Here is a 41,693-nt window from a genome sequence, read left to right on the forward strand (position 1 = left end):
CGTCGATCCCGCCGAGGATACCGACGGCAAGCCTTCGGAGATCAAGGCCAACGGTGGCGACGAGCCGGTGATCTTCCCCTACTCCGACTACGGCGTCCATCAGGTGGGCTATTGCATCTCGGTGCACGCCGACACCATCAAGGAGAACCCGGATCTGGTGAAACGCTTCGTGCAGGCGACCGTCAAGGCCTACACCGAGGCCGAGAAGAACCCCGACGCGGCAGTCGATTCCATGGCCGACATCGTCGGCGGCACCATGGCCGAGGATCAGGGCAAGGCCCAGGCGCGGGCGGTGCTCGACGTCACCCTCAGCCTGCTTTACTCCGGTGCCAACAGTGCCAAGCAGCTCGGGCTCAACGTGGCCTCCGACTGGGAGGGCATGGTGAACCTGATGAAGACCTACAACGACCTGGACCCCAAGGCGGACCCGGCGTCATTCTATACCAACGACTTCGTCAAGTAGGCGTCCCGCCCGCGCAAGCCGGAGGCGGGCCGCCGCCTCCGGCAAGCGGACAGTCAGAACGGATATGAATCCACTTATCGAGTTGTCCGGCGTCAAGAAGGTCTTCGGATCCGGCGCCGCGGCCGTCCATGCCTTCGGGCCTGTCGATCAGGCCATCGCGGAGGGGGAGTTCGTCTCCCTCCTCGGGCCCTCGGGCTGCGGCAAGTCCACCCTGATGCTGATGATCGCCGGCCTGCTGGAGCCCAGCGAGGGCCGGATCACCCTGGCGGGGCGGGAGGTCACCGGCCCGCAGACCGACATCGGCATCATGTTCCAGGACAACACCCTGGTGCCCTGGCGCACGGTGCGCGGCAATGTGGAGCTGCAGCTTGAGATGCGCGGCATCCAACCGGCAAGCCGCAAGGAGGCCGTCGACGCGATCCTGCGCTCGGTGCACCTGGAAGACTTCGCCGAGCGCTTTCCCTACGAGCTTTCCGGCGGCATGCAGCAGCGCGCCGCCTTCTGCCAGGCGATGATCCACGGGCCGCAGACCATGCTGCTGGACGAGCCCCTCGGCAAGCTCGATGCCATGACCCGCGAGCGCATCCGCAGCGACCTGCAGAGCCTCTGGATGCAGGAACGTCCGACGGTGATCTTCGTCACCCACTCCATAGAGGAAGCGATCCAGCTTTCCACCCGGGTCGCGGTGATCACGCCGCGGCCGGGCACCATCGACACCGTCATTCCCATCGACCTGCCCTTTCCCCGCGACTTCGATGTGAAGAACTCACCGGAGTTCGTCGGCTACGTGCGCGACACCCAGGAGATTTTCCGAGGCTATGGCGTCATCTGAGACCATGGGCGTGCTGGCGCGCCTGCAGGCGAGGCTGATCCAGTCCTGGATGTTCATCGCCTTTTTCATCGGCTTCTTTCTGTTTTGGGAATGGTCCATTGTCCTTTTCGACATCCCGCGGTTTATCCTGACCCCACCGTCGGTGATCGTCGAAAAGGGCTGGGCCGACCTCGACCGGCTGATCTACTACACCTACGTCACCGGCCTCGAAACCGTACTCGGCTACGTCATCGCCGTGATCCTGGCCCTGCCGCTGGGTCTCGCCATCGCTTTTTCCACGATCCTGCGGCGCACCCTCTACCCCTTCATTGTCTGCATCGAGATGGTGCCGAAGATCGCCTTCGCGCCGCTGTTCATCTCCTGGCTCGGCTTCGGCCTGCTGCCGAAGGTGATCATCGTTTTCCTGGTCTGCTTCTTTCCCATCGTGCTGAACGCCATCCTCGCCTTCAATTCGCTGAGCGAGGAGCTGAGCCGCTTCAGCCGCTCCACCGGTGCGGGGGCCATTCGCACCTTTTTCAAGATCCGCCTGCCGGCGGCCATGCCCCAGTGCTTCGTCGGCTTCAAGTACGCCGCCATCAACGCCACCGTGGGCGCGGCCATCGCCGAGTTCATCGGCTCCGACGAAGGCCTCGGCTTCTACATCCAGATCGTCACCGGCAACATGCGCCCGGACCTGGCCTTCGCCGGGATCTTCTTCCTGACCCTTCTGGGCCTGGCGCTCTTCGGCTGTGTCACCCTGGCCGAACGGCTGCTGATCCCTTGGCACATCTCGGTGCGCCGGACGCGGTCCTGAGCGGGCGATGGAGATCTTCGTATCCGGCGCCTTGACCGAAGCGCAGGCCGCCCGGCTGCAGGCGATTGCCGGCGATGACAGCCTGCACCTGCACGGTTGCTTCGATCCGGACGCGGAAATCGAACCCGCCTTGGCAGGTTGCGAAGTGGCCTTCGGCAACCTGCCCCCCGCCTGGCTGGCAGAGGCCCCGGCCCTGCGCTGGATGCAACTGGAGTCCGTCGGCTTCGGGGAGTACGCCGATCAGAACTGGGGCGAACTGGGACAGCGGCTGACCCTCACCAACCTCGCCGGCTTCTTCGCCGAGCCGGTGGCGGAGTCCGCCCTGGCCGGCATTCTCGCGCTCTACCGCGGCCTCGACCGCATGGTGGTGCTGCAGGGCGCGGGGGACTGGCAGGGCGATGCCCTGCGCCCGGGACTGCGCACCCTCAAGGGCGCGGCAGTGGTGCTGTTCGGCTACGGCGCCATCAACCGCCGGCTGGAGGAGCTGCTCGCCCCCTTCGGCTGCGTCGTCGTCTCCTTCGGCAGTGCCTGGCGCAACGAAACCCTCGATCTGGCCTTGAAGAGCGCCGACATCGTGGTGAGCACGGTTCCCGACACGCCGGCAACCCGGGGCGTGTTCAGCCGCGAACGCCTTGCGCTGCTGGCCGCCGATGCCCTGTTCCTGAACTTCGGCCGCGGCTCGGCGCTGGACGAAGCGGCCCTGGCCGATGCGCTTGCCGCCGGCCGCCTGGGCGGCGCGGTGATCGACGTGACCCTGGAGGAGCCCTTGCCGCCGGACCACCGCTTCTGGACCTCTCCGAACCTGATCCTCACCCAGCACAGCGGCGGCGGTTCGCGCGACGAGGTGGACCGCAAGATAGAGGTCTTCGCGGACAATCTCGCCCGTTACCGCCGCGGCGAGGCGCTGGCCGGAACCGTCAACTGGGCAAGGGGCTACTGATGCCGACGATCACCAAGGTGCGCTGCCTGCTGCTGAGTTCGCCCTATGCCGATGCCGACGATCCGGAGATCAAGGAGTGCTTTCCCAACGGCCCCAAGCGCACCATCGGCATGGTGGAGGTGACCCTGGACAACGGCGTCACCGGTCTCGGTGAAGGCTACCTCGCCGTCTTCGCGCCGCTGGTCTTCAAGGCCATCGTCGACCTCTGCCGGCCCTACGTCGAGGGGCGGGAAGCCTTCGAGATCGACAGGCGGGTGCGCGACCTGCGCAGCCTCTGCGACTACTGGTCCCTGCAGGGCGCGGCGCGTCACGTCATCAGCGCGTTCGAGATCGCCCTGCAGGACGCCAAGGCCAAGTCCCTGGGCGTGCCGCTCTGGGAGCTGCTGGGCGGCGCCGAGGCGGACTCGATCAAGATCTACGGCAGCGGCGGTTGCTGCGATGCCAGGGATCAGTTCGAGCGCGAATTCGACCTGCTGCAATCCCTGGGGATCGAGCTCTACAAGATCCGCTCCGTGAAGGGCGACATCCACCGCACCGCCTGGGTGTTGGAGGAGGCGGCAAAGCGCGGCATCGAGGTGGGTGTCGACATGTGCCAGAACCTCGCCGACCCGCCGCAATCCGTCGACGACGTGGTCGCTTTCGTCGAGGCGGTCCACCGCGAAACCGGTCAGCGCATGGCCTTCCTCGAAGAAGCCATCGGCCCCGACTGCCCGGAGGGCTTCCGCGAACTGCGGTCGCGCATCGAAGTGCCGGTCTGCGGCGGCGAGATCATCACCACGCCGAAGGAGATGATCGGCCGCCTCGAGGCCGAGGTCTACGACTTCGTCCAGCCCGACGCCTCGGTGATCGGCGGCATCGGCGCGGTGATGGACATCTTTGCCGCAGCCGCCCCGGCGGGCGTCGGCGTCGTCGTCCATGCCTGGGGCGGGGCGGCGGCCATTATGGCGAGCTACCACGCCGCCTTTGCCGGCGGCGGCAACCTGGTGGAGTACCCCATGCTCGCTTTCCCGCTTGGCGCCGAGATGATGGGCGAGCGTGCACGCATCGAAGGTGGGCGGCTCTTACGGCCGACGGCGCCGGGCCTCGGCATCGAGCTGACGCCGGAGATGGAGGCGCGCTATCCCTTCGAGGAGACCGCTGTCTACTCCTGCATGCTCCACGACTGGGGCCCGCCTCCGGACGAAACCTGGAAGCGGTAGCGGGCTGTCGAAGAGCGGCCTCGCGAACGCGCACCACCCTTCGAGACGCCACCTCGCGGCTCCTCAGGGTGAGTTAAAACCTTGAGAAGCAAATTCTGCGTTACAATCAATCATAGTGTTAATCTAAGTTGATTTCTTACCCGCTCCAAGATGTCGTCAAATGTAAGGATTTCCAGATGAGATACTTCTTCTTGGAGGGCTTGTCTCTCATAGGGGTCTAAGAAATCTGATTTCCGACCGATCACCACCTGAATGCGTGGCTTGTATGCCGTTAATCCATATGTGTTATGGAACGCCTTTCGGTGCGCTGGATCATCAAAATAGTTGCGGTATTCACGAAGCTGGCCCAACGCAGAAATCACACCAGAGCTAAACGTGCGACGGTTTGGCTTACCTACAACCAACTTTGAACGAGGCAGTTTCAATTCTACGATGTCACAGAAATCTCCATCCAGTTTCTCAAGAAAAAAGTCCGGTCGCAAATCCTCGCGATCCCCGCGGACCAGCGTTAGTTGACTGTGCAACTGTTTATATTCAATTCCTAAGAGAAAATGCGGATGATCTTCAAGAAATCTCTGAATATCGTACTCAGATACATCATGTTTGTTTATCAGCCATTCAAATTCGGCGACTTCCTTCTCTAACTGGTACTGCCTTGGATTTACGAAACTAACTCGAGAGGGAATGACGAGATCACCTGTGTTAGTTCTTTCATACAGTTTTACACCTGATGCAATGTCGAATAATTCAAATGTGAAGCGATTACCCTCAATCCCCAATACAAACTTCTGTGCTTCTATATCCGGTTCAATAATGCCCAAATGTTTGATGTGACGGCGGACTTTGTTGACGGAGATTCCATTATCGCGAATTGCGCGCCAAACTGCTGGTCTCTGTATGCTTGCCAACAACAAATCGTCGCTCTTGACCTTGCCAGTCAAACCATCCAGGACATGCGGTCTATCAGGTGTTTCGCGAATTGGTCTTCGGTGCCGACGCATTTTCTTGGTGCGCTCGCGAGTACGAGCATAGTTCCTTCGATATTCTGACTGCTCAGTTAGGGGAGCGTGGGCATCCTCAATAATCACAAGAGGGTCGACATCTAAGGACTCAAACAAACCCGTAGCCGCACCATGGGACCGAAGGACTCCTGTGAAGAGACTATCGTCATACAAATCTCGGTATTCAAAATCCTTTACGTCATAGGCCGCTAAGTTTAGAGACTGAAGGGCTTTGTCGCTTAACTTCGCGTCTTGCCTAGAAAGCAGCTCAAATATTGGCTCAATAAGCCTACTGCGGCTAGTTTCCGACATTTCAACTTACCAGCAAACGTTGAGAGACGTTCATCCAGTGCATAGCATTATGCAAGCAAATTAAACAAAATGGCTAATACTGCGAGACGAAATAAATCTGAGACTCATAGTGTGGCCCGCCAACAGTGAGTTTTGGGCTGACAGCCCAGGAATAGACGGTGGGGCTACAACTATTGCCCGGATGAGCGTAGCAAGCTCAACTCCGCCGATACGTGCCAGTCTCCATTTTGCGCCTACCCTAAAATCCAGTCTGAGAGTGTTGTCATGAACAGCAACGGAGAAAAAATTTCGACCAACGCAACTATAGTAACCCCATTATCGGAACGCTATAGATAGCGAACGTCATCGGGAGACGGAACAACGCTGATAGATTGGAGCTTAGACTCATGACTTGGTCCGATGGTCTCGATCCAGCCTCACCTGCATATCAGGTCGCATCGTCACAAAACTCACAAATAAGGGTTGTTGCGGGACCGGGAACAGGGAAGTCGTTTGCTATGAAGAGGCGCGTAGGTCGGTTATTGGAGGACGGCATCGACCCGAGACTAATTCTGCCGGTAACTTTTACACGCGTCGCCGCTGAAGACCTTCACCGCGAGCTTGTTGGCATGGGGGTCATCGGATGCGAGGAGATTGAAGGTACTACCCTTCATAGCCTCGCGTTTCGAATGCTCAGTCGTAACCACGTGCTTGCTGCGACCGGACGAAATCCGCGTCCGCTGAATGACTTCGAGATCAAGCCCCTTATTGCTGATCTTAAGGATGCTCATGGTGGGGTTATAGAGGTCAAGAAGTTTATCAAGGCTTTCGAGGCTGCATGGGCTCGACTGCAACATGAACAACCAGGATACGTTCAGTCGGAACAAGATCGTGATTTCGCGAACGATTTGTTGTCGTGGCTGACGTTTCATCGCGCGATGCTAATTGGCGAGGTGATCCCACATCTGTACCGCTACCTTAGAACTAACCCAGCAGCGCAGGAGCGTGCAGAGTATTCTCATATCCTCGTGGACGAGTACCAAGACCTGAACAAAGCGGAACAAGGAGTCATCGAGCTGCTATCGACAGATGCCGAAGTTTGCATTGTAGGAGATGACGACCAGTCAATTTACGGATTCAAGCACGCTCACCCTGATGGCATCCGAGACTGGATTGCCAATAGAGAGCAAGCTGACGACCTTTCCTTAACGGAGTGTCGCCGATGTCCAACCGATGTTACCGAGATGGCCACTCACCTAATCGGCCACAATGTGAATCGCCCTGTCCCGCGCCCGCTTACGCCCCGCGACGAAAATGGGTCCGGCGATGTTCGTATTGTTCAGTTCGCCACCCTCTCCGCTGAAGTTGCTGGCGTGGTAAACACCATCGCTGAAATGGTCGGAACCGGTACTCCACCCGGTGACATCCTTGTGCTTGCGCAACGCAAGGCAATAGGTACACCTTTGTATGAGGCGCTCGTCGCCCGAGGCGTACCAGTAAAATCTTACTACGCGGAATCTGAGTTGGATGTTGAAGACGCCCAGCGTCGTTACGCAATCCTAAAACTGTTCGTAGACCGAGAGGACAGAGTAGCTCTACGTTGGCTGCTAGGTCGAGGGAGCGCAACATGGTTGTCTGGCAGCTACAGGCGATTTCGTGACCACTGCGAAGAAAACGATGTCACTCCTTGGACAGCATTAGAACGCCTAGGTGCCGGTGTACTTGTGATACCGCACACAAATCGCCTAGTCGAGGTATTTCATGAGGTTCAAAGTGAGATTCAGATGCTCGAAGACTTAGAAGGGCTCGCAGCTGTTATCGATCATCTCTTTCCGGAAGATGAAGGGGGAGTGAGAGACCTCCGTGCACTTGCTTTGCAGGTCTTGGATGAGCTCGGCGAGGAAAATCGAGACGAGTTCCTATCTGAACTTTCGGATGCAATCACAAAGCCCGAGATACCGACAGAGATAGAGGATGTTCGAATCATGAGTCTACACAAGAGCAAGGGTTTAAGTTCGCCAGTGACCTTTGTTTGTGGTTGCGTTCAAGGCCTTCTGCCGCGCCAAGCAAACCAGGCCATGACTGACGTAGAGAGGCAGGCTGATATTGAGGAACAACGCCGGCTGTTCTACGTAGGCATAACTCGCGTGAAGGCCGTCCCAGATCAGGGAAAGCCGGGAACATTGGTCCTCACTTATTCGCAGACTATGCCCGTGGCGGATGCGCTCGGCTCAGGCATTCAACCCGCGGCTGTCGACTACGGAACAGCCCACCTGATCGCAAGCCCATTCATAGCGGAACTTGGTCCGAGTGCACCTTTACCGGTTGCTGGCTAGCCAGCGGGACGACGCGATGCTCGACAAGGTCTACCTCAAAGGTCAGCGGGTTTGGAAGCGCATACTGGCAGCCGTGATTGAACTGTAGCCTGCTAGCGCCGGGCCTCAGTCGGACCCTGGCCTGGACTCGGGCTGCGCCGGGTCCGGCGGTTGGCGGCGCGGGCGGCATTGGCGCTGCAGCTCGGCGCGGTCGCGCTGCTTCACGCTGCGGTCGCGCTTGGCCTGCGGGAAGAGCCGGAACGCGTAGCGCTGGCCGGGGCTGATGTCTCGCGTGCGCCCGCGGTAGGCGATGGTGATCGGATGGGCCGTCACCGAGCGGCTGGTGACCGAGAGCGTCTCCTGGGTCACCTCCAGATCCAGGGTCTGGCCGCGGTAGCGCACCGTGGTCTTGAGGCTGGTCAGCTCGTCGGGCAGCCGCGGATTGAAGGTGAGCACGTTGGTGCGCGGTTCGATGCCGATGTAGCAGCGCTGCATGAGGTCGATGGTGCCGGCCATGGCGCCGAGGTGAATACCCTCGGCCGTGGTGCCGCCCTGCAGATCGGCGATGTCGCTGTTGAGCGCCAGATTGAACAGCTCCCAGGAGCGTTTGCGGTCGGCCCGCGCCATAACCCAGGCATGGGTGACCCAGCTCAGGGTCGAGCCGTGGGAGGTGCGCTGCATGTGGTAGTGGATGGTGCTGAAGATCATGTCCGGGGTGAAGTCGTAGCCCAGGCGCGCGAAGATCTCCGTCAGCTCCTCGGTCGAGAAGAGGAAGAACAGCATCAGCACGTCGGCCTGCTTTGAGACCTTGTAGTCGTTGGGGTCCGCGCCTTCCTGGTCGAGGATGCGGTCGAGCCGCTCGATCTGGCCGTACTTCCGGCGGTAGCCCTCCCAATCGAACTCCTTGAGGTCCTCATAGCCCTGGAACTGGCTGATGACGCCGTCGCCGTCGAAGGGAATGAAGAGGTTGCGGCTGATGTCGTCCCAATACTGCAGTTCCTCCTCGCCGAGGCCGAGCTTGTCGCAGAGCTCGCGCCGCCGCGTGTCCGGCAGCAGGTCGAGGGCGTCCAGGGTGCGGGTCAGCAGCCAGGACACCATGACGTTGGTATAGGCGTTGTTGTCCAGGCCGCCCTCGGTCACCGGGTCCTTGCCGGGATAGGCGGTGTGGAACTCATCCGGACCCATCACGCCGCGGATCATGTAGCGGTCTTCCGCCTCGTCGTAGCTGGTGATCGAGGCCCAGAAGCGCGCGATCTCCAGCATCAGTTCGGCGCCGTACTCGTAGAGGAATTCGCGGTCCTCGGTCACCTCGTAGTATTGCCAGACGTTGTAGGCGACGGCGGCGTTGATGTGGCGCTGGCGATGGGTGTTGTCGGGGATCCAGTTTCCCGACAGCGGGTTCAGATGCACCCGCTGGCATTCCTCGCGGCCGTCGCTGCCGCTCTGCCAGGGAAACATGGCGCCGCGAAAACCGGCTTCCTGGGCCGCCCGGCGCGCCTCGCCGAGGCGGCGATGGCGGTAGCGCAGCAGCGCGCGGGTCAGCACCGGCTTGCGCAGGGTGAGGAAGGGAAAGATGAACAGCTCGTCCCACATGATCTTGCCGCGGTAGGCCTCCCCATGCCAACCGCGCGGCGGCACGCCGACATCCAGGTCGGTGGAGTGGATGGAGACCGTTTGCAGCAGGTGAAAGATGTGCAGGCGCAGCTTCATTTCCACCTGGGAATCGGCGTCGGTCTCGATCTCGATGCCGCAGTCTTCCCAAAGGTGCTTCCAGGCGACGCGGTGCGCCTCGCAGAGGGGCTCGAAGGTTCCCGCGTGACCCAGCTCGTTGAGCGCGGCCAGGCCGGGTTCGGAGATCGCCGCGTCGTGGCTGGTGTAGAGCGCGACCACCTTTTCGACCCGGATCTCGCGGCCTTCTTGCGCATCCAGGGTCACGTCCTGGGCAATGAAATCGGCGCGCTGCTCCACCCGCTGTTCGGCGGAGAGCGGCACCGGGCCGTCGAAGATCTGCGTCCGCGCGGCTTCGACGATCTCCCGCCGGCTTTGCACCATGCGGCTGCGCAGGAAGATCATGTCGTCGTCGACCGCCCGGGTCTCCACCGGCTCCAGATGGCGGCTGTTGAGCTGTCGATAGCGCGGCACGCCGGCGTTGATGACACTGCCGTCCAGGGCGGACCGCACCGTGAGGCGGCCGGACCAGTTCTCCGGCGTCAGGCGCATTTCGATGGCCGCCAGGTGCGGGTTGTCCATGGAGACAAAACGCCGCTCCTCCCAGCGGGTGATCCGGCCCTCGGCGTCCTGCAGGCGCAGGAAGCGGCGCAACAGCCCCTCCTTCAACGCCAGCTCCTGGCGATAGTCGAGGTAGGTCACCGCGTCGGGCTTCAGCCAGGGGCCGTCGTCCACGCGGATCGCCAGGGGCAGCCAGTTGGGAATGTTGACAAGGTCTTCGTTCTCGAGCTTGCGCCCGGCAATCTCCGTCGTCAGCCGGTTGTAGCCGCCGGCCAAGTAGCTGCCGGGATAGTGCACGGCGTCGGCCTGGGCATCGGTTGCGGCGCCCCGGGTGGTGAAGTAGCCGTTGCCCAGGGTGCAGAGGGTTTCGCGCAGGCCGATCTGTTGCGGATCGTAACCCTCGTAGCGCAAGCACCAGTCATTCATCGTCCAACCTTTCTGCGCCCGGCCTTTCTTCAAGCAGCCTCGCCAGTTCGTTCAGAAACCTGCCGGCCTCCGCCGGATCGCGGAGGCGATAGTCGGCAGAGCTGGCCTCTGCCTCCTCGGCGACGAGCAGGGAGAGGCCGCGGCCGCGTAGCGCCCGGAAGGCGTCGAAATCCGTCACGTCGTCGCCCAGGTAGATCGGCAGCACCTCGGCCTGGTTCAGATCCAGGGCGTCGAGCAGCCACAGGACCGCCTTTCCCTTGTCCCAGGGAATCTTGGGGCGAAGCTCAAAGACCTTCTTGCCGCCGGTCTTGCGCAGCCGCGGGTGTTCAGCAATCGTCCGGTCCACGGTCTGCTCGACCTCGGCGACGGCCTCGGGGCGGACCAGGCGGAAGTGAACGGCGATGGCGTAGGTCTTGTTCTCGATGATCACGCCCTCGATGGAATCGAGCTGGCGGTGAAGGTCGGCGGCCACCTCCTGGATCAGCGGCAGGTAGTCCTTGCCTTCCTCGTGCTGGATCGCGGTTCCCTCCGGCCCGGCGATGTCGAAACCGTGACAGCCCGCGTAGACGATCTCCTTCAAGCCGACCAGAGCCTCCACGTTGCCCCGCTCGCGGCCGCTGACCACGACCACCGTGGTCTGGCGTGCGAGCTCTGCCAGGGTGTCGCGCATGCTCTCGGAGAGAACTGCCAGATCCGGGCGCTCGACAATCGGCGTCAGCGTGCCGTCGTAGTCCAGGAAGACGGCGATCCGCCGCTGCCCGATGCGGGTACGGATCTCTTCCAGGCTGTCGAATGCGAGGGGCGGGATCGCTTCTTCGTTTTCTTCCATTGCCTTGTCGAGCGTGAGGTCGCCGAGGTCCGAGACGACGATATCGGCGCCGTATCTGCGGAGCAACTGCGGTTCGCCGCCGCGGCTGACGCCGATGACCAGTCCGAAGCGGCCGGCCCTGCCGGCCTGAACGCCGGAGACCGCGTCCTCCACCACGGCGGACATCTGCGGTTTCGTGCCCAGACGCCGCGCCGCTTCCAGGTAGGTATCTGGTGCCGGCTTGCCGTCGAGCCAGCATTCGCGCGCCACCAGACCGTCCACCCGCGCATCGAAGAGATCTTCGATGCCGGCCGCCGCCAGCACCTCCCGGCCGTTGCGGCTGGAGGTGACCACGGCGACCCGCAGACCCTGCTCCCGGACTCGGCGAATGAAGTCGACGGAGGAGGGATAGGTGGTCACTCCGTTGCGGCGGATGGCCTTCAGGAACAACTGGTTCTTGCGGTTGCCCAGGCCGTGGATGGTTTCCTTGTCCGGCGGGTCCCGGTCGTTGCCGAGCGGCAACGAGATGCCGCGCGACTGCAGAAAGCTGGCGACGCCGTCGAACCGCGGCTTGCCGTCGACGTAGCGCCGGTAGTCGCGGCCGATGTCGAAGGGCACAAAGGTGCCGCTCAGGCGCGCCGCCCGCGCCCGCAGGTACTCGTCGAACATCGCCTTCCAGGATTTGGCGTGCACCTCCGCGGTTTCGGTGACCACCCCGTCGAGGTCCATCAGAACCGCCTCAAGGCTGGCGAGGTTGACCGAGGGGGGTGTTTCAGGCGTGGCAGCCGGTCCGGTTGCGGCCGAATCGCTCCGGTCCACCGCATTCCCAGTCATTGAATCCCCCTCGCTGCTCTCTCGTTAGACCCGTAAGTCGATCCTTCTTCTCCGATCAAGACGTCACGCCGGGCCCGTCAGGCGGCCCGTTCGGCACGCGCCTCGCCCCTGTCTTCCCAAGCGGCCTCCAAGGCTTCGAGGAACCCGTTGCGCCAGGATTCCGCGGTGTTCTGTTCGATGCGCTCGAACATCCGCCGCCAGCGCTGCTGCCGCTCCTTCAGGGGCATCGCCAGCGCCGTCTTGATCGCCTCCACCATGGCGGCCTGGTCGAAGGGATTGACCAGCAGGGCATCCGACAGTTCCTCGGCAGCGCCGGCAAAGCGCGAGAGCACAAGAACCCCTGGGTCCTCCGGGTCCTGGGCCGCGATAAATTCCTTTGCGACCAAGTTCATGCCGTCGCGCAGGGGGGTCACCAGGCCGATGCGGCTGGCGCGGTACAGGGCGGCCAGGGGTTTTTGGCTGAAGGTCCTGTTCAGGTAGTGGACCGGTGTCCAGTCGAAGGTCCCGAAGCGGCCGTTGATGCGCCCGGAGAGACTGTCGAGCTGGTCGCGCATCGCACGGTATTCCGTCACCGACTCCCGTGACGGCGCGGCGACCTGAATGAGGGAAAGCCTGCCACGCAGCTCCGGAGCCTGTTGCAGAAGGTTCTCGAAGGCGCGCAGACGCTCGGCGATCCCCTTGATGTAGTCGAGCCGGTCGACACCGCAGATCCAGTTGCCCTCGCCCATGGCGTCGCGCAGCTTTCGCGAGCGGCGAATCACCTCCGGCGACGCGGCCATCTCCGCGAAAGCCCGGGTGTCGAGGCCGACGGGAAAAGCACCGACGTTGACGACCTGGTCGCCGACCGTAAGGCTGCCGTCGCTCTGCAGGCAGCCGCCGAGGGTGCGGGCCACCGCATCGCGAAAGTTCTCAGCGCAGGCCTGGGTCTGGAAGCCGACCAGGTCATAGGCGCAGAGATCCGCAAGCAGCTCCTTGAGCGACGGAAGGGCAGCGAGGCTCTCGGCCTGAGGAAAGGGGATATGCAGGAAGAACCCGAGAGGACCGTCGACCCCGAGGCGTCTCAGCGCCCTGCCCAGAGGGATGAGGTGATAGTCCTGGACCCAGATCCTGTCATCTTTCTGCAACAACTCGGTAAGCGCCCGGGCGAACCGCAGATTGACGTCTTTGTAGGTCTGAAACGACCCGCCGTCCGGGCGGCAGAGGTCGAGACGGCCGTGAAACACCGGCCACAGCGCGCGGTTCGAAAACTCCTCGTAGTAGCCGCGAAACTCCGGTTTCGAAAGCGACAGAGTGGCAAAGGTAAGGGCGCCGCTGCGCTTCACTTGAGCTGACCTGCTTGTGTTCTTTCCGATCTTACCGTCCCATCCAAACCAAATTCCCTCGCGTTCCCCCAATGCGGCCTTCAGGGCGACCGCCAAGCCGCCGGCCGCGGCGTCAGAGGAACCCGAGGGGACCCGGTTTGAGACGATGACAATACGTTCCATGGTGCAAGTTTCCCGTGCTGGGGACTTGTCCGCAGCTTTGCCAACGCCGCCCGATCCGCGCCTCGGGCCTTTGTAAGCAGACGCGCTCCGACGGCCGTGTCGTGGCACGGCAGGGTCGTTCTCTGGGGCGGGTGCGATTGTGCGGCATTGTCCGGTTGGCCTCTTGCCCCCTTTATCGCGCGCTTTGCGAAAGGGGGCCTTGATCTGGCGCAACCTGCGGCAGGAAGGTTGTGCGTCTGCGTGCCTGTTGCCGTTTCGCGAGGCGGTGTTGCCGACTCAGCGTCGGCGTTTCAGCACCGCAAGCGCCGCATCGATGAGCTGGAGCTGTCCGATCCAACCCACGTCGCGCGGCGTGATGTGGGAGAAGCCGTCGATGACGAAGATCTCGCTGTCCGGCACCGCGGTGGCGAGCGCCTGGCTCTCGGTGTAGGGAATCATCGAGTCCAGTCGGCCGTGAATGAGGATCAGTCGCCCTTCAAGGCGGGAGAGGTCGCGGTCTTGAAGAGAGAGTTGGTCCAGTTGTTTGCGGACCGTCGCTGGCAAGGCCGCCAGCAGGGCCGGAACCCGCTCCGGGTCCTCGTTGGTGATCAACGCCAGGAGCGACCGCCCCTCGGGCCCCAGGCCTTCTGCGAGGGCTTCGGCGGTGGCATCGCAGCCGCGGATACAGCGCTCCCCGATTTCCTGCAGCCTGCGGCGCTCCGCCGCGTCGCCGAGCACCGCGGCGTTGCTGGCCAGGAAGACCCACTTCGCCGCGTCCAGGGGCTTGCCGCTTCGCCAGGCGCCGCCGTCGGCCGGGCGATACTTCCCCGTGGTGGCGAAGGTGATGATGGCTTCACTGGCGTAGTAGCCGCCGATGCCGACCAGGAAATCGGGAACGAGATCCGTTTCGACCTCCAGGCCGGCCAGGACCGCCAGCCCGACGGCGTAGGAGATCGCCACCACGCCGACCTCCTGGTTCGCCGCTTTTGGCTCCTGGCGGCCGAGATAGGTCACCGCGTCGGCGATGGTTCGCGCGTCGTCCAGGCGCACCCGAAACTGGCGGGACCCGGCCACGTCGGGCACCAGAACCAGGAAGCGGGCCCGGGCCAGGCTGCGGGCCAGGTTCACCACCCGCGGATCGTTCTTCCCCTCACGGGTGAAGCCGGGCACCAGCACCAGCGCGGCCCCGATGGGCTGGCGCGGATCGTAGAGATCGGCGAGGCCGGGGCGCCCCGCCACCTCGTAGCGCAGGGTCGTACGGACGGGGACCGGCGTTTCGGCCTTGAGGTCCGAGGGGCGCGCGCCCACGTCGATGTCTTCCAGCAGCCGCGTCGCTTCCCAGCTTTGCGCCGACACGCAGCCCCCCAGAAGCAGGGCGAGCAGCAGCCCGAGCAGCGCTGTCGGGCGCAGAGGTCCGTGGTCCTGCGAAACCTTGTGTGTCATCCCGCGCCCCTGCGTAAGCCGGCTCATCACAAGCCATGATCGGCAAGCCGGCGGCTATCCGTCAATTGGCGCCCTTCGGCTGTTTGCGCAAGAGTGGCTTTGTTCCGGCGTGGGGTTTCGTCTTGATGATCTGGATCAAGGCCCGATTGGCCGCCTGCTCCTATTCTTCGCACACAGCCGCGGAAATGAGCCCCAGGGGACCTGAGGAGCGCCATGAGTGCGCGACCATTCGAGGACTCCGCGGCCGCTGCCCCGCGGCCGTCCATCACTGCAAAGGGACTGACCAAGACCTACCGGACGGGTGAGGTCGAGGTGCAGGCCCTTCGCGGTGTCGATCTGACGCTCTACCAGTCCGAACTGGTGGTGCTGCTGGGACCTTCGGGCAGCGGCAAGTCCACCCTGCTGAACATCCTCGGCGGCCTCGACCGGCCGACCGCCGGCCAGGTCTTCTTCGACGGGGCCGAGCTGACCGCCTTCGACGAATCGGCGATGACCCGCTTTCGCCGCGACAACGTCGGCTTCGTCTTTCAGTTCTACAACCTCATCCCCAGCCTGACGGCGCGCGAGAACGTGGCGCTGGTCACGGAAATCGCCCCGCAGCCCATCGCCCCCGACGAGGCCTTGCGCATGGTCGGCCTCGGCGAACGCCTCGATCACTTTCCGGCGCAGCTTTCCGGCGGCGAGCAGCAGCGCGTCGCCATCGCCCGCGCCATCGCCAAGCAGCCGCGGATCCTGCTCTGCGACGAACCCACCGGCGCTCTGGACAGCAAGAGCGGCATCATCGTGCTGGAAGCAATTCAGCGGGTGAACGAGGAGCTGGGCACGACCACCGCGCTGATCACCCACAATGCCGTCATCGCCGAGATGGCCGACCGCATCATCAGCTTCGCCGACGGCCACATTGCCGAGACCCGCGTCAACCCCGACAAGCGCCGGGCCGGTGAGATGGACTGGTAGGCCGGCCATGTCGGCACTCGACCGCAAGCTCCGGCGCGATCTCTGGCGGCTGCGCGGCCAGGTCGTCGCCATCGCCTTCATCGTCGCCTCCGGCGTCGGTGTGCTGATCATGTCCCTGAGCTCGCTGGAAGCGTTGCGCGAAACCGCCGCCGCCTACTACGAGCGCTATCGCTTCGCCGAAGTCTTCGCCGAGGTGAAGCGCGCGCCCCGTGTGCTGGAGGCCAAGGTCGCCCAGTTGCCTGGCGTGCAGGCCGTGGAGACTCGTATCGTCGAGTTCGCCATCATCGACGTCGAGGGTTTCGGCGAGCCGATCATCGGCCAGTTTGTCTCCCTCCCCGAGCGCGGCCAGCCGGTACTCAACCGCCTGGCGCTGCGCAGTGGGCGCTGGATCGCGCCGGACCGGGTCGACGAGGTGATCATCGGCGAACCCTTCGCCGAAGCTTACGGTCTGAAACCGGGCGACAGCTTCGAGGCGGTTCTCAAGGGCAACAAGCGCAGCCTGCAGATCGTCGGCATCGCCCTCTCGCCGGAGTTCGTCTACTCCATCGGCCCCGGCGCGCTGATGCCCGACGACGAACGCTTCGGGCCGTTCTGGATGGGGCGGGAGGCCCTGGCCGCCGCCTACGACCTGGAGGACTCCTTCAACAACCTCGTCCTCTCCCTGCTGCGCGGCAGCGATCCCAACGTGGTCATCGAGCGGCTCGACGGCCTGCTGGAGGACTATGGCGGCGTCGGCGCCTATGCGCGCAAGGATCAGGTCTCCAACTGGTTCATCATGAACGAGCTGGAACAGTTGCGCAGCATGTCGCGCATTCTGCCCACCATATTCCTGGCAGTGGCGGGCTTCCTCACCAACATGGTCCTCGCCCGCCTGATTGCGATGGAGCGCACCGAGATTGGCCTGCTGAAGGCCTTCGGTTACAGCAACCTGGCGGTGGGCTGGCACTACGCCAAGATGGTGATGGTAATGGCGGGGCTGGGGGTCCTGCTGGGCTGGGCGGTCGGCTACGGCCTCGGCCAGTTCAATACCCAGGTCTACGCCGAGCAGTTCCGCTTTCCCTTCCTGCTCTACCGGCCGGGCCCGGGACCCTTCGTTATCGCCGCGGTGGTCAGTCTTCTCGCCGCGCTGATCGGCGCGGCCGGGGCGGTGCGCGGCGCGGTGGCGCTGGCGCCGGCCGAGGCCATGCGCCCGCCGGCACCGCCGAGTTTTCGCAAAGGCGGCCTCTCCGACGGCCGCCTCTCGGGCCTGCTCGACCAGCCGAGCCGCATGATCCTGCGCCAGCTCGTGCGCTGGCCCCTGCGGGCCTTCCTGACCTCTGCGGGGATCGCCATGGCGGTGGCGGTGATGATCTCCTCCCTGCAGTGGCTCGACTCCATCGATCACATGGTGGAGGTGAATTTCTTCCAGGCGCAGCATCAGGACATCATGGTGGGACTGGTGGATGCGGAACAGGAGAGCGTGCTGCGGGAGTTCGAGAACCTGCCCGGGGTGCTCGCCGTCGAACCGCAGCGCATCGTCACCGCGGTCTTCCGCGCCGGCACCCGCCGCCACCGCGGCGCGCTGAACGGCATTCTGCCCGATGCGCGGCTGCAGCCGGCCTACGACAGCGCCGGACGGGTGGTGCCGGTGCCGCCCAGCGGTCTGGTGCTTTCCACCATGCTGGCGGAGAAGCTGGGGGTCGAGCCGGGCGACAAAGTCTGGGTGGAGATCCTGGAGGGCCGGCGCCCGAACCTGGCGGTGCCGGTGACCGCCCTCTTCGACACCTATATCGGCATGCCCGCCTACATGGATCTCGCGGCCCTGAACCGCCTGCTTCTGGAGCCGCGGCGGGTCGCCTACCTCGATCTTCTGGTCGACGAGGCCGAACAGGCCGCGCTCTTCGCCGAGCTGAAGGAGACGCCCAAGGTCGCCGCGGTGATGGTCCGGCGGGCCGCCGTTGACACCTTTCACGAGACCCTGGCACGCACGCTGATGATCTTCGTCTCCTTCTTCGTCGCCTTCGGCTGCAGTCTCGCCTTCGGGGTTGCCTACAACACCGCGCGTATCGCCCTGTCGGAGCGTGGCCGCGAACTGGCGACCCTGCGGGTGCTGGGGTTCTCGCGCTGGGAGATCTCCTACATTCTCTTGGGCGAGGTCGGCCTTACCGTGCTCGTCGGCCTGCCGTTGGGCTGTCTCACCGGCCTCGGCCTCACTTGGCTGATCACCTCGGCCTTCGTGACGGAGCTTTACCGCATACCCCTGGTGATCGAGCCGGCGACCTATGGTTTGGCGGTGGTCATCGTGCTGCTGGCTGCCGGGATCTCGGGGTTGCTGGTGCGCCGGCGGCTCGACCGGTTGGATTTGATTGCTGTCCTGAAGACCCGCGAATGAGCAGAAGGGAACCATCGTCGTGAACGTTGTCGGACGCCGTCTCGTACTCTGGGGCAGCCTCGGGCTCCTGCTGGCTGCGGGCCTGGCCTATGCCTTCTGGCCGCGGCCCGTTTCCGTGGACTTCGTCGTCGCGCAGCCGGGGCCGCTGGTGGTGACCGTGGGCGAAGAGGGCGAGACCCGGGTGCGCGACGTCTTCGTTCTCTCGGCGCCGGTCACCGGATACATGCGGCGCATCGAGCAGGACGTGGGCGATCTGCTGACCGCCGACGAAACCGAGGTGGCGCAGATCGAGCCCATCGACCCCACCTTCCTGGACGTGCGCAGCGAGGCCCAGGCCGAGGCCGCCGTGGAAGCGGCCCTGGCGGCGCGCAGCCTGGCGGCGGCGGAGGTGGAGATGGCGGAGGCGGAGCTGGACTTCGCCGCCGCGGAGCTGGAGCGGGCGCGCCGCCTGATCGTCAGCGCCACCATTTCCGAGCGGGCGCTGGACGATGCCGAACGGGTCTTCCGCACCAAGAATGCGGCGTTGGACACGGCCGAGGCCGCCTTGCGCATGCGCGATTGGGAGCTGACCCAGGCCCGCGCCGAACTGGTTTCCCCCGCCACCACCCAGCGCGACTTCCAGGATTGCGACTGCGTGGTGCTGACCGCCCCGGTCAGCGGGACCATCCTGCGTATCCATCAGGAGAGCGAGGGCGTCGTGCAGTCCGGTCAGCCCCTGATCGACATCGGTGACCCCCGCGACCTGGAGATCGTCGTCGACTTGCTCTCCGAGGACGCGGTGAAGGTGGAAGCCGGCCAGCGGGTGATCATCGAGGATTGGGGCGGGCCGGCCGACCTCAACGGCCGGGTGCGCCGGATCGAGCCGACGGGCTTCACCAAGGTCTCCGCCCTGGGGATCGAGGAACAGCGGGTCAACGTGATCATCGACATCACCGATCCCTTCGAGGACTGGCGGCGCCTCGGCCACGACTACCGCGTCGAGGTGCGGGTGGTGCTCTGGGAGGGGGACTCGGTCCTCAAGGTGCCGCTGACCGCTCTGTTCCGCAACGGCAGGGGCGGCGGCGGAAGCGAATGGGCCGTCTTCCTCGAAGATGAGGGCCGCGCGCGCCTGCAGCCCGTCACCATCGGCCGGCGCACTGACCTGGAGGCCCAGATCCTGGACGGCCTGGAAGAAGGCGCCCGCGTGGTGCTCTACCCCAGCGACCGCGTCGTCGACGGCGTGGGCCTGACGGCGCGGTGATTCAAAAGTTCTAATCCAGCAGGCTGCGGGCAGTGGCTTCGTCGGTGATGAAGACCGTGGGTTCCAGCAGCTTGATGGAGCCGCGCAGCACGGCGATCTTTTCCGGCCCGCCGGAGATCAGAACCCGCCGCGGCGTGCGTTTCAGCCGCTCGATGCCCACCGCGATGGCCCGCTCGTTCACCGGATGGTCCACCAGCCGGCCCTCTTCGTCGATGAAGTTGTAGAGGATGTCGCCCACCGCGCCGGCTTCGATGAGGGAGCGGCGCTCGGCCTCGGAGAGATGGCCTACCCGATAGGAGGTGGTGAGGGTCGAGATGCCGCCGACGCTCAAGAGGGCGATGTCGAGGCTGTCGGCCATCTCGAAGACCTGGGCGATGCCGCAGCGTTCGAGGAGCGCGTGCTTGGTCTCCGGGCTGTCCACCAGGGCGGGGGCCGGCACCAGATAGCCCTCCCCCTGGAACAGCTCGTTGAACTGCCAGGCGAATTCCGCCGGGTTGAAGCGGCGCGCCTGGGAGATGCCGCCGAGCAGGGAGACCACGCGGAAGTTCTCCAGGGTGCGCCCGCTGATGTAGGGCAGGGCCGAATAGAGCGTACGCCCCCAGCCGACGCCGACGGTCATGTCGGAGCGCATGGCCTGGGAGATGAAGGCGCCGGCGGCGGCGGCGATGACCGGGGAGCGGTCCTGCTCATCGTTGGAGATCGGCGCGACGATGGCCTGCTCGATGCCGAAGCGGCTTTCTAGTTCCCGCTCGACCTCGGTGATCTCCACCAGCGGTGCCTTGATGGCGATCTGCACCTCGCGGCGGCGGCGGGCATCGGCCAGCAGGCGCACGATGGTGACCCGGCCGACCCCTAGGATCTCGGCGATCTCGCTCTGGGTCCGCCCTTCGATGAAGTACATCCAGGTCGCGCGCACGCGCAGGCGGTTGCTGGCGTCGGGCAGGTTGACCTGCTGGGCGCCGGAGCGTTTACGTCCCTGGGGCTTGTCTTGACTGGTCACGGACGGTCCTCCGGTTGGGGCGGCGCGAATTTCTACAAAGCCACTCCCTTTGCATCAAGTGTCATGGGCGGGCGGTCCAGCTCCGCCAGACGGATGAGGTTGTTGAGCAGCGGCGCCAGATCCTCCGGCGTCTCGATCTGCGGCAGGTGGCCGACCTCCCGCAGCAGGTGCAGAGCGACGCGGCCCGGCGCCCGCAGCGCCTGCTTCCAGGGCACCACCCGGTCCGCCCGGCCCCAGACGATCTGCGTGGGCACCTGGAGGCGCTCCAGCGCCGCCAGCAGGTCGACGCTCTGGGTCGAGTCCGGGAACAGCGTTTCGGCAAGGTCGCGCTGGTAGGCGCGGAGCGCCGGGTCCTGGCGCGCGCGCATGGCCGCCGCCACATAGTCGCCGCTGATCAGGGTGCCGTTGTGAACGAGCTCCCGGAGCCAGGGGGCGAGGCTATCTTTGCGACCGGCGCGGGCGACGCCTGAGAGGATGCGGCCGTCGATCTCAGGGCCGAGCCCGGCGGGCGCGAGCAGACTGAGAGAGGCAATCCGTTTGGGCCGCACGTCGGCCAGGGCCAGCGCCAGGGCGCCGCCGAGGGAGTGGCCGACAAGGTGCGCGCCGGGCAGGTCTTCCCGGTCGAAGGCCTCGACCACCATCCGCGCCAGGCCGCGGAAGCTCTCGACCGGCCGCTTCGGTGAGCGCCCGTGGCCGGGAAGTTCGAGCTTCAGGCGCGGATGGTCCGGCGCCAGGTAGGGCTCCAGCTTCTGCCAGCCGTCGGCGTCGGCGGCGAAGCCGTGGATCAGCAGGATCGGTGTCCGCTTGCCGGAGCCGGCGCGATGCACCACCAGGGAGCCGGCCTCGGCCTGCCAGCCCTGCGTTGTTTCCGCCGCCGCGCCTTCGTTCCGCAGCAGGTGGGCCTCCACATCGGCCCCGCCGATGCGGCCGCGCGGCCCGCTGCCCTCGATGACGTTGAGGGTCAGACCGCTTTCGCGCGCCAGCCGCCGTGCCTGCGGTGTCGCTCTTGCCTTCTCGACCGAAGAGGACAGAGCGTCGCTCGGCCGTGGGTGCTGCGCTGCCATTGGTTCGGCGGTGTCTTCCGGTGAGCCGATTTGCGCGGGCACCGTTGCTGCTGTGTCTGCCGCGGGCGGATCGCACACCGCCTCGCCCTCGGCGTAGATCCAGGCGATGGCGGTGCCGATGGCGACCTCGGCCCCGGCGGCGGCGCGGATGTGGTGCAGCCGGCCGCTGGCCGGGCTCTCCACCTCCATGGCCGCCTTGTCGGTTTCGATGTCGAACAGCGGATCGCCGGTGGCGACCGCCGCGCCCTCTTCGACGTGCCAGGCCGCGACGCGCCCGCGGGTCATGTCCATGTCCACCTTGGGCATGATGACCTCGACCGGCATGTCAGAGCCTCCCGCGGACGAGGCTCCGCGCCGCTTCCAGAATGTCGGGTTCCTGGGGAACCGCCGCCTTCTCGAGATCCGGGTTGTAGGGGATCGGCGCCTCGGCGCCGCCGAGCCGGACGATGGGCGCGTCGAGGTAGTCGAAGGCCTCGCTCTCGGCAATCATGGCGCTGACCTCGGCGCCGATGCCGAGGGTCTTGACCCCCTCATAGACGACCATCAGGCGGGAGGTCTTGGCGACGCTCTCGACCACGGTCTTGCGGTCGAGGGGGCGGATGGTCCGCAGGTCGATAACCTCCGCCTCGATCCCCTCCTCGGCCAACTTGTCGGCGGCGGCCAGCGCGCGGTGGACCATCACGGCGGTGGCCACGATGGTCACGTCGCCGCCGCGCCGGCAAAGATGGGCCTGCCCGATGGGCACGGTGTAATGCCCCTCGGGCACCGGCCCCTTCGTCTTGTAGAGCAGCTTGTGCTCGAACAGCATGACAGGGTCCGGATCTTCGAGGGCCGCCAGCAGCAGCCCCTTGGCGTCGTAGGGTGTGGCCGCCTGGCACACCTTCAGGCCGGGCACGTGGCCGAACCAGGCCTCCAGGCTCTGGCTGTGCTGGGCCGCGGCGCCGGTGCCGGAGCCCGCGGGAAAGCGCATCACCAGCGGCACCGAGACCGCCCCGCCCAGCATGAAGCGCAGCTTGGCCGCCTGGTTGACGATCTGCTCCATGGCCAGCGTCGCGAAGTCGGAGAACTGGAACTCGTAGACCGGCCGCAGGCCGGTGAGGGCCGCGCCCACGGCGATGCCCGCCCCGCCAAGCTCGGAGATCGGGGTGTCCACCACGCGGTCCTCACCGAAGCGCTGCACCAGGTCGCCGGAGACCTGAAAGGCGCCGCCGTAGACGCCGATGTCCTCGCCCATCAGGATCACCCGCTCGTCGCGCTCCATGGCGACGGCGAGGCCGTCGCGGATCGCCTCGGCATAGCTCAGCTCGCGGACCTCGGTAGGTGTCTCGCGCAGCGGCATGCTCATGCGGGCCGCTCGGTGTAGACGTCGCGGGTCAGGGCCAGGGGGTCCGGCGCCGGGCTGGTCTTGGCGAAGTCGATCGCCGCGGCAATCTCCCGCTCCACCGCGTCTTCCAGGGCCTTGAAGCCCTCCGCGTCGAGGATTGCCTGTTCGCGCAACAGCTCGGCGAAGCGGCCAATGGGATCGCGGGCCACCCAGCTTTCGATCTCTTCCTTGCTGCGGTAGCGGTTGCGGTCGGACTTCGAATGGCCGCGCCAGCGGTAGGTGACGGATTCGATGAGGCTCGGCCCCTGGCCGGCGCGGGCCCGTTCCACGGCGACATGGCTGGCCTCGGCGACGGCGGAGAAGTCGTTGCCGTCCACGGTGATCCCCGGCATGGCATAGGCCGCCGCGCGTTCGGCAATGTTGTGCACGGCGGTCGAGCGCTCGGTGGCGGTCGACATGGCGTACTTGTTGTTCTCGCAGAAGAAGACCACCGGCAGGTCCCAGATCGCGGCCATGTTCAGGGACTCGTGGAAGGCGCCCTCGTTGCCGGCGCCGTCGCCGAAGAAGCAGAGCACCACCGATCCGGTCTTCAGCCGCTTGGCCGAGAGCGCCGCGCCCACGGCGATGGGAATGCCGCCGGCGACGATGCCGTTGGCGCCCAGGTTGCCCTTGGTCACGTCGGCGATGTGCATGGAGCCGCCGCGGCCGCGGCAATAGCCGGTTTCCTTGCCGAAGAACTCCGCGAACATGCGCGCCACCTCGGCCCCCTTGGCGATGCAGTGGCCGTGGCCGCGGTGGGTGGAGGTGATCTTGTCCGCGTCGGTGAGCGGCATGCAGGCCCCCACCGCGCTGGCCTCCTGGCCGATGGAGAGATGCATGGTGCCGTGGATGAGCCCGCGGGTATAGCTGTCTTCGGCGCCTTCCTCGAAGCGGCGGATCAGCAGCATCTTGCGCAGAGCTTCGCGCAACTGTTCCGCCGAATACTGGCGGACGGCGAAGGGGAGGTTTGCCGTGGCGGTCTCGAGCATCGGCGGTCTCCGGTTCTCAGCCCGCGGTGAGCAGGTCGTCCTGGCGCGCGCGCAGCTCGGCAATGCGGGAGCCTTGCGGCGGCGCGGCGTTGTCGTAGGTGATCAGCTCGCCCTTCTTGATGGGCGCGCTGACCGTCCCGTCGGTCAGCAGTCCGCAGGGGATGGCGCGGGCGGCGCGGGCCTCCTCGGCGCGCATGATCCAGGCGCGGTAGCAATACTCGCCGATGGCGTCCAGGCGCTCGCCCGCCTGGAGATCGCGCTTGGCGACGGCACAGACTTCCGCCACCGGGCGGTCCAGCGGCACCATGTCGGCCTTGCCGTAGAGCACGGCGCGGGCGCAGGTCAGCGGCACCTCCAGGGAGGTCAGGTGATAAGGCCGGATGAAGGTGAAATAGGGGCCCTTGCCCAGCTTCAGGTCCTCCATGCGCTCCCAGACCCGGGGATGGGACATCTCGGCGATCACGAAGACGCCGGGGGCGACGCCCGCGCCCACGGAATAGTCCACCCGGCCGATGTCCGAGAGCACGCCGCCGTCCTTCTGCGGCACCAGCACTTCGGAGAGCTGTTCCTTGGTGGCGGCGGGTCCGTGCAGGCCCGGGCGGTCGGGCACCAGCCCGGTGGCGTTGGCGATGGCGGCCATCTCCACCATGGTCTTGGAACCGTCGATGAACTCCACCAGCATGCGCGGGCTCATGTTGCGGCGCTCGGCTTCCTCGGCGTATGCGTCCGGCGTCGCGTCGATGTTCAGCGGGTTGTTCTTGCCCTTGCCAGCACAGACGATGGGATGACCCATGGCCGAGACGAACTCGATCAGCTCCATGCAGGAGGAGGGCTCGTCCCCGGCGCCCAGGGTGTAGACCACGCCCAGGCGCTCGGCCTCGGCCTTCAGATAGGCACCGATGGTGACGTCGGCCTCGACGTTCATCATCACCAGGTGCTTGCCCTGCTCCATGGCGGACAGGCCGATTTCGGCGCCGACGGCGGGGATGCCGGTGGCGTCGATCACCACGTCGATCAGCCCGCTCTCCACCAGCATGGCGGCATCGGAGGTGACGGCGATCTTGTCGGATTCCATGGCGGCGTTCAGGGCATCCGGCTTGGCGACCTCCCGGGCACGGTCTTCGCCGTTGCAGGCGATCTCCACCGCCTTCACCGCCGCCGGCAGGTTCAGCTCGGCGATGGCGCCGATGCGGATGCCCGGCATGTGGGCCACGCGGGTGACGATGTCGGTGCCCATCTCGCCGGCGCCGACCAGCCCGATGCGCACGGGCCGGCCGCTTTCCGCCCGCGATGCGAGATCCCTTGCAAGCCCCGTCAGGGCGACATTGCTAGACAAGCGTGCAACTCCTGCAGCCGAGTTCGGGGCGGAGTGTATTGAACATGTGTTTCATGGTCAATGCGTATGTTCTAACGACTCCAAGGTGATCGGGCGACAAACCCCTTGACATCCGCCGATTCCCCATGAACATTTGCGTAGTTGAAAATAAGATTGTTCAGATTGGCAGGGGCGTCGGGCCCCGGCTGTTTCGACTCCGGCCCCCGGCGCGCACCGCCAATGTCAGGCTGCCTTTGTCTTTGGGCAGCCAGGCGGGCAAAGTCATTCGGCCCCGTGAGGTTCAGCGGCAGGTCGACAAAGAAGAACGACCACAAGGGAGGAACAGGAATGCGCAATACTCTTCATGGCACCACGCGCCGGTCATTCTTGAAGTCGGGCGCTGCGGCCGGACTCGTCTCCGGTCTGGGCTCCTCGCTGGCGGCCCCGGCCTTCGCCCAGTCTTCGCTGCCGGACCCGGCCTCGGTGCTGGCGGACATCTCGGTGCCGAAGTACGTGCGGGAGGACTACCGCAAGCTCTACAACATGTCCGACGAGCCGCTCTGGGACCCGAACAAGGACTGGATCCGGACCGTCGACTGGGAAGCGGTGCGCGCCGAGCAGGCCGGCAAGACCGTGCGCTTTGCCATCGGCGCGGCGGACCAGGAGTCGGCGGCCGAAGGCCTGGTGCCCTTCGAAAAGCTCTCCGGCATCAAGGTCGAGCTGGTGCCCATCCCTGACGATAACTTCTACGACAAGGCGATTGCCGAGTTCATCTCCGGCAACGCCAGCTTCGATGCGCTGCAGTTCTTCTCCCCTTGGCTCGGCGACTTCGCCGCCCCGGGCTTCCTCGCCCGCCTGGACGACTACGCCGAGAAGTGGAAGCTGCCGCTGGACGACTTCTACGACACCTACCTGCTGAACTACGGCCACTTCGGCGACAAGGGCATCTACGGCATCCCCTTCGACTGCGACATCCAGATGGTGCACCTGCGCAAGGGCTTCGTCGAACAGGTGACCGGCGGGCCGATCGACAAGTGGAAGACGGTGGAGACCTACGACGACCTGATCCGCCTGTCGGGCGAGCTCGACAAGATCCAGCCCGGGGTCGCCGGCGTCGGCCTGATGGCCGCCCGCGGCTTCTGGTCCACCTACACCTGGGAGCACATTGCCGCGCAGTGCGGCGTCGATCTCTTCGATTCCGACTGGAACCCGATCTTCAACAACGACGCCGGCATCAAGGCGTTGGAGATCATTCTCGATCTGCAGAAGAACGCCGCCCAGGGCATCGCCGGCTGGGGCTGGCCGGAGAACCGCGCCGCCTGGCTCGGCGGCCAGCTTGCCACCAACATCTCCTGGCAGGACAGCGGCACCCAGGCCATGCGGCCAGACCAGAGCCAGATCGTCGACGACTTCGTCACCATCTACGAGCCGCGGGTGAACATCGAAGGCGCCCGCTTCGCGCCGCCCAACATCGCCGGCTCCACCTCCTGCGTGGCCTCCACCTCGCAGAATCCGGAAGGCGCCTTCCTGATGCTCGCCTTCCTGACGACGGCGTCGATCATGGCGATGAACGAGGCCAACGCCAACGGCGTCGCCCCGGGCTACAAGTCGGTGCTGACCAACCCGCGGCTGGAAGCGGTCTCGCAGCCGGCGAAGGTCTGGGCGGACAGCCTCGACTATGCCTGGTGCGCCCCGCGTATCCCCGGCATGTTCGAGATGGAGCAGGCCCTTGGCAACGAGATCAACAAGGCCGTGGTCGGGCAAAGCTCCGCCAAGGAGGCCCTGGACGCCGGCGCCAAGGCCTGGCGGTCGATCATGAAGAAGAACGGCTTCTTCTCCAACCGTGAGCCCTTCGCCTATGCTGCCGTGGAGGCGGGCACCTGGGTCGGGCGCGGCAAGCCCTCGCCGATCTGATCTCAGCGGCTGGGATGCGGCCTAGGGAGCAATGACGCAGACCGCATTCAAAGCCGGCGGGGCGGCGGTTGTCGCCGCCTCGCCCCCGGCGGGCCGCCGGGTCCGGCGCAGCGCCTTTCAGCGCAAGCTCTTTCCCTATCTGCTGGTGGCGCCTGCGGTCTGCTACCTGCTGATGATCACGCTCTATCCGGGCGTCTACGCGATCTATCAGTCGTTCTTCTTCGTCCGTTTCAACGAGTGGATTCCGGCGGGCTTCGACAACTACGTGGAGCTCTTCCAGCACGACGAGTTCTGGGGCGCGCTGTGGAACACCTTCGTCATCGGCGGCATCGCCCTCACGCTGGAGTGCGTGATCGCCCTGGCGCTTGCCTACTATGCCTACCGCGACCCGCTGATCCGCGGCTGGCGCATCGTCTTTCTGCTGCCGATGCTGTTCATGCCCTCGGCAGTGGCTTTCATCTGGAAGCTGGCCTTCGCCGACGGGCGGGTGATCTCCGACCTGCTCATGCGCGTCGGGCTCATCACCGAGAATATCGACTTCCTGGGCGTTGTCTGGAACGCGCGGCTGACCCTCATCGTCGCCGACGTCTGGCAGTGGACGCCCTTCCTCTTCATCATCTTCGTGGCCGCCCTGCAGGCCCAGGACAAGGAGATCGAGGAGGCGGCGCGCCTCGATGGCGCGAGCTGGTCGGCGATCTTCTGGAACATCTCCCTGCCGCTGATGAAGCCGGTGATCGCCGTGGCGGTGATCCTGCGCGGCATCGACATTACGACCATGTTCGCCAACGTCTTCATCATGACCCAGGGCACCCCCGGCGGCACCACGGAGACCATCAGCTTCTTCATCTACCGCATGGGCTTCCGAACCTTCAACTTCGGCTATGCCTCGGCCGCCTCGGCGGTGATGCTGATCCTCACCCTCATCATCGCGCAGCTTCTGCTGAAGCGCTTCTTCCGCTCGGGGAGGGCGTGATGGCGCTGCGCCGCAGATCCGGCGAGAACCTCGCCCTCCGCTATGTCATCCTCTGCGCCTGGGCGCTGGTCTGCCTGGTGCCGATCCTCTGGTTCCTCTCCATCGGATTCCGCCCGCGCACCGAGATCATCACCCCGCAGCCGATTTACTGGCCGACCTTCTCCCTCGATGCCTGGCACATGATCTGGGACGACTGGCCGATGGCCAACTACCTGCGCAACTCGCTGCTGGCGATCGCGGGTTCGGTGGTGATCGATCTGGTGCTGGCGGTCCCGGCGGCCTATTCCCTGGCGCGCTACAACTACAAGGGCCGCGAGGACATCGGCTTCTACATCCTCTCGACCCGCATGATGGCCCCGGCCATCGTCGCCATCCCGATCTTCTTCCTGTTCAAAGGGCTGGGCCTTCTGGACACGGTCTGGGCGCTGATGCTGGTCTATGCCGCCATCAACCTCAGCGTGGTCACCTGGATCATCCGCTCCTACATGATGGACATTCCCCACGAACTGGAGGATGCGGCGCGCACCGACGGCGCGTCGGACCTGCGCATCCTCTGGGAGATCGTCATCCCCATCTGCCTGCCGGGGATCATCACCGCGGCGGTGATCGCCGCCATCTTCGCGATCAACGAGTTCCTGTTCACCCTGTTGATCGCCTCCACCAAGAACGCCTACACCATGTCGGTGGCGCTGGCCAACTTCACCGGCGGCTCGGACGGGAAGATCTACAACGCCATCGCGCTGGTCTCCTTCCTCGCCTTCGTGCCGGTCTTCCTGCTGGTGGTGTTCATCCAGAAGCATCTGTCCCGCGGCCTCACGCTGGGCGCATTGAAGGGGTGAGCCTTGGCTGAGATCGAACTGCGCAACGTCAGGAAGCAGTGGGGCGCCGTGGTCGGCGTCAACGACGTCAACCTGACCATCACCGACGAGGAGTTCCTGGTACTCCTCGGCCCTTCGGGCTGCGGCAAGACCACCACCATGCGCATGATCGCCGGCCTGGAAGACCCCTCCGCCGGCGACGTGGTGATCGACGGCGAGGTGGTCAACGAGGTCGACGCCCGCGACCGCGACGTGGCCATGGTCTTCCAGAGCTATGCGCTCTATCCCAACATGACGATCTACGAGAACATCCGCTTTCCCCTGCGCATGCGCGACGTCCCCAAGGCCCGGCACGCCGAGCTGGTGCAGCGCGCGGCGGAGATGGTGGAACTCGGCGACTACCTGCACCGCAAGCCGGGGGCGCTTTCCGGCGGCCAGCGCCAGCGCGCCGCCTTGGCCCGCGCCATCGTGCGCCAGCCCCACGTCTTCCTGATGGACGAGCCGTTGTCGAACCTCGATGCCAAGCTGCGCACCGCCATGCGGGTCCAGCTCAAGCACCTGCAGCGGCAGCTCAAGATCACCACGGTCTACGTCACCCACGACCAGGTGGAGGCGATGACCCTAGCCGACCGCATCGTCATTATGGACGGTGGCGAGATCCAACAGATCGGCACGCCTGACGAGATCTACACCGACCCGGCCAACACCTTCGTCGCCGGCTTTATCGGCTCGCCGCCCATGAACCTCATCGGCGGGCGCCTGGAGGGCGGCAGCTTCACCGCGCCGGGCATCCGCGTCGACGGGCTCGGCGAAAACGCTGGAGCCCGCAACGCGATCCTGGGCGTGCGCCCGGAGGACTGCCACGTCGTGGGTGCGCCCGCGCACTTCAACGCCAAGATCTTCGCCATCGAACCCATGGGCGACCAGACCGTCGTCAGCCTCAGCACCGACGGCCATCTCGTCGAGGTGCGCGCCGCCCGCGACTACCGGGCGCCGCTGGACAGCATGGCGCATATCAGTTTTGATCTCGACCGTCTCTACCTCTTCGACGAAACCTCCGGCGAGCGGCTGCGTTGAACCAAGAACCAAAATGACTTTCGACTACACGTCTCTCGGCTTCTACACCTTCGATTGCCTCGGCCGCCCGGTCACGGAGATCCCGCCCGGCGGCGGCACCTATTTCATCGAGGAGTTGACCCTCGCGGTCTCCGGCGCGGCCGGCAGCGCCGCCATCGTTGCCGCCAAGCACGGGCTGAAGGTGCAGGCGGTGGGCGGTGTCGGCGACGACGACATGGGCAAGTGGGTGCTGGAGAAGCTGCAGAGCTTCGAGGTGGATACCGCCAACATGGAGCTCTGCAACGGTGTCGCCACCTCCTCCTCCATCGTCACCACGCGGCCCGACGGCGCGCGGCCGGCCCTGCACAAGAAGGGCGCCACCGGCGCCTTCTTCGTCACCGACGACCGCCTCGACCGGGTGCTGGACACGAAGATCTTCCACATCGGCGGCGTCGGCCTGATGGACCGCATGGATGGCGAACCCAGCGTGGCGCTGATCAGGCGGGCCAAGGAAAAGGGCTGCGTGACGACCCTCGACGTCTTCGCCAGCACCCAGGACGACATGCCGCTGGTCGAGGGCCTGCTGCCCTACACGGATTACTTTCTGCCCTCGGAAGAGGAGGCCATGGCGCTCTCCGGCCTTACCGACTACGACGACGTGGCCCAGTTCCTCCTGGACAAGGGGGCCGGCTGCGTGGTGCTGACCCTGGGCGCGGAAGGGGCGCTCTATCGCCACAGCGACGGCACGCGCTTTCATCTTCCGGCTTTCGACATAGACGTCATATGTACCTGTGGTTGCGGGGACTGTTTCAATGCCGGTTTCGCGACGGGGCTTCATCTCGGCCTCGATCCCGAGGCCTGCGTGCGCCTCGCCCAGGCCTCCTCGGCGCAGAACGCCATGGGGCTTGGCTCCCAGGCCGTGGTCCGCTCCCTGGAGGCGACCATGGACTTCATGGAAAAGACCCCGGTTAAAGTTTAGCGACGCGGTTGGTTCGCCCGGGTAGAATGACTACATACAACCTGGAAGACGGGTTCGGGGCATGGCCAACACTCAGCGGAGCCTGAGTACGACGACAGCAACGCTGCCATTGAAGGACGCCTTGCGCATGTTGCGCTTCACCATGAGGCGCGGGCGCAGCCTGTTGGACAAACCCCTGGAGCCGATCCCCGCGCCCATCAGCAAGGTGGCGCGGGCCATGCTCTCCGACTTCGACGAGATCGCCGACAAGGTCAACGACGTCGCCGCCGGGCTTTCCCACCGCTTTCTCGATCTGCGGGAGGCCGGCCGCTGGTCGACGGCGACCCTGGAGGAGATCGAGAACATCGGCGAGGCGGAGATCGCCTTCGCCCAGGCGGCCTATCACGGCCTGACCCGCGCCCTGCGGCACTTGGGTGCGGAAGAAGGGCTGGTGAGCGAAGTCCGCACGGCAGAAGCCTACAAGGCGGCGATCCAGTCCGGCGCGGCGGAGAGCGACCGCTTCACCCTGGCCGCCGCCCTGCTGCAGGAGATGGCGCAGCGCGGGGTGATCCGCGATGTGCTGCCCGATCCCGAGGCCGAAGAGGCGGGTCTCGACGAGCCCGATCTCGCCAGGATCGCGATCCTGGCGCTCATCCTCTGGTTCCTGGCGGAGCGCCAGGGCGACGAGGGCGATGCCGAAGCGCTGCTCCTCACCTGCTGCGATGTCGCGCGGGCCCTGAAGGCGGATCTGGACGACAGCCTGGAAGACAGCACGCGCCTGCGCGACCTCATCGCCGCCTACGCGGACAAGATCTGAGAGCCTGACCCGAAATGAAACCTTATCCGTCAAAGGATTTTCGTGCGCTAGCCTCCTCAATCGTCATTGCCGGACTTGTTCCGGCAATCCATGGAGGTCCGGGTCTCGGTCGTTCCATGGACCCTCGGGACAAGCCCGAGGGTGACGATTTGGGGAGGGATGATCTTGGCAGGCCATTGAAACCAAGGCATTCATCTCGAGTTAGACTCTGAGGCCGCCATGAGCCTTCCCGTCCCAGAGGTGTTGAGCGAAACCGACCGGCCGATCCGCCGGGCCATGCGCCGCATGCGCTGGTTCAAGCAGTCCTTCGCGCAGCAGGTGGACGCCATTTCCCGGGCCAGCGGTGTCGACTACCGCATCCACGACGACCGCCTGGCCCAGACCTTCATCGCCTGGCTGCGCGCCTTCGAGGCCCAGAAACCGACACAAAGCACGGCCCGCCGCGCCTACACCAACTTCGCCTCCGGCCTCATGCTGAAGCAGATGATCCAGGACGCGCCCCTGGCGGTGGCGAGCGTGCCCGTGGGCTCCGACGCTTCCAACCCGGCCTACTACTGGCCGGAGGGCTATGCCTATGTGGCCTACTGCCTCAACGTGCGCTCTGCCGTGCTGGCGCAGGACTTCGACGAGGCCCTGGCGCTGACGCCCGACCTCTCCAACATCCGCGACTGGTGGTCCTTCAAGGAGAACGTCACCGAAGACCCGTCCCTGGCCATCGCCTTCCTCGATCTCTTCGCCGGAGAGGAGCCCAACTGGGCGAGCCCGGCGCTGTTCTACGAAAAGACCGAGCGCCTGGAAGCCTGGCCCCGCGGCGACCGCTCGGGATAGGGCAACGCCCCAAGAGATCACTCCGGGCGGGGGTATCCGGCGGCGCGCGCTTCACGGTCCCAGAGCTCGGCGATCCCATAGTCGTCAGCGGCCACCGCGGCGAAGCCGCTGAGGCCGAGATCAGCCAGCACTTTTGCGAGCTCCGGTGCTCCGCCACTTGCAAGCAGGGCGCGGCGCAGGGCGGCGCGGCGTTCCGGGTTCAGATCGGGCGCCGCCACCAGCGGCGGTATGGGGGCGGCGGCGGTGGACTCGATGACCGCGATTTCCGCCACCCGTTCGGGCTCGTGACGGGCGATGAGGTCGAGGGCGAAACTGTCCATCGGCGCCACGTCGACCCTGCCGTCCGCCATCCAGGCCAGGCACTGCGCCGGGGTCACCGCCGGGCCGAGACTCTCGCTATAGAGGCGCGGGCGCTCGGCGGAGCGATAGGCCAGCAGGTGGTGGCGCGGGGCGTTGAAGCCGGAGTGGGAGGTCTCCACCGTCCAGGCGATGCGGCCGCCGAAGGTCTCCGCCAGGCTTCGGTAGCCGCGGTCGCGGCGCACGATGAAGTCGGTGAAGTAGACCGGCTGTCCCCGATAGCGGCTGCCCAGAGGAACGGGGGCGGCGAGCGCCAGGGGCTGCGGTCGCGCGCGGCTGAAGGGCCAGCCGCACATGAAGGCGCAGCCCAGGTCCGCACGCTCCCAGAGCGTTTCCAGCGGGGCCGGGGCGGGATGGTCAATCGCAGTGAGCGCAATGCCGGATGTCTCTGCAACCCAGGCGAAGAGGTCGGCCCAGGCCTGCCGCGCCGTCTCCGTCACGTTGTACATGCGCGCGCAGGCGATCAGGGTCATGCGCAGGGGTTCCGCGCCGCCATGGTCGGGGCTATCCGTTGATTGGGCATACCGCGTTGTATAGGGTTGTATATACAACTTGAGTCATGGGTCAACGACGGGAAACGGGAGGGTCTCGATGAAGACGTGGAAGGCAGCAGCATGCGCCGCGATGGTCGCCGCCGCAGTGGCGACGGTCGCATCCCCCAGGCTTGCGGGCGCCGACTATCCGGAAAAGCCGGTGGAGATCATCGTGCCCTTCGGGGCGGGCGACGCTCTGGACAGCACCGCCCGGGTAATCGCCGAGCGCCTGAAGGAGAAGCTCGGCGTGCCGATCATCGTGAAGAACATCCCCGGCGCCGGCGGCGGCAAGGGAACGGCGGAGGCCAACAAGGCCGCGCGCGACGGCTACACCCTGCTGATGGGATCCACCGGGGCGCTGACGGCCCGGCCCCTGATTCAGGACCCCGGCTACAAGACCAGCGATTTTGTGCCCCTCGCCCAGTTGGTCGAGGTGCCCATCGGGCTGGCGGTTGCCGCGGACAGCCCCTACAGCTCGGTGAAGGACATCGTCGAGGCGGCGGCCAAGGCGCCCGGCAAGGTCAAGTACTCGACCCCCGGCCCCGGCGCCACCCAGCACATCAACATGGAGATCTTCGCCAAGGACCAGGGTATTCAGATGCCCCACATCGGCGGGCGCGGCGGCAAGGGCGCGGTGACCAAGGCGCTCTCCGGAGAGGTCGACTTCGTCTTCGTCGGCGCCTCCAACTACACCAGCCTCGCCAAGGCCGGGAAGCTGCGAGTACTGGCCGTGGCGGCGGACGAGCGCGTGCCCTACCTGCCCGAGGTGCCGACCTTCAAGGAGCAGGGCTACGACTTCACGGTGGCGGTCTGGTTCGGCCTGCTGACCCACGACGGCGCGCCGCAGGCTGTGGTCGACAAGCTGCGCGGCGTGGTCTCCGAGGTCGCCAACACCGACGAGACGCGCGCGCTCTACAAGAAGTTCAATCTGAACGAAGCCTTTCTCGACGGCTCGGCCTTCCAGAAGCGCATCGACGCCAACGTCTCCAAGCACTCGGTGGTGCTGAAGGACATCGGCCTGATGAAGTGATCCTGCGGGGCGGAGGGCGCGGCGCGGAAAACCCGCAGCGCGCCTTCCACCTTGCTCTCCGAACAAGCCCGAGGGTGACGAGGATCAGACGACAGTTGTCATGCTTGGGCTTGTCCCGAGCATCCATGGACGGGCCAGACCGAAACTTCGCCGGTGAAGCCCCAGCGGGCGGCGCGATGGACCCTCGGGACAAGCCCGAGGGTGACGATATGAGTGGCGGTGGCACTCGTAGGCTATTGATATTAAGTCACTCATTTCGAGTCGGACTCCAAGAGGTGGGGCGATGAAGGCGGACAGGCTGGCCGGTGTCGTGACGGCGGTGGCCGGCTTGGGGCTGGCCGCGGCCAGCGCCGGGCTCGACATCCTCGCCAGCCAGCCGACCCTCTCGGCGCGCTTTTTCCCCTATCTCCTGGCCGGCGTTCTCGTGCTCTGCGGTCTGGCCTTGGCCGTCAGGCCCGGCGAGCGGCTGCTGAGCGAGGTTGTCGCACAGCTTCTGGTCCGCCGCGGGCTCGCCTTCGCCGGCCTGCTGCTGGTCTACGCGCTGACCTTTCGCTATGTCGATTTCCGCTTCGGCACTTGGGCCTTCGTGCTGGCGGCGATGTGGGTCCTGGGGTCGCGCAGCCGCCTCGAACTGCTGATCCTTCCACTGGCGGTTTCCGCGGCGACCTACGCGCTGTTCCGCTACGGCTTCGTGGTGCTCTTGCCGACATGGACCTGATCCCCCTCGACTCGGTTCTGGCCGGTGCCGCCGCCGTGTTTCAGGCCAAGGTGCTGCTGGCGATCCTCATCGGCGTGCTGCTGGGCTTTCTCTTCGGGGCCTCGCCGGGGCTGACCGCCACCACCGGCGTCGCCATCGCCACGCCGCTCACCTTCGGCGTCAGCTTCGAGGTGGCCATGGCCCTGCTGCTGGGGATCTATGCCGCCGGCTATTTCGCCGGTTCCATCCCGGCCATCCTGATCAACACCCCGGGGGCGCCCGGCAACGCCGCCTCGGCGCTGGGCGGCTACCGTCTCGCCCGGGCGGGCCAGGCGGATCTCGCCATCAGCCTCGCCGTCGTCGCCTCGGCCTTCGGCGGCCTCCTCTCCCTCGCCGTGCTGATGCTGGCGGCGCCGAACCTGGCGAGCTTCGCCCTGGAGTTCACCTCGGTCGAGTACTTCGCCCTCGGCCTCTTCGGCCTGATCTGCGTGGCGGCGGTCTCGAGCGGCTCCCTCATCAAGGGGATCGCCGGGGCGGCGCTTGGCATGGCGCTCGGCACCGTCGGCATCGACGAGGTGGGTGGGACGACGCGCTTCACCTTCGGCCTGCCGGAACTGCAGAGCGGCATCCCGCTGATCCCGGCGCTCATCGCCTTCTTCGCCGTGGCCGAGCTGCTGCTGCAGGCGGCGGCGCAGCAGGATGCGGCCGATCTGCCGCGTCAGCGCCTGCACCCCGTGGTGCGGCTGCCCGGCCTGATGCTGCGCAACGGCTGGCTGCTGCTGCGCAGCGCCCTGACCGGCACCGTCATCGGCATCCTGCCGGGCACCGGGCCGACCATCGCCGCCTGGATCGCCTATGGGCAGTCGGCCCGCCGCAAGGACGCCGCCGAGGGCGAGGAACGGTCGGCCACGCGCGGGCTGATCGCCGCGGAGTCGGCCAACAACGCGGTCACCGGCGGCGCCCTGGTGCCGCTGCTGACGTTGGGCATTCCCGGCGACACGGTGACCGCCGTGCTGATCGGCGCGCTGCTCATCCAGGGCATCGATCCGGGACCGTTTTTCATTTTCGAGCACGGCGACCTCTTCGCCCAGATCCTCATCATTCTGGTGATCTCGGCGCTGCTGATCCTGATCTTGGGCCTGGGCGCGCGGAGGGTGCTGCCGAAGATCCTCACCATCCCCCCGCGCATCCTGCTGCCGATTGTCGCCGTGCTCTGCGCCGCCGGCGGTTTCGCCATTCACCACGCGCCCTTTGAGGTCGGGCTGATCGCCGTCCTGGGGATCGGCGGCTACGTCCTCGCCCGCTTCGGCTTTCCCATGGCGCCCATCGTCATCGGGCTGGTGCTGGGCCCGATCATCGAGGTGAACCTGCGCAACGGCCTCGTCGCCAACGACATGGACGTGACGGTCTTCGTCACCCGCCCAATCAGCGCTGTCCTGCTGGCGGCCATCGCCGTGACCCTGGTCTGGTCGGCCTTGCGGTCCCGCCGCCGCTAGAGGCGGGCCGCGCCCCGGTCCGTGGTATGGCGTCCTGCGGTGGCAACCCACCGGACAGGTCCACAACCGCCGCGACGGCATGGCATATTCCCGCATGCAGGACTATAGTTCCTGACCGCCGCTCCGCCCGCCATGGCATGCGTAACGCCCTGAAACATAAACACGATAAGGGAGTGTCGGTGATCACTTTGTGAGGCTTCGGGCTGCGTGCCACCACAAATCCCCCGGCGTCGGGCGCCGGCAGCAGAGGAGGTCGCGGTGTCACGTCTAAGACAACATCCCTACATTGCCACGCTGGTTCAGCAGTACTCCACCCGGGCGGTGAACCGGCGGGAGTTCCTGCGCACCGCCACCCTGCTTGGTCTCTCCGCCACCACCGCCTATGCCATCGCCGGAAAGATCGACGGCCGCAGCGGCACCGCCCGTGCTCAAAGCAACAAGCCCAAAGGCGGCACCCTGCGGCTGAGCACCACGGTCTATGACGTGAAGTCGCCGGCCACGGCCTCGACGACCGCCCATCCGCTGATCTACGCGCAGGTGGTCGAGCATCTGACCAAGACCGGTGCCGACAATGTGACGCGCCCGCACCTGCTGGAATCCTGGTCGCCCTCGGAGGATCTGCGGACCTGGGAATTGAAGATCCGGCCCGGCGTCACATGGCACTCCGGCCGCGCCTTTACCGCCGACGACATCGTCTGGAACCTCACCCGCCTGCTCAGCGACGAGGCCGGCTCCTCCGTCCTCGGGCTGATGAAAGGCTACATGCTGAACGCGATCGACACCGGGGAGGTGAACGAGCGCGGCAGGAAGATCCTCAGGCACGAGCTCTGGGATGCCAATGCCATCGAGAAGGTCGACGACCGCACCGTCCGGCTCAATCTCAAGGCCCCGCAGCTCGCGGTGCCGGAGCATCTCTTCCACTATCCCGCGGTGATGCTGGACCCGGAGGAGGGCGGCGTCTTCGGGCCCGGCGCCAACGGCACCGGCGCCTTCACGCTGACGGAGTTGGAGGTTTCGCGCCGTGCCGTGCTGGAGGCGGTGGAGGACTACTGGGGCGAGGGCCCCTACCTCGACCGCATCGAGTTCATCGACGTCGGCGGCAACGAGCAGGCCATCGTCAACGCCCTGCTGTCCAAGCAGGTCGACGGCGCCTTCCAGATCCTGCCGGACTTCTTCCCGGTGCTGGAGAACCAGGACCATCTGGCCTACTACGAGGTGACCACCGCCGACACCTCGGTGACCCGCATGAACGTCACCCACAAGCCCTTCGACGATCCGCGGGTGCGGCTCGCCTTTCGTCTGGCCATCGATCCGGCCAAGGCCAGCGCGGTCACCTACGGGCCCTTCTCGACGCCGGCGGAACACCATCACGTCTCGCCGATCCATCCGGAATACGCCCGGCTCGACCCCTGGACCCGCGACGTGGCGCGGGCCAAGGCCCTGCTGGCCGAGGCCGGCTACGGCGATGGTGTCGATGTCGAACTGACCATCCAGCAGAACCCGCCGCACCACCTGCGCAACGCCACCGCGCTGGCCGAGATGTGGGAGGAGGCGGGCATCCGCGCCAAGATCAAGGTGGTGCCCAACGCCCAGTACTGGGACGTCTGGCTGACCGCGCCGCTGGGCGCCACGGTCTGGGCCCACCGCCCGCTGGCTGTCATCAACCTGGCGCTCGCCTACCGCAGCGGCGTGCCCTGGAACGAGAGCGGCTATGCCAACCCCACCTTCGACCGGCTGCTCGACGCGGCGGAGGCGGTGCCGGACCCGGTGGCGCGCCGCGAGAACATGGCGGAGATCCAAAGCCTGCTGCAGGACGACGGGCCCATCGTCCAGACCTACTGGCGCAAGCTCTTCACCTTCTACGACAAGCGCGTCGTCGGCTTCGCCATGCATCCGACCTATCAGGTCTTCTGCAACGAACTGGCGCTGCGCGATGGCTGAGCGGGGCGGGGCCGACGTGCGATGATCTCCTTCATCGCACGACGGCTCGGCCAGTTCCTCTTCACCCTGCTGGCTGCGTCCTTCCTGCTGTTTGCGGTGACGGAGTTCTCGCCCGGCAATGTGGCGAGCAAGATCCTCGGCCCCTACGCGGTGGAGAGCCAGGTCGACCTGCTCTACGACAAGCTCGACCTCGGCGACCCGCTGCTGCAGCGCTACACCAAGTGGCTGGGGACGCTGCTGGGGCTGTCGTCCAACGCGCTCGCCGATCCGGCCATCAGCCTCGGCCTCAGCGATCCGCGCGGCGCGCGCTACTTCGGCAATCTCGGCTTCTCGCTGATGCAGAAGGAGCCGGTGGTCGACGTGCTCGCCAGGCGCATCGGCCACACCGTCGTACTGACGGTCTGGGCCATCGCCTTCATCGTGCCCATCGCCCTCACCCTCGGCGTGATCAGCGGCGTCAATGCCGGGCGGCCCGTCGACCGCGGCATTTCGGGCCTCACCGTCACCCTGACCTCGCTGCCGGAGTTCGTCACCGCCGTCGCCCTGCTGCTGCTGTTCAGCGCCTGGCTGGGCTGGCTGCCGGGCACCAGTACCATGACCGCCGGCGACCAGTGGTCCGCCGCCTCGCAACTGGTGCTGCCGGTCACGGTGCTGGTCATCGCCTCGGCCTCCTACGTCACCCGCATCGTGCGCGCCTCGGTCGCCGATACCCTGCGCCGGCCCTTCGTGCGCACCGCGCGGCTGAAGGGCCTCGCGCCGCGCCGCGTGATCCTACAGCACGTCTTGCGCAATGCCCTGATCGCACCGGTCACCGTCATCCTGCTGCAGGTCAACTGGATCCTCACCGGCGTCGTGGTGGTGGAGGCGATCTTCGCCTATCCGGGCATCGGCTCGCTGTTGCTGCAGGCCGCGCTCTTCGGCGACATCTACGTCGTACAGGCTCTGACCCTGCTGGCGCTGACCGTCGCCGTGGGCACGCAGTTCGTCGGCGACATCGCCTACATGCTGCTCGACCCCAAGATCAGGCTGCGCTGAGCCATGGCCGACCTCAGCCTCGCACGGCCACAGGGCCTGGGCCTCCGCCGCCTGCCGGTGCTCGGCGCCATCCTGCGCTCCCGCGCGGCCAGTCTCGGCTTTGCCATCGTCGCCGCCTGGGGGCTGGTGGCACTGCTGGCGCCCTGGCTCGCGCCCTACGACCCGACGGCGATCGACTTCGCCGCCGCGGCCGATCCTGCCCCCTCGGCCGCCCACCTGCTGGGCACCGACAGCATCGGCCGGGACCTCTTGTCGCGCATCATCTGGGGCGCGCGCACCACCTATGCCGTGGTGCCGCTGTCCATCGGCAGCGCCTTTCTGGTGGGCATCGCGGCGGGCACCCTGGCCGGCTACTACGGCGGCTGGCTCGACCATCTGGTCGGCCGCATCGGCGACACCATGCTCGCCTTTCCGGCCCTGGTGCTCTACGTGATCCTGATCACCGCCGTCGGCCCCTCGATGCTGAACATCGTCATCGCCGTCACTCTGGCCTATGCGCCGGGCGTCAGCCGGCTGGCGCGCAGCCAGGTGCTGGCCCTCAAGAACATGGACTACGTGAAGGCGGCGGAGGCGCGCGGCGAGCCGGCGCTCTACATCATGGCCCTGGAGATTTTGCCCAATGCCCGCGGCCCCCTGATCGTCGATCTTTGCCTGCGCGCCGGCTACACCGTCATCCTGATCGGCACCCTCGGCTTTCTCGGCCTCGGCCTGCCGCCGCCGACCCCGGACTGGGGCGGCATGGTGGTGGAGGGCTCGCATCTGCTCTCCGTCCATTGGCACATGGCGGTGCTGCCCTGCATCGCCATCACCTCGGTGGTCGTCGGCTGCAATCTGATGGCCGACGGCCTGCGGGAGACCCAGCAGTGACGGCGCCGGTGCTCAGTATCGAACAGTTGACGGTCTGCTACCGCAGCGGCCGGCGCGATTTGCCGGCGGTGCAGCACCTCGACTTCGCGGTGCACCCCGGCGAGGCCTACGGGCTGGTGGGCGAGTCCGGCTGTGGCAAGTCGACGGTGGCCTTTGCCGTCATGGGGCACCTGCCGGAGAACGGCAGCGTCACCGCCGGCCGCATTCTGGTCGACGGCGAAGACGTCGTCGGCCTCGACGAGCCGGGCCTGCGCCGCCTCCGGGGGGCCGCCGTCGCCATGGTCTATCAGGACCCCGCCGCCGCCCTGAACCCGGTGATGCGCATCGGCCGGCAACTGGCCGAAGCCCTGGAGGCCCATCGCCGGCTGCCGCCGGCCGAGGCGCGGGCGGAGATCCTGGAGGTGCTGACGCGGGTGCGCCTGCCGGAGCCGGCGCAGCTCCTGCGGCGCTATCCGCATCAGCTCTCCGGCGGGCAACGGCAGCGCATCGTCATCGCCATGGCGCTGCTGGCGCGCCCGCGCCTGCTGCTGTTGGACGAGCCCACCACCGGGCTCGACGTGACGGTGGAGGCGAGCGTCGTGCGCCTCATCGCCGAGCTTGCCGCCGACAGCGGCATGGCGCTGCTCTACATCTCCCACAACCTGGGCCTCATGGCCCGGGTCTGCGACCGTATCGGGGTGATGTACGCCGGCCAACTCGTGGAAGAGGGGTCCGCGCGCCAGATCCTGAAGACGCCGCGACACCCCTACAACAGGGCCCTGATCGACTGCCTGCCGGACATCGCGGGCTCGACGGACCGTCAGCGCCTCTCCTCCATTCCCGGCCAGGTGCCGGCGCCCGGCGACCTGCCGCCCGGCTGCCTCTTCGCGCCGCGCTGCGGCCATGCCAAGGCTGGGCTCTGCGACGCCGACCCGCCGCCGCGCATGGAACCGCTGGACGGCGAACACCGGGCCCGCTGCCTGCGGCTCGCCGAGATCGTGGAAAGCCCGCCGCCCGCCGCCTTTCCGGTGCGCGCGCATGGAGCAGCGGAAGCTCGT

34 protein-coding genes are annotated in these 41,693 nt (G+C 66.1%); 23 read left to right on the plus strand and 11 right to left on the minus strand.

The genetic code is table 11. The annotated features are described in order from the left end of the window. The 5 genes from Q0996_RS07915 to Q0996_RS07935 form a co-directional block, all read left to right on the plus strand. The coding region (locus tag Q0996_RS07915) for an ABC transporter substrate-binding protein (protein WP_299617422.1) at window positions 1-463 on the plus strand (463 nt) is incomplete at its 5' end. A gap of 64 nt (window positions 464-527) precedes the next feature. Continuing rightward, window positions 528-1,295 carry an ABC transporter ATP-binding protein gene (locus tag Q0996_RS07920; RefSeq protein ID WP_299617424.1) on the plus strand — a complete coding sequence of 256 codons (768 nt, stop codon included), beginning with the start codon at window positions 528-530 and terminating at the stop codon, window positions 1,293-1,295. Then, window positions 1,282-2,088: an ABC transporter permease gene (locus Q0996_RS07925; protein ID WP_299617426.1), complete on the plus strand. Its 807-nt coding sequence runs from the start codon at window positions 1,282-1,284 to the stop codon at window positions 2,086-2,088. Before Q0996_RS07920 ends, Q0996_RS07925 begins: the two co-directional genes overlap by 14 nt. A gap of 7 nt (window positions 2,089-2,095) precedes the next feature. Beyond that, entirely contained in the window at window positions 2,096-3,028 is a 933-nt protein-coding gene (locus Q0996_RS07930) for an NAD(P)-dependent oxidoreductase (protein ID WP_299617428.1), read from the plus strand. Next, a complete protein-coding gene (locus Q0996_RS07935) occupies window positions 3,028-4,227 on the plus strand; it encodes a mandelate racemase/muconate lactonizing enzyme family protein (protein ID WP_299617430.1) in 1,200 nt (399 codons plus the stop codon). The genes Q0996_RS07930 and Q0996_RS07935 overlap by 1 nt, the downstream gene beginning before the upstream one ends. Window positions 4,228-4,337: 110 nt before the next feature. On the opposite strand, the gene Q0996_RS07940 is transcribed toward Q0996_RS07935, so the two are convergent. After that, window positions 4,338-5,540: a Shedu anti-phage system protein SduA domain-containing protein gene (locus tag Q0996_RS07940; RefSeq protein ID WP_299617432.1), complete on the minus strand. Its 1,203-nt coding sequence runs from the start codon at window positions 5,538-5,540 to the stop codon at window positions 4,338-4,340. A 386-nt stretch (window positions 5,541-5,926) separates the two neighbouring features. On the opposite strand from Q0996_RS07940, the gene Q0996_RS07945 reads away from it, so the two are divergent. Then, entirely contained in the window at window positions 5,927-7,855 is a 1,929-nt protein-coding gene (locus Q0996_RS07945; protein WP_299617434.1) for an ATP-dependent helicase, read from the plus strand. Window positions 7,856-7,960: 105 nt separating this feature from the next. Here the strand turns inward: Q0996_RS07945 and Q0996_RS07950 are convergent, their stop codons facing one another. The 4 genes from Q0996_RS07950 to Q0996_RS07965 form a co-directional block, all read right to left on the minus strand. Next, window positions 7,961-10,489: a glycoside hydrolase family 65 protein gene (locus Q0996_RS07950; RefSeq protein ID WP_299617436.1), complete on the minus strand. Its 2,529-nt coding sequence runs from the start codon at window positions 10,487-10,489 to the stop codon at window positions 7,961-7,963. Continuing rightward, complete coding sequence (gene otsB, locus Q0996_RS07955; protein ID WP_299617438.1) at window positions 10,482-12,131, minus strand: trehalose-phosphatase; 1,650 nt, start codon at window positions 12,129-12,131, stop codon at window positions 10,482-10,484. The genes Q0996_RS07950 and otsB overlap by 8 nt, the downstream gene beginning before the upstream one ends. Before the next feature lie 77 nt (window positions 12,132-12,208). After that, window positions 12,209-13,615, minus strand: coding sequence for a trehalose-6-phosphate synthase (locus Q0996_RS07960; protein WP_299617440.1), 1,407 nt, complete (start codon window positions 13,613-13,615; stop codon window positions 12,209-12,211). Between the two features lie 276 nt (window positions 13,616-13,891). Continuing rightward, a complete protein-coding gene (locus tag Q0996_RS07965; RefSeq protein WP_299617442.1) occupies window positions 13,892-15,037 on the minus strand; it encodes an alpha/beta fold hydrolase in 1,146 nt (381 codons plus the stop codon). Between the two features lie 213 nt (window positions 15,038-15,250). Between Q0996_RS07965 and Q0996_RS07970 the strand changes: the two genes are divergently transcribed. Genes Q0996_RS07970 through Q0996_RS07980 form a run of 3 tightly spaced genes read left to right on the plus strand, consistent with a single transcriptional unit; the run spans window position 15,251 to window position 19,605 of the window. Next, a complete protein-coding gene (locus tag Q0996_RS07970) occupies window positions 15,251-15,994 on the plus strand; it encodes an ABC transporter ATP-binding protein (protein WP_299617444.1) in 744 nt (247 codons plus the stop codon). A gap of 7 nt (window positions 15,995-16,001) precedes the next feature. Then, on the plus strand, window positions 16,002-18,365 hold the full coding sequence (locus tag Q0996_RS07975; RefSeq protein WP_299617445.1) for an ABC transporter permease: 2,364 nt from the start codon (window positions 16,002-16,004) through the stop codon (window positions 18,363-18,365). 19 nt (window positions 18,366-18,384) lie between these two features. Next, window positions 18,385-19,605, plus strand: coding sequence for an efflux RND transporter periplasmic adaptor subunit (locus tag Q0996_RS07980; RefSeq protein ID WP_299617447.1), 1,221 nt, complete (start codon window positions 18,385-18,387; stop codon window positions 19,603-19,605). 10 nt (window positions 19,606-19,615) lie between these two features. Here the strand turns inward: Q0996_RS07980 and Q0996_RS07985 are convergent, their stop codons facing one another. From Q0996_RS07985 to Q0996_RS08005, 5 genes are read right to left on the minus strand one after another with little or no spacing between them, the layout of a single operon-like run. Then, on the minus strand, window positions 19,616-20,605 hold the full coding sequence (locus tag Q0996_RS07985) for a sugar-binding transcriptional regulator (protein ID WP_322096661.1): 990 nt from the start codon (window positions 20,603-20,605) through the stop codon (window positions 19,616-19,618). Window positions 20,606-20,637: 32 nt separating this feature from the next. Continuing rightward, window positions 20,638-21,993, minus strand: a complete 1,356-nt coding sequence (locus tag Q0996_RS07990; protein ID WP_299617449.1) for an acetoin dehydrogenase dihydrolipoyllysine-residue acetyltransferase subunit — start codon at window positions 21,991-21,993, stop codon at window positions 20,638-20,640. Window position 21,994: 1 nt separating this feature from the next. Continuing rightward, window positions 21,995-23,014, minus strand: coding sequence for an alpha-ketoacid dehydrogenase subunit beta (locus tag Q0996_RS07995; protein WP_322096662.1), 1,020 nt, complete (start codon window positions 23,012-23,014; stop codon window positions 21,995-21,997). After that, window positions 23,011-24,021: a thiamine pyrophosphate-dependent dehydrogenase E1 component subunit alpha gene (locus Q0996_RS08000; RefSeq protein WP_299617451.1), complete on the minus strand. Its 1,011-nt coding sequence runs from the start codon at window positions 24,019-24,021 to the stop codon at window positions 23,011-23,013. The genes Q0996_RS07995 and Q0996_RS08000 overlap by 4 nt, the downstream gene beginning before the upstream one ends. Window positions 24,022-24,037: 16 nt before the next feature. Further along, window positions 24,038-25,357: an NAD(P)H-dependent oxidoreductase gene (locus Q0996_RS08005; protein ID WP_299617453.1), complete on the minus strand. Its 1,320-nt coding sequence runs from the start codon at window positions 25,355-25,357 to the stop codon at window positions 24,038-24,040. Between the two features lie 327 nt (window positions 25,358-25,684). Between Q0996_RS08005 and Q0996_RS08010 the strand changes: the two genes are divergently transcribed. The 7 genes from Q0996_RS08010 (at window position 25,685) to Q0996_RS08040 (ending at window position 32,700) form a co-directional block, all read left to right on the plus strand. After that, window positions 25,685-27,250 carry an ABC transporter substrate-binding protein gene (locus tag Q0996_RS08010; RefSeq protein WP_299617455.1) on the plus strand — a complete coding sequence of 522 codons (1,566 nt, stop codon included), beginning with the start codon at window positions 25,685-25,687 and terminating at the stop codon, window positions 27,248-27,250. Window positions 27,251-27,281: 31 nt separating this feature from the next. Further along, the gene (locus Q0996_RS08015) at window positions 27,282-28,223 is read left to right on the plus strand and encodes a carbohydrate ABC transporter permease (RefSeq protein ID WP_299617457.1); all 942 of its coding nucleotides are present in this window, start codon (window positions 27,282-27,284) and stop codon (window positions 28,221-28,223) included. Then, on the plus strand, window positions 28,223-29,062 hold the full coding sequence (locus Q0996_RS08020; protein WP_299617459.1) for a carbohydrate ABC transporter permease: 840 nt from the start codon (window positions 28,223-28,225) through the stop codon (window positions 29,060-29,062). The genes Q0996_RS08015 and Q0996_RS08020 overlap by 1 nt, the downstream gene beginning before the upstream one ends. A gap of 3 nt (window positions 29,063-29,065) precedes the next feature. Continuing rightward, a complete protein-coding gene (locus Q0996_RS08025) occupies window positions 29,066-30,118 on the plus strand; it encodes an ABC transporter ATP-binding protein (protein ID WP_299617461.1) in 1,053 nt (350 codons plus the stop codon). 13 nt (window positions 30,119-30,131) lie between these two features. Next, entirely contained in the window at window positions 30,132-31,076 is a 945-nt protein-coding gene (locus tag Q0996_RS08030; RefSeq protein ID WP_299617463.1) for a carbohydrate kinase family protein, read from the plus strand. A gap of 61 nt (window positions 31,077-31,137) precedes the next feature. Then, window positions 31,138-31,872, plus strand: a complete 735-nt coding sequence (locus tag Q0996_RS08035; protein ID WP_299617465.1) for a hypothetical protein — start codon at window positions 31,138-31,140, stop codon at window positions 31,870-31,872. 219 nt (window positions 31,873-32,091) lie between these two features. Continuing rightward, complete coding sequence (locus Q0996_RS08040; protein WP_299617467.1) at window positions 32,092-32,700, plus strand: hypothetical protein; 609 nt, start codon at window positions 32,092-32,094, stop codon at window positions 32,698-32,700. A gap of 17 nt (window positions 32,701-32,717) precedes the next feature. On the opposite strand, the gene Q0996_RS08045 is transcribed toward Q0996_RS08040, so the two are convergent. Then, entirely contained in the window at window positions 32,718-33,530 is an 813-nt protein-coding gene (locus tag Q0996_RS08045; protein WP_299617469.1) for a phosphate/phosphite/phosphonate ABC transporter substrate-binding protein, read from the minus strand. 118 nt (window positions 33,531-33,648) lie between these two features. On the opposite strand from Q0996_RS08045, the gene Q0996_RS08050 reads away from it, so the two are divergent. The 7 genes from Q0996_RS08050 to Q0996_RS08080 all read left to right on the plus strand — a co-directional run. After that, window positions 33,649-34,620, plus strand: a complete 972-nt coding sequence (locus Q0996_RS08050; RefSeq protein WP_299617471.1) for a tripartite tricarboxylate transporter substrate binding protein — start codon at window positions 33,649-33,651, stop codon at window positions 34,618-34,620. Window positions 34,621-34,903: 283 nt separating this feature from the next. Further along, window positions 34,904-35,338, plus strand: coding sequence for a tripartite tricarboxylate transporter TctB family protein (locus Q0996_RS08055; protein WP_299617473.1), 435 nt, complete (start codon window positions 34,904-34,906; stop codon window positions 35,336-35,338). Beyond that, window positions 35,329-36,813, plus strand: coding sequence for a tripartite tricarboxylate transporter permease (locus Q0996_RS08060; RefSeq protein WP_299617475.1), 1,485 nt, complete (start codon window positions 35,329-35,331; stop codon window positions 36,811-36,813). Before Q0996_RS08055 ends, Q0996_RS08060 begins: the two co-directional genes overlap by 10 nt. Before the next feature lie 258 nt (window positions 36,814-37,071). Continuing rightward, window positions 37,072-38,754, plus strand: a complete 1,683-nt coding sequence (locus tag Q0996_RS08065; protein WP_299617477.1) for an ABC transporter substrate-binding protein — start codon at window positions 37,072-37,074, stop codon at window positions 38,752-38,754. A 21-nt stretch (window positions 38,755-38,775) separates the two neighbouring features. Further along, window positions 38,776-39,789, plus strand: a complete 1,014-nt coding sequence (locus tag Q0996_RS08070; protein WP_299617479.1) for an ABC transporter permease — start codon at window positions 38,776-38,778, stop codon at window positions 39,787-39,789. Window positions 39,790-39,792: 3 nt separating this feature from the next. After that, window positions 39,793-40,656 carry an ABC transporter permease gene (locus Q0996_RS08075; RefSeq protein ID WP_299617481.1) on the plus strand — a complete coding sequence of 288 codons (864 nt, stop codon included), beginning with the start codon at window positions 39,793-39,795 and terminating at the stop codon, window positions 40,654-40,656. Continuing rightward, on the plus strand, window positions 40,653-41,693 hold a 1,041-nt coding region (locus tag Q0996_RS08080; RefSeq protein WP_299617483.1), incomplete at its 3' end, for an ABC transporter ATP-binding protein. The genes Q0996_RS08075 and Q0996_RS08080, both read left to right, overlap by 4 nt.

The organism is Pelagibius sp., from assembly GCF_028289705.1.
GTDB lineage: Bacteria > Pseudomonadota > Alphaproteobacteria > Kiloniellales > Kiloniellaceae > Pelagibius.

What these genes read in the sequence shown, in the direction of transcription:
- Q0996_RS07920 (WP_299617424.1), top strand. Translation starts at nt 528, where the DNA reads ATGAATCCACTTATCGAGTTGTCCGGCGTCAAGAAGGTCTTCGGATCC.
- Q0996_RS07925 (WP_299617426.1), top strand. Translation starts at nt 1,282, where the DNA reads ATGGCGTCATCTGAGACCATGGGCGTGCTGGCGCGCCTGCAGGCGAGG.
- Q0996_RS07930 (WP_299617428.1), top strand. Translation starts at nt 2,096, where the DNA reads ATGGAGATCTTCGTATCCGGCGCCTTGACCGAAGCGCAGGCCGCCCGG.
- Q0996_RS07935 (WP_299617430.1), top strand. Translation starts at nt 3,028, where the DNA reads ATGCCGACGATCACCAAGGTGCGCTGCCTGCTGCTGAGTTCGCCCTAT.
- Q0996_RS07940 (WP_299617432.1), bottom strand. Translation starts at nt 5,540, where the DNA reads ATGTCGGAAACTAGCCGCAGTAGGCTTATTGAGCCAATATTTGAGCTG.
- Q0996_RS07945 (WP_299617434.1), top strand. Translation starts at nt 5,927, where the DNA reads ATGACTTGGTCCGATGGTCTCGATCCAGCCTCACCTGCATATCAGGTC.
- Q0996_RS07950 (WP_299617436.1), bottom strand. Translation starts at nt 10,489, where the DNA reads ATGAATGACTGGTGCTTGCGCTACGAGGGTTACGATCCGCAACAGATC.
- otsB (WP_299617438.1), bottom strand. Translation starts at nt 12,131, where the DNA reads ATGACTGGGAATGCGGTGGACCGGAGCGATTCGGCCGCAACCGGACCG.
- Q0996_RS07960 (WP_299617440.1), bottom strand. Translation starts at nt 13,615, where the DNA reads ATGGAACGTATTGTCATCGTCTCAAACCGGGTCCCCTCGGGTTCCTCT.
- Q0996_RS07965 (WP_299617442.1), bottom strand. Translation starts at nt 15,037, where the DNA reads ATGACACACAAGGTTTCGCAGGACCACGGACCTCTGCGCCCGACAGCG.
- Q0996_RS07970 (WP_299617444.1), top strand. Translation starts at nt 15,251, where the DNA reads ATGAGTGCGCGACCATTCGAGGACTCCGCGGCCGCTGCCCCGCGGCCG.
- Q0996_RS07975 (WP_299617445.1), top strand. Translation starts at nt 16,002, where the DNA reads ATGTCGGCACTCGACCGCAAGCTCCGGCGCGATCTCTGGCGGCTGCGC.
- Q0996_RS07990 (WP_299617449.1), bottom strand. Translation starts at nt 21,993, where the DNA reads ATGCCGGTCGAGGTCATCATGCCCAAGGTGGACATGGACATGACCCGC.
- Q0996_RS07995 (WP_322096662.1), bottom strand. Translation starts at nt 23,014, where the DNA reads ATGAGCATGCCGCTGCGCGAGACACCTACCGAGGTCCGCGAGCTGAGC.
- Q0996_RS08000 (WP_299617451.1), bottom strand. Translation starts at nt 24,021, where the DNA reads ATGCTCGAGACCGCCACGGCAAACCTCCCCTTCGCCGTCCGCCAGTAT.
- Q0996_RS08010 (WP_299617455.1), top strand. Translation starts at nt 25,685, where the DNA reads ATGCGCAATACTCTTCATGGCACCACGCGCCGGTCATTCTTGAAGTCG.
- Q0996_RS08015 (WP_299617457.1), top strand. Translation starts at nt 27,282, where the DNA reads ATGACGCAGACCGCATTCAAAGCCGGCGGGGCGGCGGTTGTCGCCGCC.
- Q0996_RS08020 (WP_299617459.1), top strand. Translation starts at nt 28,223, where the DNA reads ATGGCGCTGCGCCGCAGATCCGGCGAGAACCTCGCCCTCCGCTATGTC.
- Q0996_RS08030 (WP_299617463.1), top strand. Translation starts at nt 30,132, where the DNA reads ATGACTTTCGACTACACGTCTCTCGGCTTCTACACCTTCGATTGCCTC.
- Q0996_RS08035 (WP_299617465.1), top strand. Translation starts at nt 31,138, where the DNA reads ATGGCCAACACTCAGCGGAGCCTGAGTACGACGACAGCAACGCTGCCA.
- Q0996_RS08040 (WP_299617467.1), top strand. Translation starts at nt 32,092, where the DNA reads ATGAGCCTTCCCGTCCCAGAGGTGTTGAGCGAAACCGACCGGCCGATC.
- Q0996_RS08045 (WP_299617469.1), bottom strand. Translation starts at nt 33,530, where the DNA reads ATGACCCTGATCGCCTGCGCGCGCATGTACAACGTGACGGAGACGGCG.
- Q0996_RS08050 (WP_299617471.1), top strand. Translation starts at nt 33,649, where the DNA reads ATGAAGACGTGGAAGGCAGCAGCATGCGCCGCGATGGTCGCCGCCGCA.
- Q0996_RS08055 (WP_299617473.1), top strand. Translation starts at nt 34,904, where the DNA reads ATGAAGGCGGACAGGCTGGCCGGTGTCGTGACGGCGGTGGCCGGCTTG.
- Q0996_RS08060 (WP_299617475.1), top strand. Translation starts at nt 35,329, where the DNA reads ATGGACCTGATCCCCCTCGACTCGGTTCTGGCCGGTGCCGCCGCCGTG.
- Q0996_RS08070 (WP_299617479.1), top strand. Translation starts at nt 38,776, where the DNA reads ATGATCTCCTTCATCGCACGACGGCTCGGCCAGTTCCTCTTCACCCTG.
- Q0996_RS08075 (WP_299617481.1), top strand. Translation starts at nt 39,793, where the DNA reads ATGGCCGACCTCAGCCTCGCACGGCCACAGGGCCTGGGCCTCCGCCGC.